A 57,671-nucleotide genomic window follows, 5' to 3' on the forward strand; every position below is an offset into this window, starting at 1 on the left:
AGGTTCTAACCCATGGCTTAGCACCATTTTTTTAGTTCAACTCCGAAAGACAGGTTTCATATGTCGTCAATATCGTTTCCCGCCAGTAATGTAAAGTCTATGTAAATTATGTGTAAAATTTCTCCCGGAGATACATATATTTACAATTAATCTCCGGGACGGAACCGCAGTATTATCCGATTATTGAGTATATTGTTTTTCCATTTTCATACTGATTTTCCAAAAGCGGGCAGGAACGCCTTAACGGGCGGCCTCATGTTCCCGGCCATAGACCTCAATCTGTGTCAGGGCAGGGAAGGGAGAGGGGTCGTCCGCCTTGATGAGCTGACCAAAGGTAAGCCATGTAATGCCTTTGCGCTCCAGACTGATGATGTGGGGTTCCACGCTCTTTTCAAGCTCCACTGTCTCAGAGGTTCCGTCTGAAAAGGTAAATGTCACCCTTTCCCACCAGTTGTCATGAGGGAAGTCCGCCCTGGTATAGAGGACAATCCGGTCAAAATCAACGGGACGGCCGAACTCCAGTGTCATTTGGGCATCATCCTGCATATTGATTCCCCATGACTCATAGGGCCATTTTCCGTGGGACAGGTTCGCCGTCACCCCGTCAATGGCGTTGCGGGCCGCAAACACAGCCTCTCCCCTTGTCTCAACATTGGCGTGGGCATGGGGATAAAAGCCCTGGCCCTTGTGCTGGTCCATGACGTTCTTTGCCAGGTTGCGGTAGGAGCTAATCTCATAGTCCAAGGCATAGCGCACTGTCAGATAGTGGCGCTCCCCTGTAAATGACTTAGGGTTATAGGATGTCTTGCCCTCTGCGAAGGGAACCTCATAGACCAGCTCATCTCCGGCCGCGTAAATGAATGACTCGTCCATGGTATCATCCACACGCATGATATAGAAACAGTTCTTTTCCGGCAGGGAGAATATAATCCTGTCTCCCTCCCCGTATTCGCCCTTCCACGCCAGGACAGCCTGTTCTTTTCCTGCGGCCTCTGCCTTCACCGCACCGTTTTTATCCTTTACTGTAATCTGCATTCCCATGTATATCGCACACTCCTTTTATATCAATTTTTCAGGTTCTTTCATTCTACCATGGAGCGCCGTGGAATACCATATACAAAAAAGTTTAAATGATATAAAATTTTAAGCTGAATTTTAAGCTTTGCCGAATATTCTATTATTTACAAAATTTTTACTTTTTATTCATCCGGGCAGCTGTTTCTGATGTTATAATAGAAAAAATAATGAATGAAGGGGATGATTGGATGAATTGGAATGAAACACTGAGAAACAACGTAACCCGCGCCGAGGAACTGAGAACGTATATGAGGCTTAGCAGCCAGGAGGAGGAACACATGACCCGAATCCTGGAACTCTTTCCCATGACAGTCCCAAGATACTATCTGTCCCTCATTGACTGGAACAATCCGGAACAGGACCCAGTGTTCAGGATGTCCATTCCCTCCATTCGTGAAACCGACCTGTCCGGGGACTTTGATACCAGCGGGGAAGCGGACAACACCGTGCTTCCCGGCCTGCAGCACAAATATATGCAGACAGCGCTTATCCTGTCCACCCACCGGTGCGCCATGTATTGCAGGCATTGTTTCCGCAAACGGCTGGTGGGAATATCCGATGGCGAGACAGCCGGAAACGTGGATGAGATGGGTGCCTACATCGGTTCCCACCCGGAAATCACCAATGTGCTCATTTCCGGCGGGGATTCCTTTCTGAACAGCAACCAAACCATACGCCGGTATCTGGAGGTGTTCAGCTCCATCAGCCATCTGGACTTAATCCGTTTCGGCACCCGCACTCCTGTGGTGCTTCCCATGCGGATTTACGATGACCCGGAACTTCTGGATATTCTGGCCTCCTATGCAAAAATCAAGCAAATCTATGTGGTGACCCAGTTTAACCATTCAAATGAGCTGACTCCCGAGGCAGTAAAAGCCGTCCGGTGCCTGAATGAGGCAGGCGTCATAGTAAAAAACCAGACCGTACTTTTAAAAGGAATCAATGACAACGTGCGGATACTTGGAAACCTTCTAAAGGACCTGACAAGATACGGCGTCATTCCCTATTACATTTTCCAGTGCCGTCCCGTATCCGGTGTAAAGGGCCAGTTCCAGGTTCCCCTGGCAGAAGGCTGCCGTATTGTGGAGGGGGCTAAGAACATGCAGAACGGACAGGGCAAATGCATCCGCTACGCCATGTCCCATGTCACCGGCAAAATCGAAATCCTGGGTCTTATGGAGGATGGAAAAATGCTTTTTAAATATCATCAGGCAAAATACGAAAAAGACCGGGGACGTATTTTCAGCAAGGAGCTGGCGCCGGGGCAGGCCTGGCTGTAAGGCAGAGCCGGGCCGCGGGGCGGTAGCTGAGCCGCGGGGCGGTAGCTGACCCGCGGGCCGGTAGCTGGGCCGCGGGCCGGTAGCTGGGCCGCGGGCGAAAGCTGGGCCGCGGGCGGTAGCTGGGCCGCGGGCGGTAGCTGGGCCGCGGGCGGTAGCTGAGCTATGGGCAGACAATATCGAAGCCGCAGGACATATCCCGATATGGGGATGTCCTGCGGCTTTTCTTGTGCCATGGTTTTTATGCCATAGGCTGCTTATGTATTTACATCAATGACAGATACAGGTTCTTGATATCTTCAAAGGACGGGTCCTTTGGATTGCCCGGACGGCAGGCGTCATCCATTGCGGACTGTGACAGGAAATCCACATCCTCAGGCTTTACGATTTCCTTTAAGTCAGCCGGGATACCTACATCAGAGGACAGCTTCTTCACTGCGTCCACTGCTGCCTTGCGGTATTCATCCTCAGTCATGTTCTCAACGCCTTCTACGCCCATGGCAATGGCAATGTCTTTAAACTTGGTGCCGGTGCAGGGTGCATTGTATTCCATAACCGTTGGCAGGATGATGGCATTGGCAACGCCGTGAGGGGTATCATATAAAGCGCCCAGTCCGTGAGCCATGGAGTGCACAATTCCCAGACCGCAGTTGGAGAATCCCATGCCGGTCAGATACTGGCCCAGAGCCATGCCTTCCCTGCCCTCAGGCTTGTTCTCCACCGCATCCCTCAGGCTGCGGGCAATGACTTCAATGGCTTTTAAGTTAAACATGTCAGTCATCTCCCAGGCCCCCTTCGTGGTATAGCCCTCAATTGCATGGGTAAGGGCATCCATACCGGTGGCGGCTGTCAGTCCCTTTGGCATGGAGGACATCATTTCCGGGTCAACCACTGCCACAACCGGGATGTCATGGGTATCCACACATACGAATTTACGCTTTTTCTCCACATCCGTGATTACGTAGTTAATAGTAACTTCCGCCGCGGTGCCTGCCGTAGTGGGAACTGCAATAATCGGCACGGATGGATTCTTGGTGGGAGCAACGCCTTCCAGGCTTCTTACATCCTCAAATTCAGGGTTGGTGATGATGACGCCGATTGCCTTGGATGTATCCATGGAGGAACCTCCGCCAATGGCGATAATATAGTCTGCGCCGGATGCTTTGAAAGCGGCAACGCCGGTCTGCACGTTCTCAATGGTTGGATTTGGTTTGATATTGGAATAAATCTCGTAGGCAAGTCCTGCATCCTCCAGCACCTTTGTCACCTTGCAGGTTACATTGAACTTAATCAGGTCAGGGTCGGAACATACAAATGCTTTCTTAAAACCTCTTGCCTTTGCCTCATTTGCAATCTCCTGGATTGCGCCTGCGCCATGATAGGATGTCTCGTTTAATACGATTCTGTTTGCCATGATTCTCTTCTCCTTTACTTTGACGGTACGCCGCCGGCCCCATATCATGTGTCAGCGGATTTGCTTGGTTGCTTTTGTTAATATTATAACAACACGGAATTTAAAATAAAAGTGACAAACATCCCTGTCTGTCACTTTCCTTAAAGGTTTGTGCAGTTTCACCATCTGGAATTATGCACAATTACTATTTTACGTCTCTGTTTCAACAGCAGATGTCCATGGATTAAAGAAGCTTTAGTTTCTCAAAAACCTCCGCCAGCTTTGGCGGCATGGCTTCCACCAGCTTATCGGACATTTCCACGGGCGAGTCTTTCATTCCTCCCAAAACCCACTTCACAGTCATGTATACGGAACCCTGGCAGTACATCTCCAGAAGGAACTGAAGCTCCTGGCCCAGGGGCTGGCTGGTCTTCCTGGCAATCAGGTCCGTATAGAACTGCAGAATCAGTTCAAAATCATGTTCCTTCAGCGAGTTCCTGTCATCGGAGCGGAAGGCCTCTGTAAAAAACACCTTTTCATTGAGAATGAACTCAAACTTCTGTGTCAGGCTCTCTCCCACCGTGTGCCCCATGCCAATCTGCTCAAAAGACTGGAGCACCAGCTTATCAAAATACCAGTTTATCAGGTCGTATTTGTCCAGAAAGTTCCGGTAAAAGGTCTGCCGGGTCACACCGCAGCCCTCCACAATGTTCTTGACCGTAATCTTATCCACGGGCGCTGTCTTCATGCACTCCTTGACGGATTCTGCCAGCTTGTATTTTGTTTTCTCCTGCTTTCCTGTTACGGCCATGATATTCCTCCTGAGGCAGGTACTGCATAGTGAGGCCCTGGTACCTGTGTCCTTTTGTAACTATCTCTTCACGCCAGCAGGCAGTGCAGCCATAGTCCTGCTGCACTGCCCGCTGCTTCTATGGACAGTATATCAAATTTTCAGTCCGTCTTCTACCTGTTTTTGAAAATGCTTACCATTGCCTTCCACATCTGTACCAACACGTTCCACATCCGCCTTAAGGGGCTTTCCTTGGTCTTGGCCACTTCCGCGTCCGCAGTCTTGGCCGTGTCATCATCCACACTGATTTCATCGGTGCGCATGACAATCTGAAGTGTCTTAGGCGGTTTATTCCGGTCCGAAGTAAAGGATACCTTGTCTGCAGACGGGTCCATGAACAGGAAACGGTTATCTGTATCAAACTTATCCAGCTCATTGTCAATAGTATCCTTCATGGTGCGTCCTGCCTGGCGCATCACTGTGGTGCTGTCCAGGATGTTCAGGCTCTTATCCAGAAGTTCCATGCTGCCGCGCAGACTGTCTCTGGCAGCCGCGTCAAAATCATCACTGCTTTCTTTTAGTGTGTTCTGGATGATGGTCATTGTGCTGATTCCGCTGTTCAGGGCGTCGGTGGTGCGGCGCACCAGTTCCTGGGAATCATCCAGGGCTGTCTGGAGGTCCGGATAATATACATCCAGAGAATCGTTGAGAGCCTTCAAATCCTCAATCAGATAATCCATGTTGTCAACTATCTCTGCACTGTATTTTGCTGAATCAGATGTATCGTCCATCAGATTTGACATCTTCACTGTCAATGATTTGCTCTGGGCTGATAAATCCTTGAGGACCTCTACCTTTTCATACAGGGACTGTTCAATGGTTGCCGCTGCATCCGCCGGATTGGGACTGCTTAACAGCGGGGCGCTCTTTTTCTCTATGGACGCGCCTGCCATCAAACCGGACAAGCCGGACTTTCCTGTATGCTTTGCGGAACCAATGACTGTACCTGCATCCGGGGTACTGCTGCCGGTATTTCCATCTGCAGATGAACCTCCGCTGGTGCTGCTGCCTTCGGCTGTGCCTCCGCCGGTACTTCCGCTTTCGGTGCTCCCGCTTCCGCCGGTACTTCCGCTTTCGGTGCTCCCGCTTCCTCCGGCACTTCCGCCTTTGGTGCTCCCGCTTCCGCCGGTACTCCCGCCTTCGGTGCTCCCGCTTCCGCTGGTATTTCCACTTTCGGCTGTGCCTCCGCCGGTACTCCCACCTTCGTTCCCGCTTCCGCCGGTATTTCCGCTTTCGGTGTTTCCGCTTCCTCCGGTACTTCCGCTTTCGGTGTTTCCGCCTCCGCCGGTATTTCCGTTTTCGGTATTTCCGCTTCCGCCGGTACTCCCGCTTTCGGTGCTCCCGCCTCCGCCAATACTTCCGCTTTCGGTGTTTCCGCCTCCGCCGGTACTTCCATTTTCGGTATTTCCGCTTCCGCCGGTACTCCCGCCTCCGCCGGTACTTCCGCTTTCGGTGTTTCCGCCTCCGCCGGTACTTCCGCTTTCGGTATTTCCGCTTCCGCCGGTACTCCCGCTTTCAGTCCCGTTTCCGCCGGCACCTCCATCTGGATTATCCTTCCCATCCTCACTGCTGCCGGAATTTCCGCTGCCCTGGTCATTCCCCTGACCATTGTCCTGGCTGCTATTCTGGTCACTTCCCTGGCTGCCGCCTCCGCCGGAGGATGAATGGCTTCCACCGCCGGAAGTTCCATAATCTGCATCATCCATGTCTTCCAGCTCTTCCGCATCCAGTTCCTCATCATAAAGTCTTCTGGCCTTGGCGCTGGAACTCTTATACAGGCTGAGATACGTAAGCAGCGTGTCCTGGGATGCCTGAAGCTGTGTGTCCAGTGCCATAATGGATTCCATGGTCTTCTGAAGCTCCGGCAGGTCGCTGCTGATACCCCCTGCGCTGTTTTCAATGTTCTTAAGTCTGGTCTGCAGCTTTCTCAAGGGGTCCTGCATGTCTCCCAATGTATTGACAATATCATTCATGCTGCTGTGAACCACTTCAGCACAGTCCTTGGCTGTCTGCAGGTGCGGAATCATGGTATCCATCTGCTGTGACACGGATGTAAGCGCTGCCAGTGTCTGGTCATTTCCGGCCAGTATGCTGTCCTTGGAATTGCTCCACTTCTGTCTGGCGTTATCCGCTGAATCCATGCCCTGGCGAACCTGGTTCACACCCTGCCGCATGTTCTCCACAGACTCAGCCATCTGCTCCAGGCTGTCGTAAAGCTCATCTCCCGCATCCTGCCAGGTATCCTTGGCTTCCTTCAGGTCCTTGATATGCTCCAAATCCTCAACCGTTCCCGGCACCATGGCCATAATGACACCTATGGTCTCAAAGCTGTCCGTACCGATGCGCACCGTATAATCCCCATCCTCGCCCGGAAGGGCTGTAAATACCACAGCCGTGGTATCCCCCAGGTTCTGGGTCTGGGAGCCTTCCGCCTCCACACTGTAGCATTTACTCATATCCACAGGCACAGCCACCATGAGCATCATATTGTTGCGGTAATACTCCCTGGCATTGTCACTGGGCTCTGCCTTCACATTGATTTCAATAAGCCCGGAAGCCCCTGCCAGCTTATCGCCGTCTGTGGGTACTCCGTTAAGCTTGTAGGATACGTCAAAATCCCAGGGCAGCACAATCCTGTCTTTATCCACAGCACATTTATAGTAAAATCTTCCTCTCTGGGCCTCCGGAAGCTTCCATGTGACGGTCCCGTTCCCCAGCACCGGTTCAATGCTGTTGGACATGTTAATCACAGCCCCATAGGTACCGTAATCCGTAAACTCGGTCTGTCCATTGAGGCCCACTCCCTTTACCACGTTAATCTTATCCACCCTGCCGTAATAATCCAGGTTCACATACATGGTTTCATCCACGTCAACGGTGGCTTCTGCTCCGTATGCTGGTACGCCGCCGGTGCCGGTGCAAAGCATGACAAAGACCATTCCCGCTGCCATGATTCTCTTATAATTCATTCTCATCGCTTTCCACCTCCGCTGGTTCAAAATCTGTCCGTCTCAACGCAGACGCCTTATTGACTACGGCGCCTAATCCCGCCTTTATCAGTGCCTTCCGCTTTTCATGGCGCCGTTTCAGATGTTTCTGCAGGCGGTCCCACTCATTGCTGGTAATGATACGGTCAAAGAGCACCAGGAGAGCCGGCAGCACGGTCAGCACCAGAATTACGCTGAACAGCGCTCCTCGTCCAATCAGGTGTCCCAGGTCCCCTATGGCCGCTGTGGTTGATATGAAATGTATAATATATCCCGCCAGTATGATGATGGTTCCCGAAGTAAAAATAGAGGGACAGGACAGCATCAGGGCCTGGATACACGCTTCCTTCTTCTCCATGGTTTTCCTGCAGGACACGTAGTTATTGGTCAGCAGTATGGAATAATCCACTGTGGCCCCCAGCTGGATGCTGCTCACTATGATATAACCCATGAACACCATGGTATCCCCTGCCAGATACGGCATGGCCATGTTAAGGAAGATTGCCGCCTCAATAGGCACCATGACAATCATTGGTATGGCAAAGGACCGGAAGCTGAACATGACAACCAGGAACACACCCAGCATGGATAACAAGTTCACCCTGGAGTTATCCGCTGTGATGGTGGTTTTAATATCCTGGGTGGAAGGCGTTTCCCCCACCAGATAGGAATTCTCCGGATAATACCGTTCCAGGATATCCCGGATTTCATCCGCTCCCTTAAATGCCTGTTCACTCTCTGTCTTTGTCCGTATGTAAATGAGCATCCTGCAGTAATCCTTTGTGTGAAGCTCACTGGTAATGGAATAGGGCAGGAAATCCTCCGGTATGCCCTCCGGCAGTGTATTGGACAGGGAGGTCACACTCTTTACATAGGGAAGGTCCTCTATCTCATCGGACATTTCCCGCTCTGTCACTGCCGAAGTATTGGGATACATGGCCAGCATCATGTTGCTTCGCCCAAATTCCCGGACAATTACCTGGTCGTCCGCATAGACCTGGGTTCCCTCGCTGGCCCCCACAGCACTGTTGCCGTACAGAAAATCATTCATTCCCTGGGCCACATAAGCAGGCGGCGCCAGAATCAGCATAATGATAAGGGATGCGTAGCGCACCCTGTAAACCCATTCGCTGAATTTCCGGAAGGGCGGAAGGAAGGGGCGGTGCCGTGTCTTATCATTCCACTTGGAAAACTTAAGAATCATGGCCGGCATAAAGAACAGCACGGTTATCAGGCTGAACACGATTCCCTTTGCCAGCACCAGACCCATATCGAACCCAATGGTAAACTTCATGGATACCAGTGCCAGGAACCCCACCACGGTGGTCAGGCTGCTGGCAAATATGGAGTTGATGGCAGCGTCAATGGCATTGACCATGGCCTGCTCTTCTGAACAGCCCTTCTGTTTTTCCCTTGAAAATGCATCCAGAAGGAAAATAGAGTAGTCCATGGAGGTTGCCAGCTGCAGCACCATAGCCACATTGTTGGTCAGGAACGAGACTGTCCCAATAAAAATATTCGTGCCCCGGTTTAACAGAATGGCCACTCCCATTACCAGCAGGAAAAGGAAGGGCTCAGACCATGCCGTGGTGCTGATGCACAGAACCACAAATATCATGATGACGGCAACGGTAAGAATGAGATTCATTTCGCTCTCCACATTTTCCGTCAGGGATTTATTCTGAACCGCCATTCCCACATAATATCCCTTATCTCCTGTGATGGCCTTCATCTCGTCAATGGCCTGGGATGTCTTCTTTGCCGTATCCCCCTCATCAAAGGTGATATCCATGACAGCGCAGCCGTCCTTGTAGTAGTCCTCAATGTCCTCCTGGCGTATAAAATCCTCGCCTGAATAGATATTCACCGTGCTGTCGCACCAGAGAATCTGGTCCACACCATCCACTGCTTCCAGCTTATCCTTATACTGCTTTGCCTCATACAGGCTCACATCCTTAATCATAAGCCTGGCAGTGCCCGGATAGCCGAATTCGTCCTCCATCAGGTCCAGCCCGATACAGGACCTGGCTGATGCTGGCAGGTACTCTGTCAGGTCATAATTCACATTTACAAAGAGCATCGCTATCAGTGAAAAGACACACCCTGCCACAAATACGCTCTCAATCCATCCTTTTTTATGTATGATAAATCTAGCCATGCGGAAGGAAAACTTATCCCCTGCCTGCATCTCCTGCCCTTTTACCCTGTGCATCCTGTCCTTTATCCTGCCAAACAGCTTCTGTCCCATATTCCATGCTCCTTATGCCGCCGCCTCATGGCGGCCATGCCCCGCGGCCTTATACTTCCCTCTGCATTCCCGCTGACCGCGTTCCTGCCCCATACGCCCGCCGCTCTGCGCATTCCCCCGCCTACCGCATCAGAATCACCATAAAATACTGTTTCCCGTCCTTCTCCCTGTGAGCCATGCCCAGACGGCGGTAATATTCCATGGAATACTTCCGGTCGTTCTTGGACTGGCGGCGCTTATCCAGCTTTTCTTTTATTTTGTCAAATGCCTCTGATGCATCCCCGCAGTCCCTTACATACAGCTCCAGGCAGGAGGCATTCCTTCTGTAATTAATAAGGGAAAGGTAATCGTTAATAGTCCCCTCTCCGGGAATCCTGTCATCTGCATATCCCCCTTCCATGGCTCCGTCCAGTCTGTGGTCCGCCGCCTTGTTGAGGGCCATATCCATCTGAAAGCCTGCATACCGGTCATAAACACGGTGCATGTCACCGTCATATTCATCTTCGCGGTCAGGGTATTCCTCAAAATATAAATCCTTCTTTTCCTCATTGAGCTGGTCAAATAAATCCTGGGCCATATGGCCGTAGCATCCTGCATCGTAGGCCCCTCCGCCTGTATTCTCCACCCAGCCGGCTGAAACCAGGGCTCCCTGTGCTGAAAACTCATATTTTCCATTATCCAGTATCAGCTCTCCCAGGTTCATGCCTCCGTCTTCATGGAAGTAATACCACTCTCCGTCCACCTCCCGCCAGCCGGCAGCCATGGCCCCGCTCTCGTCCATATAATAGGACCTTCCGTCCGCACTGAGCCACCCCTTATGTAAACTTCCGTCCTGGTCCAGCCAGTACCATTTTCCATCTGCCTGGTTCCAGCCCGGAACAAACGAAGCAGCCCTTGCCTGTGCCTGCTCCTGTGTCTGTTCCTCCGCCAGGGCCGTAACGGTCACGGACCCATCAAGGGCCCACAAAACTCCCGCCGTAGCCAGAATCACTGCATATGTTCTATATTTCATGCCCCCTGCCCCCGTTTCTTATATATATATCTATTATACATCTTTTATACCGTTAAACAACTTCTATTTTGTTAATTGACTTTTGTTTATTTATTGACTATAATGGATTATAATAAATTATGGCAAAAATACAATGATTAATTTCCATTATTTTGACGGTTAATCAACAAATTTACCATTTTTGTCTAGAATACAATTGTTAAATATTTGTAAATATGCGCAAACCTATATAAACAAAAGGAGGAACAGATAATGGGCATGGAACCTGTGGACCGCCGGGTACGCAAGACCCGCAGACAGCTTCGCGAATGTCTAATAACATTGCTCAAGGAGAAAAAGGTCCAGGATATCACGGTCCGGGAGCTGACTGACATGGCCGACTTAAACCGTGGGACCTTTTATCTCCATTATAAGGATGTGTTTGACCTTCTGGAAAAAACAGAAGCAGAACTCCAGGAAGATTTCAACCAATTGGTCTGTAAGCACGGAGCTGTGGATTTAAAACAGCGTCCATCCGTCATATTCAATGAAATATATTCCTTAGTATATGATAATGCGGACCTGATTGAGATTCTTCTGGGTGAGAACGGAGACTTGAATTTTCTAAACCGTCTGAAACAGCTTATACGTGAAAAATGCCTGAAGGACTGGATGGAAGTATTCCGCTCCGGCAATGCTGCTGCTTTTGACGCCTTCTTCTCCTTCATCGTATCAGGGTGCATCGGCCTGGTACAGTACTGGCTCCAGACCGGCCTCAAAGAAACGCCGGAACAGATGGCAAAGCTGACAGAACACATCATTACCAAGGGAATTGGTGTCCTGGAAATCGACCCCTACGTATAATGCCGTCTGAACAGTTACCATTTCCTATAGATAATTTCTTAATATATAGTGTCATGTATGGCCATAAACCGGATGAATTTTTCTCCATGTTATGATATGATGGGAAATACATCACAACAGAAAACAGGAGAATACAATGGAAGCACGAATTGAATACAGCCCAAAAGCAATTGTCCGTATCCGCAAAGGGCAGGGACGTTCCCTGAAGGCCGGAGGCGCATGGATTTACGACAATGAGATAGAGAGTATCAGTGGAGCATTTGAAAACGGCGACATGGTGACAGTGGAGGACTTTGACGGATATCCCCTTGGCACCGGCTTCATCAACACCCGGTCCAAGCTGACGGTCCGCATGATGTCCCGCAGGAAGGATACGGTCATTGACAGCGATTTTCTGGAAATGCGGGTACGCAATGCCTGGGATTACAGGAAGGCGGTGACCGACACCTCCAGCTGCCGCGTCATATTCGGAGAGGCCGATTTTTTGCCCGGTATTGTCATAGACAAATTTTCAGATGTGCTGGTGGTGGAATCCCTGGCCCTGGGAATCGACCGCTTGAAGCCGGTCATTGTGGACAAGCTCAGAAAGGTCATGGCAGAGGACGGAGTAAACATCCGGGGCGTATACGAGCGCAGCGACGCCAAGGTCCGGCTGCAGGAGGGAATGGAGCGCCATAAAGGATTCATCGGAGAAGCATTTGACACCAAAGTGGAAATCCAGGAAAATGGGGTCCGGTATATGGTGGATGTGGAGGATGGCCAGAAAACCGGCTTCTTCCTGGACCAGAAGTACAACAGGCTGGCAGTCCAGAATCTCTGCCGCCGCATCAAGCCGGAGCAGGTGCTGGACTGTTTCACCCACACCGGTTCCTTTGCCCTTAACGCCGGTCTGGCGGGGTCCGCTCATGTGCTGGGTGTAGACGCCTCGGAGCTGGCAGTAAACCAGGCCAGGGAAAATGCGGCCCTCAACGGTCTGACGAAGCAGGTTCAGTTTGAGTGTGCCGATGTCTTCGACCTTCTTCCCAGGCTGGAGCAGGAAGGCAATAAATACGACGTGGTTATCCTGGACCCGCCTGCATTTACGAAGTCCAGAAATTCCATTAAAAATGCAGTCAAGGGCTACCGCGAAATCAACCTGAGAGGCATGAAGCTGGTTAAGGACGGCGGCTATCTGGCCACCTGCTCCTGCTCCCACTTCATGGACCCGGAACTGTTTACCAAAACCATACGGGAGGCAGCCGGCAATGTACACAAGCGGCTCAGACAGGTGGAGTACAGGACCCAGGCAGCAGACCATCCCATTTTGTGGGCAGCGGATGAGTCCTATTATTTGAAATTTTATATTTTTCAGGTTTGCGATGAGAAGTAGGTTATAATATGAAAAATCCCTGAATACCGGTTTGATATGAAATATGAGTCATTTCCGGTGTTTCAGGGATTTTTCTTTTATTTTCCATGAACATAAGAACGAAAAAACGGATAAACTATAAGTGAGACAGTAAGATAAAAGACCCATTATTCCATGTTAACAGCTGTATCTTTATCAATGTACATTGATAGAAAGGACCTGACATGATTATACTTATCATATTCCTCATACTGACTGTTCTGTCCATACTGGTCTGCTGCTTTGTGGCAGGCTCAGCACCCTATGACAGGGAGGCTGACGATGAAGCACAGCTGGAATTTCTCCGCAAATACAGGGAGTCCAGAAAATAGGAAAAAAGAAAGCCGCAAATCCCCTGCTATGCACGGTATCTGCCATTCTTCCGCAAATGCCGCACATAGCACACGGTAAAGAATATGATTCCATAAACCGATGCCGCCGGCACAGCAAGACCAATATCAAAGAGACTGGCACCCTCTTTCAGACTGAACAGGTAGGACAGAGGAACCCTGATAAGGAAGGAAGCAGTGATGCCATGGAACATTATGGCCAGCGACATGCCATGGCCGTTAAAATAGCCGATGTAGCTGAATACCAGGCAGGTAAGGATGGCTTCAAAGCTGTAGCCCTTAGATATTCTACGAGAGTATGAAGAAAAGTCTGTAGATAAGATTCTTCTATGATAATAAAGGGTGAAAAGTCTCAAAATGGGCTTTTCGCCCTTGCTATATATATAACAGTTACAAAAAGGCATATCAACAGCAGGCGGTAAATCCGCCTGTTATTCGGTCATGTTCGATTACTCCGGAAGCCGTCCTTCGTACATGATACTTAATTCGCCATACACTTGAGCCCAGTGCCGGATGGCTGTGGTCTACTCACAACTTCCACATGAGACAAAAATACTAACAAAAATGCTACTGCTCTATATCCCTGAAGCGTAATAATTTTATTTTTTTGCAACTGTCATTAAACCAACTCTCCGTTGTTTATTAACTTAATCATGAATCTTATTTATCTTTCTATTTATTCAGTGAATAGAAATAATTCTGTCAACTATGTTAGTTGTAGATTTACCTTTGACAACTTTTATTAACTCTAATCTTCCACCCCTGGCTTCAACTATATCTCTTCCAACAACTTCATTTGGTTTATAATCATTTCCCTTTACCAAAACATCCGGTTGTATCACTTTAATCAATTCATATGGAGTATCTTCATCAAATAAAATAACATAATCTACATATTCTAATGCGCATAATATCTCCGCTCGCTCACGCTCAGTATTAATTGGACGATTATCACCTTTTAATCTTTTTACCGAACTATCACTATTTAATCCTACAATAAGCAAATCACCTAATTTAGATGCTTCCTGTAAATATCTAATGTGACCTACATGTAGAATATCGAAACATCCATTTGTAAAAACAATTTGCCTTTTTTCATGAATTTTTCTTATATCTTTTGCTTTTTTATAATCAACCAGCTTGTGAATCACCCCTTCTTTTTCATTCCTAACAACCTCGAGAACTTCATCCACATAAACGGCTGATGTACCTACTTTAGCCACCTGTAAACCAGCCGCATAATTAGCAATTTCAACGGCCCTTTTTAGGTCCATATTATTTGCAGCACATGCACATAAATAGGATATCGTTGTATCTCCCGCACCTGTCACATCAAATACTTCTTTGCCTACTGAATTTACTATAAAAACTTCTTTATCTCCCACCAATCTCATCCCCTTTGAGCCACAAGTTGCCAAGACAAATTGGCATGCTGAATTTCTCCTCAATTCCTGAGATGCAATAATTATTTCTTCTTCAGTTTCGACTGGAAGCCCAGTCAACACATGAAGTTCCTTTTGATTGGGTTTTAATAAATAGGCCCCTTTATATTTAGCAACATTAGAATCTTTTACATCTATAAAAACCTTAATTCCGACTTCTTTAGCAATCTTTATAACCCCCTGTGTAAAATCATATGTAAGTAATCCTTTCAAATAATCTGAAAAAACCACCAAATCGAACTGACCAATTTCATCTTTTAGCATAAGTAAAAATTTCTCACATTCCTCTGAGGTTATAGAAAAAGTATCCTCTTCATCCAGTCTCATTACTTGTTGATTATTACTGGCAATAAAACGAACTTTTGTAGTTGTATGGCGTTTTGTCCGAATAACAAATCGGGTATCTATAGATGCATCTTTTAGCTTTCGGATAATTTCTGCACCTACGCTGTCGTCACCAATTATTGTCATCATTGAAACTTGTTGATTGGCTGCAATTAAATTGGCTGCGACATTAGCAGCTCCCCCAAGTACATTTCTCTCAGATTTTTTCATGAAAATCGGCACTGGTGCCTCCGGTGATATTCTATTGACCTCGCCCTCATAGTAAACATCCATCATAACATCACCAATTACTAAAATACGCTTTGAATCAATCATTTTTTACCTCTTCTTCTAAAAAAACCTAACAAGATTTTTCTCAATTCATCTGACCCCAGTGTTATTGTATCCTGAAATGATAATTTCATCTCTTGGTGAGCCTTTCTTGTCCAAGACCAGGCATTATATACCCCCTGACTTATCAATTGAGACCCGATAAGTCCCCATACTCCCCAGTTAAAATAACCCATGCATATTATTGCTAACATAACACAGCCAATTGAAGACATCAGAAATGCTTTGACATATGGTATTCTGTTTGTACATGAAAAATATGATGTATAGCAATTTCTAAATTTTAAAATAAACTGGTATAACCCAATTCCTAACATTACGCTTATACTTACAACTGCTTCAGGGCGTATAAAACGAAGCAATGGTAAGCCAATCGTTACAGTAAAGAATAATCCTACTATGTTGAGAAATGTAAATGAAACAATTATCAAGGACATTGTTCTTTTTTCTTTCTCAGTATCATTGTTAATGCATACTGATTGCAGTACTGGCTGATTTGCAGTATACATAACAGCTGAAATTTGTGAAATGGCTGATGCGATTTGAACTGCTAATGAATATGCGCCGGTTTGAGTTAAAGGCATATATAATGAATTAATAATGGTACAAGATTGATTAGCTAAATAATTTGATAGAGAAACCAAACCTTCACGCCATGCATTGTGCCATACAACAAGAAAAATACTCTGTATCTCTTTTCTGGGTAAAAATACAGTTATTTTCTTCAGACCTTCTCCAATTCCTTTAAACCTGTAAAATCTAATTTTAGCCAATTGGCGAAATAATGTACCATAAACTAAATAGGCCACACTTATACCCACTAATCCATATCCCAGCCAAAGAAGAAAGATTGTCAATATTATTTGCGTAAGTCTTGATAAAACAGTAGCTTTATTAACGTCAGAGATAGCCCCAACTCCTCTTAAAAAGGAACCATAATAACCAAAGTACAGATTCAAAAAAATCGCAAGCGAATATATAAACCAAGAAATGACTGGTGTCTGTCCTTCTATAGAAAAAGATATATAGTCAATATATAGAGTTCCTATTGTTGATAACAGAATAAATGCAAGTGATGCAAGCATTAAAAATACAATTCTACATGCCTTCATCGTTTCTTTCATTAGGTAAAAATTTGGTTTTGAAGACTCGGAACAAATTATCCCATTTTTAATAAGCCTATCAGCCCCATTCCAACAATAATTTATATTTCGGGAAAATGTAGTTGAAAAGCCAAAATCAAATAATGTTGTGATTGCTGACAGACTTTGAAAAACTCCCCACAACCCAAAACTATTTCCATCTAAAAAATACATAACAAAAGGGGTCATAATTACATTTGCCAGCAAAGATAAAAAAACTCCTGCATAACTCCATAGATAATCTTTATTTGTAATATGTATATTCATAAATTATCTTTTAACCTTTTCTATATCTTCTTTTAAAAGCCATATCCACATATTTACAAAAATATGCGCAAAATAACATCGCCCATATAGAAGCTCCACTATGCCTAGTGAAAATTTCAACTACCACCATCAAATACACAACAAATATAGATAATGAAAGTATCCGGGATGATTCTAATTCTTTGTTTTCCATTAAACGTTTCGTAATCAGAAGGTTTATCAATACATATATAAATAACATTGTAATCCCACCAATAAAAGTTATCTCTAAAAGTTGATTGTGAGAATGAACAACTCCCCGCAGTCCATACATTATGGTTCTAGTACCATTATCTAATATCCCATTTCCATATATTATCTTTTCCTGAATATATTTTAAAGTCTTAGGCCAAATTATAACTCTATATGATAAGTTTCCGGACTTCCCTAACCACCCCAACACCGTCATCCCCAAGGTCGAATTAACCAACCATGCAGTCATAAATATAAACATTATATTTGCAAGCAAAACCACTAATAAATAATTTCTCATATTAAATACTTTTTCAAATTTAAACAAATTCAAAAGCAAAAAAAACAATAAAACAATTACGCCAACAAGAAGCATCATATTGTGGGATATTATCGTCTCGACACAACATGTTAAAACCAATAAAATCATTCTCACTTTCTGACTACGATATTTATAATTTATCCATTCGAAGCACATCACAGGTAAAATATAATACTGAAAGGAGCTTTTATATCCAAAAATCCAGGCTAAATATGAATTATTTGATTCTACATAGTACATACCTGTTGGGTAAAGAATCATACATATCAGATTAACATAAATCCAAAATTCCAAGATAAGTAAAAAGCTGTTAATGACTAAATCTATATCATTTTTAATAGAATCAATAATTAAACAAGTCATCACACATGGCATAAATGAAATATATGCCTGAACTAAATTTCCGTTATTAGCAATGGTTGTTACAAAAGCATCCATAACAAATAAGATAGTAACCAGAGCTAATTTTTCAATTTTCTTATGATTTGACTTAAGTAACCAAATCAAACCAATTATAATAAATACAACTGTTCGGAAATATAGATAAACCAAATTATAAAAAAAAGGGTGCAACGATAATAATCCTTCTGGTGATATTAAAGGAAAAATCAAAAACATCAAAATAATCTGTGTATATGTTATATTTATTTTAAATATTGCTTTAAATCTTTTAGTTTCCAGTTTCATTACATCAAATCCATCCTCCCTAATCATAATCGTGTTATGCTAATTATTTGGCATAGTGATTTCAGATAAAAAAACATCTATTTGTTCAATAATCTGTTCCACTCTGATTTCAGCTACACAGTCATAACTTTTATGATTTGTAAGGGTCATTTTGCAACTAGAATTTGGCATCAAATCAATAACTTTGCCACAATTCTCACATGGTAATTTAGTTTCACAAAATATTGGTACCGGGATATTTTTGTCGGCTATATCCAAAATATATGGATAAAATCTTTTATATTGCCATTTTCCAACTATACAAATCGCCTTTACACCTGTAGCCGCAGCTATATGAACCGAAGCGCTATCATTTCCTATGACAAATCTAGCTGAGGCAATAATATTCACCCATTCTTGATAGTTGGTTTTACCTGTCAAATTTATAGTTCTGCCTTCAGCATGAACTTTTCCGATTATATACTCTGTATCCTCTAAGTCAGATTTTGCTCCTACAAAAATGATGGTTAAATCAGTCATCTTTTCAATATAGTTAGCTAAAGCGACAAAACGGTCTTTGGCATATTTTTTGCCTGCTTCTGATGCGCCAACCGCAAAAACACAATAGAATTTTGCATATTTAAAGCAAGATTCTTTTTTTATAACAGGAATTCCAGTTTTATATTCACAATCTCCTAAAAATGACATTATTCTTTTGAATCTGCAAAATTCCATTTCCGTTTTATCTACAACTATAGTGTCGCTATATGCCAATCTTCTAAAAAGATTACTAATTCTTCTCCCTTTGATAATCATATCGTCTCTTACGGCCAGTTTATACTTACCATTAATACAGCCAACCAATTTATCACCTTTATGTTTTGGCAAAGGATTTAGAACATATTCATATTTTTTGTTCTTAAAATAATGCAGTACACGCATCATATCCAATAATTCTGTATTCTTTTTTTCGAAACATATATCCAGGACATTCAAATCATAAATTTCACAGCATTCCAAATAAAACTCTTTTACAAAAGACTTTGAAAAAAATAGGTCTACCGAGTACCCTTTCTCTTCATGCAAATATCTATTACATTCTTTTAAAAAATCCTGTACTAGAACTATGTCTCCAATAAGTCCATCAATAATAAGAAGAATACGTTTATTTTCTTCCTTTTTATGTAATAACATGCATAACATCTTTACATATACATATATGTTTGTTATAAATCTTCTAATAAAAATCATTCCTACCTACCCAGCAAATCTTTATGTCAACACATCAGACCATCAAAGATATATAAAACTCTTCCAACTTTTTTGCTTCAGTACAAATATCAAATCCAGCTTTTATTAATTGTTCTCCTGTGTTTCTTCTCTCTGGGATATTCTCAAGCTTAGAGAGTATTGTATCCGCCCACCCCTTTGCCCCAATACTTAATGGTATATATTCCAACAAATTCGTAACTTTAGCCTCTTTCGTCACACTGTCTGATACAAAAATTGGAAGTCCTGCTGCCTGAGCTTCTATTAAAACAAAGGCTAATCCCTCATATAGCGAAGGTAATAAAAAAATATCCATTGCCTGCATAAGGTCAGCAATATCATTTCTAACCCCCATAATCACAATATCGTTGTTCAATCCAAGATGTTTAACTTTCTCCTCTACTTCATGCCTCAGCTCACCATCTCCTACCAGCCACAGCATTGTATTTCCATTTTTTTTGTGGATTTCATTAAAAATATCAATCAAAAATAATGGATTTTTTTGATTAGTTAATCGCCCCACGGTACCAAAAATTATCTTATCATTGGTTCGTAATAATTTCCTCTTCATCGGATTATATATATATTTGTTAATGTCGATTGCATTATTAATAACCTTGAATTTAGGACCTTGAACTGCCTTTTCGCTGTATAGGTATTCTCCAGCTTGTGTCGAACAAGCTAATAACCAGTTATCTTTTTCCACTATATATTTTTGGCAAGGTATACGAACAGTTTTTTTTATTTGTTTTTTTATAAAAGAACTGTATTCTATTGGAGACTTAGTATTATGTGAATGACCTATACATATATTTTTTTTATGGCACATGCATGTAATACAAGTATTCACAAACAAATTACTTGAATTAATATGAATAATATGATATCTATTATCTTCAAAGTATCTGCGTAATTCTTTTATCAAACTGTAATACTCTTTAAAACCGTTATTATTTCGCTTCATCACATGTAACGTAGTAATCTTTGAATCCCTAAGCACTGAACTGCCCATTTTAGATGCCAGCGAATTTTCACCGCAATATAAAAAATCGAATCTCACCTTTTCATGATTCATATGTGAATAAAACGAATATAAAAAATTGGCAATTCCACTAAATGTTCCATCTCCTATTGTTATTTGAAGTACTCTAACTGGCCATTCCATAAATTATTTCTCACCTTTCATACGTTCCCATCACATCTATAACAGAATCATAAAGTGTATACCTGGGGTTCCACTTTGTATGATTCATGAACAGACTTGAATCCATTCCTGACCAAAGCTCAATATTTTGTTTTTCAAGTTTTATTTCTGGAACACCATAGCCTAACTGTATAGCGGCGCTTGCTATAATATTCGCAACCTCAATTAAATTATATGTTTTTCTATTCCACCCTAAATTATAAACTCTATCCCACCCCTCCTTACTAAATAGTAATGTAACGATTCCAGCAGCAGCATCTCTAGCGTCAATAAAAGAAAAAATTTGTTCTCCACCTCTTAAATAAATTGTTCCATTTAAAGCCTGATTACACAATGCTTTAATAAAACTGCTGCTTTGTGCTACTTTATCCAATCTAACATTAGTATAATCCTTTACTTTCGAATCAAAAAAACACTTATTAAAAATAATTTCTGTCGCATATTTGGCCATTGTATAATGGTTGTCTGGCGCTGGACCCATACCTTCATATCGTATTTCCTTAACTGAACCATATATTCCTTGAGTTGAAACGTTTATAACACGTTTTACATTCATGCATAACAATCGGTCAAATATCTTTAAGCTGTAGTCAATACTCGCTGCAATTTCTTTTTCAGGTCTCAGCCTCCGTGAAAATGCAAGATGTATACACCCATATATTTCAGAAACAATACTACTATTTGAAAGGAAATCCTCATTTGACAAAAAAGTAATCCTTTCCTTTCCAGCTATTTCTTCTTGTTCCAACACAGCCTTCAATCTATCCTCTGATGATGCAATAGCTAAAATATCATAGTCTGTTGTTTTTATTAATATTTTGATTATTTTCGCCCCCAACATTCCATTAGCGCCCGTCAATAATATCTTTTTCATTTAAAACATTACACTCCTCCATTTCTTAAAAATTTGAAATATTGTTATGTATCCGTATTCTGCATCTTTACAAACAATAGTCCAGTTTATGAAGAACTTCCTGTGTATCATGAGGTGTTAAAATTATGTTGTTCCCATCTAAATCATAAATTTTATATAATTCATTCACCTTATCAATTCTTTCAATCAATTCCTCTTTTGTATCAGCATATAAATGTATTCTGGTAGTATCTTGTACTAAAGTACCTGCCGAATCTTCTGGAATTGTATCGCCAACTCTATTTCGTCTCGCAATATGAATTAACCAAGGATAGCTCTCCAATGCTTCAATCCCCCCAAAGCCACCTATAGTAGCTCCCGGCTGTCCTAAAACATTAAGTGTCGCATACCATCGCTTAAATCTAGGGTTGAAGTGTGTTTTCTTTCCCATACTACCTGTTAAAGCAAATTCCATCAATCTTTCAAATGTATTGAAATCATTCTCATACTCAAGAATTTGATATGTCTTACATCCATTTAGTCTTATTCCCGCCTCATAGCAAAAAAGTTCATCTCCGTTTATAATCGCCTGTATAAACAAGGACCCATTTTTTATACCTATTTCTTTTAACATATTGAGAATTATATTGTTATATTTTTGCAAAAATAGTGGTGTATAGCGTGAAGGATAAATATATAAATCCGGTGCCTTAGTGGCACTTTTTTGTGTAGTGTTAAAATATCTATCATGAATAGCCGCTAATTGTATATCTCCATTCTGGGCTATATATGTCAAATTAATTTCATCATAAGGAAGGTACTGTTCAACAATAACATCCCCTGATTTTGACAATCTTTTTGCCTTTTGGAAACCCTTTTCTAATTCCACTGCAGAATAGCAAGGCGTAACGCCTACAGAACTTGAGCCGTCCACAGGCTTAATAATTACAGGATAGTCTATATCTGATTCTCGAATATCCTTTATACTAGTAATAAAATATTCCTTTGGAACAGGAACACCATATTTTATACACATTTGCTTAAAATATTTTTTATTTGTACTCATCCGAAGCTGATTAACTGTAAATGGTACTGGTTTCTGAAGTTTATCACCAATTCTGCTGACAACCGGTCCCAATCGCTCATTGAACGCAGATATAATTCCATCATATCCTTCATTTATAAAAAGCTTAACTATTGCGTCTTCATCGACTGCACTAACATCATGTACATAATCCGCCAGCCCTTTTACATACGTATTTTTATTATAATCTGCCACCCCTACCTTCACCCTATTACGATGCGCCAAATGAATCAAATCAGCTGTAGTATTTATACCACCTAATAATAATATTTTCTTATCGCATAAACTAACATCCAACATTGTTTTCGACCGCCCTTCCACGATTATCCTTGCCATTTTTTTGACAGCTTATCAATCTAACTGATATATCTCATACCGCTTTGCATAGTGCTTACCATAAGTAATCTTTCCAAAGTCACAAATCTTACTGTCCGCTATCATCAATGCATTTAATACAAGATTACAACCTGCCATACATGTAAACCCACAACCAGCAGAAAACCTTGGATTTATTTCAATAATTTTATAACCCATATTTGTCAAAAAAAATTCAGCATTAACAACGCCATGTAAATTTAGACTTAACATTAAATCGTTACATATAGATTTGAGTATTTCATCATTTACTATTTCCACCGCAATACCACATCCGTTACCATTTCGTAGAAGCTCCTTTCGCTGGACCTGCTCTTTTTGTCCTGTTGCTGAATTTCTGATGAGGTCTACTGTAAAAATAGTTCCTTCAGTATACTTCTGAATCACATAAGCGTTAGGCTTATATCCAGTACCTGTAATAAACTCTTCTGCCATCCTTTTTGAATCAAATCTTCTACAATCATTACTAGCTCTTCCTTCAACAGGCTTAATATAGATTGGAAACTCCTCTTCGGGAATATTTTCTAATCTATCAAATGTTTTAATATACAATTCCGGAAACTCTTTATGTATGTAAGATACAAATCTATCCTTATAATGACAGCATTCCACCAGGTCATAATTTGGAATGCACAAACGCACTCCTATCTCATAAAATAAATCTCTGTGATTTGATAGGTTAACAACCTCTTCATCTATTGTTGGGAAATAAAAATTCACCTTTTTCTTTTTACAGAAATCTAGAACAAAACATACAAAACCTTTAAAATTTTCTATCGCAGAAGGAAAACTATAAAATTCATTTACATCTTTTGCAGTTGCAACCTCATTTCGTGGAAAAATATCAGCTCCTATAATGTAGTATTCATTCGTCTCTTTCAACTTTGAAATAATTGTTGTTGATGCCATTGTCCCTATTGCCGTAACGAGAACAACTGATTTCATACAATGTCTCCATTCACTAAACTATTTTCAATGCTGCGGGCATAACGCTCTTTGTATTTATTCATACTAATGGCAAAACCATCTTTATCATAACCAATAAAATAACTCACACCTTGTCCTTTGGCTTGACCTTCTCGCTTCTTCAAATCGAAAACCATCTTTACCAGCAGACAACACATTTTAATATCTGTCATGAAGCTCACATTTTCGATATACCATATATCGTTTTCATAAGTGTGATGGTATTTACATAAATCATCGTCAGTAACCTTAATAACACGTGGACATTCCAAACCAGGCCTCAATGCTGTCCTTTGTTTGTGTCTATCCGTCATTCTTTCATATATAAAAACAGGTGATGGTCTTGGACCTATAATTGACATATCGCCTTTTAACACGCTCCAAAAGTTAAGAAGCTCATCCAAAGAATATTTTCTCATTATACGTCCAAACTTTGTCACCCGCTGAGATGGTGGAAGCAACCTTCCATTCTCATCTTTTTTTTCATTCATATTTCTAAACTTAACCATGATAAATTGTTTTCCATGTCTGCCAATGCGTGTCTGTTTATAAAAAATAGGATGTCCCACATCAAAAAATGTACAGAGAGCAAAGACAACATTAAGCGGCAACAAAATAATTACTAATGGCAAAGAAATCAAAATATCTAGAATTCTTTTAATATATCGAGTATACAAAGTATCTTTAGGACATACAGGTCGTGCTATCTCATTAGCATGAGAGAGATTCTCTTTACGAAGATGTTCCACAATACACTCTTCTTCAAATGAAAACAAATTTTTGTTTCCAACTATCGTTTCATCGGATATCATTTTACAACCCTTTCTTACCAGTCATTATTTCGATATACTGTTTGAAATCTCTAATATATTCAGTTTGGTCATAATGCTCACTACATAATACCAGTAAAACCGAATCTTCACTGAAATCATACATTTCCTTCCAAAGCATATTGGGAAGATATAAGCCTATATAGGGTCTGTTAAGATAATGGACTATTTCATTACCCTTACCATCCATAATCCTAACTTTACTGGTTCCTGCCACGTTTATTAGAACAAATTCTGTTTTTAGATTTGCATGCTGACCTCGTACAACATCGTCTGACGAACCATAGATAAAGAAGATTCTTTTGATATCGAAAGGAACATCATAATTTCCCTCAGCAATAACCATGTTCCCTCTAAGGTCACCTTTTTTCGTAAATTCAAGCATTTTCACCTGACTTAAGATTGTTTCTTTCTCCATTCTCAAAATGCCCCCTTAACCAATTTTTAACTATGAGAATCTATTTATCACCTCTATAACTGTCTGAATTTCATTATCAGTCATTCCATTATATAGAGGTAAACTTAAAACTTCCTTTGCATATCGTTCTGTTATCGGATAATCCCCCTCTTTAAACCCCAAGTATCTATAACATTCTTGCATATGCGGTGGTATTGGATAGTGAATGATTGCGCCTATTCCTTGTGACGCGAGTAAACATCTTAATTCGTCTCTTTTTTCACAATGAATTACATATTGATGATAAACATGTGTTGCACCAGTTCTTACTTCAGGTTTTTTAATCAATGCATTCGTTATTCCTTCATTGTACTTCTTAGCTATATTCTTACGTTCTGTAGTTAACTCTTCTAAGTGTGAGAGTTTTATGCGTAACAAACCAGCTTGTATCTCGTCTAGTCGAGAATTGTAACCTATGTATTTATTGTAATAGCGTTTCTCGCTTCCGTAATTCCGAAGAATTCTAACCTCATCAGCCAAATCAGCATCATTCGTAATTATCGCTCCTCCATCTCCAAACGCCCCCAAATTCTTTGATGGATAAAATGAAAAACATCCAAAATCGCCAAATGTACCTGTTTGTCTCTCTTCCCACATCGCACCATGTGACTGTGCACAATCTTCAACCACCCTCAAATTATATTTTTTAGCCACTTTCATTATAGAAGTCATATTGCTTGCCTGCCCATATAAATGCACTACAAGAATAGCTTTGGTTCTATCTGTAATTGCAGATTCCAGCCTTGAGGCATCAATTAAGTCGTATTCATCCGGTTCAATAAATACTGGTGTTGCACCGTTCATGGTAATTCCCATAATGCTTGCGATATATGTATTTCCCTGGACTAATACTTCATCTTCCGGACCAATCTTTAAAGCCCTAAAAGCAATCTGTAACGCATCAAGACCGCTCGCCAAACCTCTACAGTATCTAGCATTAGCATAAGCAGCAAATTCATTTTCGAATGCTTCTACCTGTTTTCCTAGTACATACCAGCCAGATTGAAGTACCTCAATTGCCTTCGCCTCATATTCTTCCCTATACTTTTCATACCCTCTATCAAGTCGTTGCTGTGGAATATTCATACTAATTCTCCCTTTTCTTTGGTCGTTTTAAAACACATGAAATAAGCATTCTATTTTGGGCTTAAAATATTTTTCTGCCATCTGTACAAAATTGAAGATTTGTTGGACTTCCTCCAATTCACTACGCACAGCAGAAACTTGTAAGTTATCTTTATTTATTATTTTTCTCCATGCATCTTTCTGTAAAGACCGGGGGCGCGGCCTTCGCCATCTATTACCCCCGGCCAGCATTTAGTTAATGCTGCTACTTATACACCACCGATAACGTCCCAGACCCCGGAACACTTACAGCCACCGTCTTAGTAACCGGGTCCACCTTGACAGCCGGAATCAACTGCCACTGCCCTGTCGCATTGTTATAGAACAATAACTGTACGTTACTGATATTTGCAACCAGATTTGGCACATACAGGGAAACCTCTACAGGACCTGTCTTAACAGCGCCTGTAGCAGCATCCTTTGTAATGATTGCGTGTGTTCCTGTCAAGGCATTAAAGCCCGTCAGGTCCACGCCCTGTACAACCTCATTTAACGGCTTTCCTGCATTGATATCATTAATAGCTGATACCACATCTGAAGGAAGACCTGCGGTTGCTGCCTCACTGTCTGCAAATGCAACAGCAGTATCGCCGATAACAGCCTCTCCCTTGGAATTGGTTGTTACCTGCTGTCCTGTGGTTGTTACTGTGTCTACTGCAACGCCAATTGTGCTGCCGGTTGGGCTTGCACTGGTTGTTGCACCTGTAGTCTTGACGCCAGTAGCTGACACAGTTACTGTGGTGTTGGACTTTGAGCTTGTAGTGCTCTTGTTGCTGCTGGACGAGCCGATGGAACCACTGCCATCGCTTCCGCTGGATGAACTTATGGAACCATTGCTGGACGCACTGCCTGCCGCGAACGCCCATACAGGCTGTGAAGCCAAAGCAACTGCCAGCACTAAAGCTGCTATGCATTTCTTTTTCATATCCTTCACCTCTCCTTTCTCTCCTAAGAGTAGTTATATTCAATAAACAGCATGGTTTCATGCTGGATATTGCATGTTTACACACACTGGCTGCCAGATGCCGCCCATTTTCCTTCCGAACACCGGATACTGCGGCGTTTCATCCCCGCTTACCCAATCTCCCGGTAAAATAATTCCAGCAGTATGGGTATCAGTGCTTCCCGGTCCGCATAAAATTCATCAAACCGAAGGGTTACCACACCTTCCCCGGGAACCGTGTAGAAATCCTCATCCCCCAGTTTTCCCCCCGCCACTGCGTCCATGGCAACTTTCAGATACTGGTCCTTAGTCATATTAGTGACCATGTATTCCTGAATCCTATCAAACAGCCTTACCACCAGGCCGCTGTCCTGAGCCGAATGCTTCTGGACAGCCTGGAAAAACCCTTTTATATACTGTTGCTGCTGGTCCATACGATACAATGCTGAGTGTTCCACATTCGTATCCCGGTAGCGGACAAACACTTCCGCCTGCTTCCCTTTCAGTGTTACAGTTTCCCCCTTTGCCAGAGCTGGGTCCCGTGTTTCCATTCCACCTGTCTCAATGGTTACGGTGACTCCCCCTATTTCATCATTCAGCACAGGGATGACACTGGTATCAGCTGCCATATACCATTCTATCTCTAATCCTCCCATTAATTCTGATACTGCGTCCACCATATATTGACAGCTTTTCTCTCTCCCATCACCATAAGCATAAGCCAGCGTCAGGTGCTGCACATCTTTCCCCAGCTCATTTCCCCTCAAATCAGTAAGCATAATATCAGTCATTGTATCCCGGGGTATCATCAATATCTTTATGGTATTCCTCGCCGTATCCTGGGCTATAAGAAATAACCCGTCCGCCTGTCCGCCAAATCCCGTGGTGGTCTTCTCGGTCATCTCTCCCGACCGGTCCACGCCAATACACAGGATGGCCTTCACATAGCTGTTGCGTCTGTACTGTTTTCCGTCATATTCAACCACGTCCCTGTCAAAGAGACATTCGTCCCATTGCCCGCTGACCTGCCTGTTGTCCTGACTGTTATCCTGACCATTTTCCTGACTGCTTCCCTGACCATTTCCCAGGTCTGCATAATTCCTGGCTGCAATCTCCGCTTCAAGGATTTTCCTGTTCCGGTACAGATTCATCCCCGTCCATATGAAACAAGTCAGTGAAATTGCTGCTGCCCCCACAGCAGCCCTGCACAGTGCCCGCTTATGGTTTCGAAACCAACTCATACCTCTGCCTTCTCGTACCTGTCATATTTACCGTAATGACCGTATTTGGAATATTTCCCGTATTTGCCATAGCGCCCATAGTATTTGCTGTAATATCCGTTGCGTTCCATGCTCACCTTGTTAAGCACAACCCCAAGAATTCGGCATCCGCTTTTTTCCAGCTGCCCCTTAACCCTCTGCTCCAGACGGTAGCTTATGGACCCGCTCTCAACTACCATCACCGCTCCGTCACATTGGCGGGCCACGATTGCCCCATCTATCAGGTTGGCCATAGGAGGCGTGTCAATGATGACATAGTCATACAGCTCCCGCAGCTTGCATATCATATCTCCAAATAAGCTTTCTTCCAAAAGTTCCGCCGGATTGGGCGAATAGGGTCCTGCAAATATAATGCTGAGATTTTCTATATTTGTATCATAAAGAACATGCTCCAGAGACCGCTGTCCGCTTAAGTACTGTGACAGACCGGCCACCTCCCGTTCCAGCTGATAACGGGAAACCAGAACGGATTTGCGGATGTCAGCATCTATCATCACTACTCTCTTTCCAATCTGGGACAGAGAGGATGCCAGGGCAAATGTGATATCACTTTTTCCTTCATCAGGAAGAGAGCTGGTCAGCATAATTGTCTTGATGCCGTTTCCGCAGAACTGTATATTGGTCCTCAATGTCTTGATGGCTTCATTATAGTGATAGTCATCCTTCATCTCCCTGTTTAATGCAACAAACTGTCTCATGACACATGGCCTCCCCTTTTCTTCTTTCTGGATTTCCCTACTGTCGGCTTATTCCTTGATTTAGAGGAAATCATGGCCTCCTTATCCTCAGGCTTTTCCCCCTCCCGTTCCGGTACAGATGCCAGGACAGATAACCCAAGGTACTTTGTAACATCTTCCTCAGTGCGGATTGTATCATTCATAACCACATTCACAGTGATAACGCCGCATACAAGTACGGCTCCCAGCAGACCGCCAATCAAAGCATTCTTTACGTTGCTGGGACTTGATTTGAGTATGGGAACCTCACCCTCTTCAATCAGTTTAGGAGGCACCATCTCCATAATATCCCCAATATAATCAGAGGATGTGGTTGCAATCTTGTCTGCGATTAGCTTTGCCATGGCTGGGTCCGGGTCCTCCACAGAGATGGAAAGGATTCGTGTGTCCTGAGGATTGTCAATGGTGACTTTTTCTACTAAATCTTTATATGTAAGGTCCAGTTCCATATCTTCAATGACCTGGCCCAGAACCCTTCTGCTTGTCACGATGATTTTATAATCCTTGGTCAGCTGGCTTCCTATCTGAAGGTCAGCCAGTGATGTCAGCGTGGTTTCTTTTGAGAGAATATAAACCATTGCAGTGGACTTATACTGCGGGGTAAGTACAAATGCGCTGAATGCGCCTGCCACTCCTCCAAACAATATAATGGTTCCCAATATAAACCATATCTTGCGCCGGAACTCCCCCAGCAATTCCAAGAGGTCTATCTCAATCTCGTTGTCATCATACGTCTTTTCCATGCGTCTTCCTGTTCTCCTGTTTTCTTAATCATGTTATCTTACCGTGCTATCTTTTCAGTATTCGTACTATCTTTTTAGTATTATTTTCTTCGCATTCCCCCGCAGCAGGCTGTGGAGCCTGCGCCCCTCCAGATGTCTGACCAACCAGCGAAAGCTCTCCTCAATATCCGGCTTTCTATAGTCCATACGGTGCATATCAGTTCCCAGGCAAAAAATTCTGCCCTCCATAACCTGTCTCCTGCACCAGCGGACCTCTTTATCCCATATACCCTTTCCATTCAGACTGCTAAAATTCATCTGCAGCCTGCAGTCGCATTGTGCCAATTCCGACAGGTTGGCCCCTTCTCTCAGACATTCATAACGTTCCACATGGGCTATAATTGGTATATATCTGGCCATGGTCAGTTTCCTTATTGCCTGGTACATCTTCTCATAGGGCACCTGGGGGTCAAATTCCACCAGCACATATTGGCTTTCCTCTAAAGTAAGGGCCTTCCCTGTCCTGAGATGGTCCACCAATCCTTCGTGATAATAGGTCTCCTGTCCCAGGCCCGTCATGAAATCCGGCGCGATTTTCTGTGCTTCCTCCTTCAGACGTTCCGACAGTTCATACAGATTGGAAGGTAAACCGCGCCTGGAGTAGTGAGGTGTGGCTAATATGTACCGGATTCCCTGCCTGTAGGATTCTTCCAGCATCCTCCTGCTCTCATCCCAATCCCTGGAACCGTCATCAATTCCCGGAAGGATATGTGCATGCATATCAATGATTCCCGTCATATCATCACCCCATTATATTTCCGGTACAGGTTTTTCAGATAGGGCATCATGTCCTCAGCCCATATATATTCAGGCATATAGCTTCCGGAAAACAGTGTGATATACTCCGGATTTCCCTTGATGAATTCATAAAAATCACAGGCAAACTGCTCTGTATCCACCGCATAGCTGCCTCGTTTTTTTATCAGTATTTTCTCAATTCCATATTCCATCAGACTCATTCGAAGACGATAATATACAACCCTTAAATTGTTTTTCGCCGTGCTCTCTTTAATGTTTTCATACAGCAGATACGTCATCTGGGATAAGGAAACACTGCTTCCACGTTTTTCGACCATGATTGCAAGCATCTCTTTTGCTTTGCTGCTGGGAAAATAAACCATTTTACCGTTTACATAAACATCAAATCCGTCAAAGGTCTTTATAAATATAGTTGCATTCTCCGTTTCTGCCATCAGCGTTATTTCTCCCGTTATTTCAAGCCGCATACCACTGTTCTTTGTAAGGATATACCACTCAATTGCTTTCAAATTCGTTACAAAACCGTTTCAATATGTAATAAAATGGGATTTTTGTCATTTTATGTATAATTTTCATATATTTTAGCAATCTATAAATTGCATAAAACTAACGCCAGTCTCATGACGTTACCAGACATGCAGGCAGAATTATATGAATCATTTAATAACAAAGGATATATAACATGAACAGGAAACCAGGAATAAAATTCAAAAAACCACATAATCCAAATTATGTGGTTTATCTTAGATGTGTTTAAACCTCAATATGCTTTTCCTTAATTTGTTCCATTCTTGACAGAATCAATCTCCATGCCATCTCCATACATCAGTCTCTCCCCATGTACACAGTCACCCCATACACTGAAATCTAAGTTTCATGTGTTGAATCATCATATCATTATTACCAATTCCTGCCAATCTGAGGGGGGACACAAACCCCGGAAGAATGCATTTATACCGTCATATCATGAAACTGGTCATATGATTTCATTTAATACAACAAAAAAGAGGCATCCATTACGGAACACCTCTTTCTGAATACTGGTCAACCACTCTTATTTAAATTTATCCCCCGATTCCCCTTCATCAAAATAATCCCTTATCAAATTCGACAGCGTAACCTCTGCCCAGCTATACTCCGGCATATACTCCCCAACAAAAAAGTTAGACGCCCCCTTGACCTGCCGGACCATATCGTAGCTGTCGCAGACCACTGCTTCCTTATTAACGGCATAGGTTCCCCTGCCCTTTACAACGATTTTCTCAATCCCATATTTCTTCAGGGTCTGCTTCAGTCTATGCCACGCTAAATGGACCGCCTGCTTGGCTGCAGTCTCATCCCGTTCTCCTTCATTTAAAATTTCAGCCAGGTGAGATAATGTTACTTCCTTACCGCTCCAGTCCACAAGTACTGCGAGAAGTTCTTTGGCTTTGCTGCTGGAAAAGTATATCAGCTCACCTTTATAATACAAATCAAACCCACCAAAGGTTTTTACATATACCTTATCCGACGTTATATCAAACATGACTCATGCTCACCTATCATCCCATATTCAAAGAGAATCACCTTCTCTTTGTCTCCTCCGCAACCATCAGGGCCTACCTATATGTTAACATAAATGTCATTGCAAGACCAGTTGTATACATACTAAAATGCAAATAATGCCCCTCCTATTTTACCTAAAATACGTAAATTTTCAACTGGTTTATTTTATTTACTTTTTTAATCCGTTCTTCCAAGGTTTGTAACCCGCCATAGTAAAAAGAAAGGCCCCGTTCAATCCCCGGAGCCTCTCTTTTCACTATGGTCTTTGGTATCTTATCCTAAAACCCTTATATATCCAGGTGCTGACCGCAGCTTCCTCAGGGCTGCCGCCTTCACCACACCTGCGTTTTAATGCCTTCTTTGCGTTCCGGATACATCCCCCCTTATTTCCCCACTACCTTATACGTCTCCTCCACAATCCGTTCCATGGCGTTAAGGATGTTTTCATATCCCGTGCACCTGCACAGATGTCCGGATATGAGCTTGCGCAGTTCATCGCGGTTATACCGCTTTCCGGTACCTACAATCTCCACCGCTGTCATGATTAATCCCGGCGTACAGAAGCCGCACTGTACGGCTGCTTCCTCGATAAATGCCTTCTGGATGGGACTCAGTTCGCCGTTTGGCCCCTTTAACCCTTCCACGGTCATGATACTGCGGCCTTCCGCCCACATGGTCAGGTAGATGCAGCTGTCTATGGCCTCTCCGTCCACCAGCACCGTGCAGGCGCCGCACTCTCCTACTTCACAGCCCTTTTTCACGCTGGTCAGCCCCAGACGGTTCCGCAGGGTTTCCAGTAGGGATTCTCTTGGGTCCACTGCCAACTCCACTTCTTTTCCATTAACAGTCATATGCACAATATTAAGCATCCCACTCACCTCCTGCATTGATTACGGCCTGCCTTACGGCACGTCTGCCCAGCTCTTCCACCAGCTGAAGCCGGAACTCCTTGGAAGCCCTCCAGCTGGAACGAGGATTTACTTCCTCCAGAGCACCCTTTCCCACAGCCTGGGCCAGGGCCTCCCCTGTCTCCATTCCCTTTACAGCCTCCTCTGTCTTATGACAGCGGATTGGGGTGGGCGCAGCCACGCCGTATCCCAGACGGATATCCTGGATGTGTTTCTTATCCTCTGACAGCTTCACGCTGACAGCGCATCCCAGGGTGGCAATCTCCATGGCGTTCCTCTTGCCATATTTAATGTAATGTCCGCCGTAGCCCTGGTAGTTCTCTTTCTTTATCCGGATGGCCGTCAGAACTTCGTCATGGTTCCTCACAGTCCTTCCCGGTCCTGTGTACCACTGGCTGATGGGCACCTCCCTGACGCCGTCCGGCCCCTTAAGGACCAAAACCGCGTCCAGACAGCACAGGCTGCTGGCACTGTCGGCGCTGGTCACGCCATTGCACACATTGCCGCCAATGGTCCCGATATTGCGCAGCTGGGGACCGCCTGCCATATCCACTGCATCTCCCAGCATGGGAATGTGCTTCTGTATGATGCTGTTATTGGTTATATGGGAAAATGTGGTGGCCGGGCCAATGACAATGGTTCCGTCCTCCTCCATTCTTATGCCTTCCAGTTCCTTAATTCCGTGAATGCTTACCAGGGAACAGCCTGCCAGCTTTCCTTCCCTGATTTTTATCAGCACATCGCTGCCTCCGGAGATGACCACTGCCTCAGGGTCTTCCACTAGGGCGCGCACCGCATCTTCCACATCTGCTGCCTGATAAAATTTTTCTATATCATACATGCTGTTTCACCGCCCTTTCTATATTAATCCTGCTTCTTTGAAATGCTTCACCATCTTCTGCGGGTCCATGGGCAGACTGTCCACTGCCACGCCTGTGGCGTTCAGCACAGCGTTGCGCACAGCCGGCGCAACTGGTATGGCCGGCGGCTCGCCAAGCGCCTTGTTTCCAAAGGGACCTGTGGGGTCGTCTAACTCTACAAAAAGCGCGTTTAAATCCGGCGTATCCATAGCTGTCGGAAGCTTATAGTCCAGCAGGTTATCGTTTAAGGGTCTTCCCTTTGCATCAAAGAGCAGTTCCTCGCTGAGGCCGTATCCCAGACCCATGCTCATGCCGCCGTGTACCTGGGCGGCTGCCAGCTTGGGGTTAATCAGTTTTCCGCTGTCGTGTACATTGACTATGTTGGTCACCTTCACCTTGCCCAAAGGCATATCCACTTCCACCTCCGCGAAGCAGACTCCGGTGGCAAATGTATTGATTTTGCAATGGCTGGTGGCCTCTGCCGTAATATGTACAGAGCGGTCCAGGCTGTAAAATGCCGTGGTGGCCAGCTCCTCCATGGGAAGCAGCTGCTTTCCGGTCTCCTTATCCACAATGTGGTTATCCTCCACATCCAGAGTATCCTGGGGCATCTTCAGCATATATGCAGCGTAATCCAGTATCTTTTCCTTAAATATAGCGCCTGTTTTTTTCACTGCCATGCCGCTGACATAGGTCTGTCTGGAAGCATAAGCGCCGGTGTCAAAGGGACTTACGTCCGTATCCTGGGTGGACAGAATATTTACCTTGTCCTCCGTAATGCCCGTTACCTCCGCTGCCATCTGGGTGAACACGGTATCAGCGCCCTGGCCGATTTCCGTTGCGCCCATCTGCAGCTGCATGGAGCCGTCCTGGTTCAATATCATGCGGCAGGCCGCTGTTTCCAGGGATATGGGATATACGCCTGTCTTATAACAAAAAATTGCCATTCCGATTCCCTTGCGCACAGTTCCTGTCTGGTTCTCATATTCCTTCCGTTTCTCATCCCAATGGATGAATTCCCGTCCCTTTTCCATGCATTCTGCCAGTCCGTATGTATTGCATTTCACATGGGTGTGAGGGTCTTCGTAACCCGGCCTCATACAGTTCTTCTTTCTGAATTCCAGAGGGTCCATGCCGAGGGCCAGAGCCAGGTCGTCTGCCATGCATTCTGCCGCGAACGCAGCCTGGGGGATTCCATATCCCCTCATGGCGCCTCCTGTGGCCAGGTTGGTGTACACGGTCCAGGCATCGGATTCCAGCACCTTTTCATCCTTGTAAATCTGCTTGAATTCATTGGATGAGTTGGCTACAATGGCATGGGCATGGGATGCATACCCGCCCTGGTTGGAATATGCCTCCAGTTTCCTGGCGACCAGGGTGCCGTCCTTCCTGGCAGCTGCCTTTACCTTGAATTCAATGGCGTGGCGCACTCTGGTGCAGCCCAGGGTTTCTTCCCTGGATATCTCCATCCTTACGCCCCGTCCTCCCACCTGGGTGGTAAGGAATGCATTTAAGGGCTCGTAGAGCACATCCTGCTTGTTGCCGAAGCCTCCGCCGATATAGGGCTTAATGACACGGATACGGCCCATGGGAAGTCCCAGCGCCTGGCTGATAACACGCCGCACAATATGGGGTATCTGGGTAGAGGTTGTGACAATAATTCTTCCCTTTTCCATATAGGCAAATGAAATGGGCGTCTCTATATGGCAGTGCTGTACGCTCTGGGTCCGGTAGTCCTTCTCTATCTCCACCAGCTCCTCCGCCTTCACTGCTTCCCCATAGGTCCCCTGGCCCACCACAAAGGAGGAATGGGCAATGACATTTCCCGGCTTTTCATCGTGAAGCTGTGCAGCCCCCTCTGCCATGGCATCCTCCACAGTCAGCAGGGGGGCGTATTCCTCATACTCCACCTTCACCAGCCTGGCTGCCCTGGCTGCCGCGATTTCATCCTCTGCTATGACAGCGGCAATATCATCGCCGTAAACCCGCACCCTTGTATTGAGCAGTTTCCTGTCCGCAATATCCTGATGGGCCGTTTCCACGGACCATGGATGGCCGGGGGTGGGGAACTGGATATCCGGTACATCGAAGCAGGTGACTATCTTCACTACCCCCGGCACCTTCTGTGCTTCTTCCAAATCAAAGCTTTTTACCACGCCGTTGGCGATGGTGCTGCGTATAACCTTTGCCACCAGAAGTCCCTGGGGCTCTAAATCGGCTGTATACCTGGCACTGCCTGTGACCTTATCAAATGCGTCAACGCGGGTCATGTTTTTACCAATTCCCATGGTGTGCTCTACCTCCTTATCTTGAATGCGCAAACGCCTGTATACCAGGCGTCTGCATTATATATGTGACACGTTTTAAATTAATACATATTTAAGAACAAACAGTACTGCCAGAATGTACATCAGAAGGCTGATTTTCTTCTCCTTTGCATGGCCTGTTGCCACATTGATAACCACGTAGGAGATAACGCCCATTGCGATACCTTCGGAAATGCTGTACATGAAAGGCATGGCGATGATAGCGATGTAGCTTGGGATTGCCTCTGTAAAGTCGTTGAAGTCAATCTTCAGGATGGAGCTAATCATCAGGAAACCTACGATAATCAGAGCCGGAGCCGTTGCAAAGGACGGAATGGCTAAGAAAATCGGTGACAGGAACAGGGACAGTCCGAAGAAAATAGCTGCCACTACGGCTGTAAGGCCTGTTCTTCCGCCTTCAGCAACGCCGGAAGCGCTCTCAACGAATGTGGTGGTGGTAGAGGTACCGAATACAGCGCCCAGGGAGGTACCGACGGCATCAGACAGAAGAGCGCCTCTGATATTAGGAAGCTTTCCGTCCTTATCCAGCATATTGGCCTTGGATGCAACGCCAATCAGTGTTCCCAGGGTATCGAACATATCCACAAACAGGAATGCAAACATGATGGTTACGAAGTTTAAGGACAGGATGCCGCTGAAATCCATCTTAAAGAAGGTGGGAGCCATGCTCTGGATACCGAAACCGCTGGAGAAATCAGGCAGTACGCTGAACATTCCCAGCTCTGCATTTGGCTGGTACAGCCCGGTCACTTCGCAGATAATACCCAAAATCCATGTGATGAGAATACCCCAGAGGATGTTTCCCTTTACGTTCTTAACAACCAGGATACCGGTGATAAGGACACCAACCAGGGCCAGCAATACAGTGATTCCAACCGAGTTAAATGTTCCTGCTTCCAGAGAGCCTTTGAATGAAAATACAGATACAAGAGTGGCGCTCTCCACCACGATTTTAGCGTTCTGCAAACCGATGAATGCAATGAAAAGTCCGATACCTGCGGATACTGCATGTTTCAGATTCATGGGAATGGCGTTGAAAATGGCTTCACGCACATTGGTAAGGGACAGTGCAATGAAGATAAGACCTTCCACGAATACGGCTGCCAGAGCCATCTGCCAGGTATAACCCATCTGGAGTACTACGGTGTAAGCAAAGTAAGCATTCAGTCCCATGCCGGGCGCCAGCACAAAGGGATAATTGGCAAATGCGGCCATCAGCAGGGTGGCAACCAGGGATGCAAGGGCGGTGGCTGTAAAGACAGCACCTCTGTCCATTCCCGTGGCGCTCAGGATGTTCGGGTTCACTGCAAGGATATAGGCCATTGTCATGAATGTAGTAATACCGGCAATGATTTCTGTCTTGACATCTGTGTGATTTTCCGATAGGTGAAATACTTTTTCCAGGAATCCCTGATTTGATTTGTTCTCCATACTTCATACCTCCTTGAATTCTTACCTATAGTTTTCCGCTGTTTCTATTTAAAAGAACGGTACCCCTTTCCGTTCCTTTTGTACTTATTCAGTTTTCATTTAAAACATGTACCGTTATATGTTCCATTAAAATATTTTGTTTCCGGCCACATACTTGGCGTCAATGTGGCGCTCATCCGACAGATAGATAAACCGCTCCAGCCGTTCCTTCAGGCTCAGAGGCTGAGGATGCTTAAGGCTTTCGTCGTTCAGCACCAGTACATCCATCTCATAGCCTTCCTCAAAACTTCCGGCCTTTCCGAAGAACCCGCCTCCGCCTTTTGTTCCCAGGTAAAATGCCTCCTCCGCCGTAAGGGGCTTCAGTGTTTCATCCACCAGCCTCCAGCGCAGCTTTGACACCTGGATGGCGTCGGCCATGGCCCTGAATACGGACTCTCCCGCACCTCCGGCCACATCGGTTCCCAGTCCTGTGGGGATTCCCTGCTCCAGATATGCCCTGACAGGCGCAATGCCCGAGGACAGGTTGGTGTTGGACTGCGGACAATGGGCCACGTATACGCCGTTGTCCCTCATCCTCCGGATTTCCTGTTCCGGCGGCCATACGCAGTGAGCCATAATGGTCTTCACGCCATTGCCGAACATGCCGAAATGGTCATATGCGTCGCCGTAAAACTCAGACCACGGGCACAGTTCCTTCACCCAGTCAATCTCTCCCTTGTTTTCCGACAGATGGGACTGGACCGGAAGTTCATACTCAATCTGAATCTTCCTGAGCTCTTCCATCAATGTGTCGGAGCAGGTGGGAATGAACCTTGGCGTAAGGATGGGAACCGTGTTCCTGTACCTTCCCTTTATGTCCTCCAGCCACTGCCTGGTTTCCCTCAGGGATTCCTCTGTCTCCTCCACCAGGATATCCGGGCTGTTCCGGTCCATGTTGACCTTGCCTACCATGGTCTTAAGTCCGGTGTCCTCCATCAAATCCATGAGAAGCTCCGTGGCCTCCCTGTGCATGGTTGCAAATATACAAGCCCTTGTGGTTGCACTGTGTTTCATGTTTTCCGCAAATATGGTATATGCCTTCCTGGCGTACTCCATATCGCTGTACTTGGCCTCTTCAGGAAATGTCCGCGTGTTCAGCCATTCCAACAGTTCAAGGTCCATACCTAGTCCCCTGAATGAATACTGCGGGGCATGGAGATGAAGGTCCGTAAGACCCGGCACAATCAGCCTGTCTCCATAATCCGTCAGAGGAAATCCTGCATACATCTGCGGAAGCTCTTTGTACACGCCGGCTGATTTGCCATCCGTACATACCAGATATCCCTGCTCCACACATATCAGTGTGCGGGAATCCTGGCTGTAGCAGATATTGCCTTTTAATACAAAATTCTCTGCCATATGCTCCTCCTTTTCCGTGATACGCCGGTAACCGGCGCATCCTTGTATTCACCCGTACAGCGGCGGGCCCGGGCTTTCATATGCATTTTTGCACACAAAAAAACCACCGCTGTTCCTAAGGCTCCACATCAGCCTGTCTCCGGCGCCCCGGGCAGTACCTGATGTGAAAACTTATAGTCAACTATTACGGTAGTTGGTAGAAACGCTCAACCTATCTTGAGCATATATAAGTTTTGAATACTTATACGTCTATTCAATTGTGTCATCTTCTGACATCTTGAGTCTATCACATTAGACAACTTAATGTCAATATATCTTGTGCTTTTTGTGCATTTTCTACATTTTGTCTAAATATTTTGGCAGATATATGAAATCCCTCCCTTTTCTTTGTGCGAAACCAATATTCTTTCAAAAATATAACGGTGCAGTCTGATGCAGGATTCTAATATAGGATATTCTGTTCCGGGAAATTCAGCCCCTGAGAAGCAGCGCTGAAAAAATGCCCTGGAAACCGCTGAAAGCCGCAGCTATTCCAAGGCATTTTTTCACGCAAACAATACCGCACCATTTCCCTCTACCGGACCAAATCATCTGCCAGACCCTTAATCTTCTCCCGTTCCCCAATCACAATCACGGTGTCATCATCCTGGAACACATAGTCCGGGCTGACATCGGTGGTCAGCCATCCGCCTCTGGTAATGGCGATGATGTTAATGCCATACCGGTTCCTCAGCTGGGCGTCCCGCACAGACTGGCCTGTGAGCTTTCTGGTGGTCTTTATTTCGGATATATCCACATTCTGGTCCAGCTCAAAGAGATTGAATATGCGCTTAGAGATAAGCCTCCTTGCCAGACGGACCGCCATATCCTTTTCCGGATATACCACCTGGGCTCCGATTTTCTCCAGAATTTCTCCCTGTTCCGGACTGTTGGCCTTGGCCACCACCTGAGGCACGCCCAGATTGATTACATTGAGAGTGGTGAGGATACTCACATCCACCTTATCGCCAATGCAGACCACCACCACATCGCAGTTTTGTATTCCTGTCTCCCGAAGCGTCTCCTTCTGCAAATCCTTTACCACATACGCGTGTTCCGTATAAGTCCTGGCCTGCCGTATCTTTTCCTCGCTGCGGTCCAGCACCATAAGCTCCTTATCCGCCTCTGCCAGGGTTGACGCCAGGGCGCTTCCAAACCGTCCCAGACCTATGATTCCATAGGACATTGCCTCTGTCTGTTTTCGTGCCATACTAAAACCTCCTCTATCCATTCAAAATGTGCTTATTATTTAATTTCATAAATGTTTAAAATGCTTTGTCAGGTATGCCATCCCATACCTGTCAAAGCTCCGCTTTTATCCGATGGAAATGCTTCCCTCTGCATAGGAAACTGATTTCGTGGGCTTGAATACCCAGATTGTTACGATGGTTAATGGTCCCAGTCTGCCGATATACATCACCAGTACCTCCAGAAGCTTGCTGAGGGAGCTGAGTCCCGGCGTTATGCCGGTGGACAGGCCCACGGTGCCGAAGGCGGACGTGATTTCAAACAGGATATCCTCAAAGGGAATGGCCGGTTCCAGGATACACATGAAAAAGGTTCCAAGACACACCACCAGGGCCGACAGGGCCGTCACAATGGCGGCCTTGTAAAATGCCTCCTGGGGAATCCGGTAATGGAAGGCATGCGGCTCCTCATTGCAGGCCGCGCCTTTTATAGTGTGAAACAGGGTAAACAGTGTGCTGGTCTTGATACCGCCGCCCGTGGAACCCGGCGAAGCTCCGATGAACATGAGCAGGGCCACGGTCAGCAGACCGGCTGAGGTAAATTCTCCCAGGGGAAAGGTGGAAAAGCCGGCTGTCCTGGCAGATACACTGGTAAAGAATGCGCCCAGCCATGTGATGTCCTCTGTCAGCCAAATCAGGATTGTCCCGGATACCAGAAGAATCAGGGTGGTCACAATCACTGCCTTGGAGTGGAGACACAGCTTCTTAAAGGACCGGTTCTTCACCAGGTCCATGATTACCAGAAATCCCAGGCCTCCGAATATAATCAGTCCGGCTGTGGTCAGATTCAGCAGCACATTGTCCTGATATCCCGTCAGATTCTTCAGCCCTCCCAGGATGTCAAAGCCTGAATTGTTAAATGCAGCCACAGAGTGGAACAGACTGATTCCCAGGGCCTTAAAAGGCGGATAATCCCTGGAAAATACCAGGAAGCTGAGGACTGCCCCCACCCCCTCAAAACAAAGAGTGGTCATCAGTACGTTTCTCACCAGGCAGACGATTCCCCTGCCCGAATCCAGGTTAAGTGCTTCCTTTACCAGAAGCCGTTCCTTTAAATTCACCCTCCTGCCAAGGGCCAGAATCACACCCACGCCCACAGAGGTCACCCCCAGCCCGCCAATCTGAATCAGCAGGGCTACCACGGTCTGGCCCAGAGCCGTGTAGGTATCGGCTGTATCCACGGCAATCAGGCCAGTGACGCACACAGCGCTGGTGGATGTAAACAGGGCATCCACATAATGAAGCTTTACTCCCGGCTTTACGCACACCGGCAGCATCAGTAAAAAAGAACCTGTAAGGATAACAGCCAGGAAACCAATGGCAATGATTCTGGCCGGAGACTGCCTTTCCAGATACTTCATGTAATCACCTCCTAGTGCCTTCAGCTTACCACTAAGGGCATAAAGCAGGTATAACGGAACCAGCTCCGGTATAAAGATTATGTAAAGATTCTATAAAGATACAGTCATTTATTTCAAAGATATGGTATACTGTCCAGGTAGACAATGAAGGAGGTTTTTCAATCCATGACCCGTTCCCGCATTCTTGACATCCTAAAGACCGCAGCAGTTCTGGCCGCAGCCACTGCCATCGGATTCCTGCTGGAATCCCTGGGCCTGTCCCAGGCCAATATCATTACCGTATATATTCTGGGAGTCCTGGTGGTGGCGGCAGTCACAGCCAGCCGCTGGTACAGCATCAGCGCATCCCTGGCCAGCGTACTGCTGTTCAATTACATATTTACAGAGCCCATGTTCGTCCTGAAGGCAGAGGACGCCGGCACCCAGCTGACCCTGCTGATTACGTTCCTGGCAGCCGTATTCACCAGCTCCTACACGGTGCAGATTAAGGAAAAGGCCAGGCTTTCCCAACAGGATGCCTACCGCTCCAGTGTAATTCTGGACACCAGCCAGCTGCTCCAGAAAGCAGCCACCCCGGCAGATATCCTGTCCTGCACCGCCCGGCAGCTGAACAAGCTGCTTAAGAGGGATATCACCTGCTTTGAACAGGATGGCGCCGGACTTAAGTCCCCTCTGTGTTTCCGTGAGTACTCATCCCCGGTAACAGGGCGCGGTCCGTCCCCGGACACCTTAGAGGAACTGACCGCTGCCCGGAGATGCTTTCAGGAAGGGAAGGAAACAGGGGCTTCCACCGGTCTGTTCCCCTCTGCAGCCTACCATTTTCTGCCTCTCCAAAGCTCCGGTGCTGTTTACGGCGTCATAGGCATCCTGGCGGGTGATACGCCTCCCGGCGACTTTGAAAACAGCATGGCCGTGGCCATCACAGGCCAGTGCTCCATGGCGCTGGAAAAAGAATATATTTCCAGGAAGCGGGAGGAGGAGGCAGCCATGGCCCGGGCTGAACAGCTCAGAAGCAATCTGCTGCGCTCCATTTCCCACGACCTGCGCACCCCTCTCACCAGCATTTCCGGCAATGCCGGGGTCCTGATGAGCGACGGCGAAAGCCTTGCAGCCGAACACCGGAACCGGATATACAGGGACATATACGATGATTCCATGTGGCTTATCAATCTGGTGGAAAACCTTTTGTCCATCACCCGCATGGAGGGGCAGGGCGTCCACCTGCACATGGAAACCGAGTTGCTGGAGGAAGTCATAGACGAAGCAATGCGCCATATCAACCGGCGCCACGAACACCACACCATCAAGGTAAAGCAGGAAGGGGACTATATTCTGGCCGACATGGACGCCAGGCTAATCATACAGGTCATAACCAACCTGGTGGACAATGCCGTCAAGTACACGCCGGAGGGTTCCGTCATCACGGTGAACAGCCGCCAGGAGGGCGGCTCTGCTGTCATTGATGTCAGTGACAACGGGCCCGGAATCCCCGATGAGTCAAAGGAAAAGATTTTTGAGATGTTCTACACCACCGGCCACAAATCCGCGGACGGAAAGCGCGGCATGGGGCTGGGACTGCCCCTTTGCAGGGCTATACTGAGCGCCCACAAGGGCACCATAGAAGTATTGGACAACAAACCCGCCGGAAGCATTTTCCGGCTTATCTTACCAGCCAAGGAGGTATCCTTACATGAATAAGCCATCCATCCTGATTATAGAGGATGACAAAGCAGTGAAAAACCTCATCGCCACTACCCTGGAGGTGCACGATTACCATTATACATGGGCGGATAAGGGGGAACAGGGCATACTGACCGCTGCCTCCCAGAGACCGGACATCATTCTGCTGGATTTGGGGCTTCCGGATATGGACGGAGTGGATGTGATTCTCAAAATCCGTTCCTGGACCAATACCCCCATCATTGTCATCAGCGCCAGAAGCGAGGACAGCGACAAGATAGCTGCCCTGGATGCCGGAGCCGACGACTATCTGACCAAGCCGTTTTCCGTGGATGAACTTCTGGCCAGACTCCGTTCCACCCAGAGACGGTTAAGCTACATGCAGTCCCTGGAGGAGGTGCAGACATCCCTGTTTACCAACGGCGGGCTGACCATTGACTATGCGGCCGGATGCGCCTGCCTGGACGGGGAGGAGCTGCACCTGACCCCCTATGAGTACAAGCTCCTCTGCCTCCTTGCCCACAATGCGGGAAAGGTCCTGACCCATTCCTACATAACCAGGGAAATATGGGGCGCTGCCTGGGAAGGGGACGTTGCCTCCCTCCGCGTCTTTATGGCCTCCCTGCGCAAGAAGATAGAAAAAAATCCCTCACAGCCCCAGTACATCCAGACCCACGTGGGAGTGGGGTACCGGATGCTGAAGCAGTAAGGGATTCTTAGAACCGCAATATCATTTATGTCATAAAGCCTTTTAAAGCCCAGTCATATGTGTCCATGGCCTGCTGGAAGCCCACGTCTGCCCGTTCCCTGGCAGCCGCGGCATCCATGTAGGCCGCTTTTGCCTCCAGATATTCCTGGCGTGACAGCATTCCCAGGGCCAGCTTGTTGGATGCCGCCTGAAATGCGGCTTCCTGGGACGCCATAGATGTAGAAGCGCTGGTCCAGAGTGTCTGGCTGGCCAGGACTTCCTGGTACAGGGTATCCATCTGGCCGTACATTGCCTCCTCACTCTGATGGATATCCCTCTGACGGGCGTGGAGTTCCTTGTTGGAGCTGGCTCCCCCGCTCCTCTGTTCCCTCAGGGAATAATTGTTTCCCAGTGCGCGCCATTTGTCGGTGCTGCCGCCCATTTCCAGGACCCGGTCCGGCTGCGGCGCGGGCATGGGGCCAATTTCTGCCTGGGAGCCTTCCGGATACCCGGTCAGGATAAACAATTCCTTCTTCACCCGTTCCATCTCATCCCGTACAGCCTTTGCCTTGGCAGCCGCTGCATCAGCCTCCTTACCCGCCTGGTCCGCCTGGGCCCCAGAAGCGCTTCCTGCCTGTACCTGGCGCTGCAGCTTCTCATACTGGCTCTGTTTCCACTCAGCCTGCGCCAAGGCAGCCTCCTGGTCCGCCTTAAGGGTATTGTAGGTGCCCATCAGGTTCTGGGCCGTCCAGAGCACGGTGTCCTCCATCCTGCGCAGGGACATGGATGCCGAACTGCCCTGGGCCGAACGAATCTGCTTATCCATATCCTTGGCAGCATCCTCCAGTGTCTTGGCCTGGGCCCGGTACTGGCTGGCGCCGTCCATGTCCCCCTCCTTCTCCAAATCCTCAGCTTCTTCTCTCAGAAGCCGTCTGGTTTCCATGATATCCTGCCTGGCGTTCTCATACCGCGCCAGCCGGCTGTCATACCGGGCCTGTTCCATCTGTATCTGGGGACTGTAGGCTTTTACCAGTGTCTCCAGTTCCTCATAGCGGATGACGTCCGGCATTTCCTCTGCACGAACCTCAAGGGGATACATGCCTGCAAGGAGAATGCAGATGCAGAGCAGAACACATTTTTTCATCATACCCTATGCCCCCTCTGTCTGTGCAAGGCCGTTGACCGCCCACCTGTAATCCTCCAGGGCCTGCCTGTACTTAAGCCCTGCTGTGTCGCATGCGGACTGGCTGGCGGCCATGGTTCCCTGCTGCTGTGTGTATTCATTTTTGGAAATCATACCCAGACTGTATTTGCGCTCCGCTGTAAGAGCGCCGGTGCGGGCCAGCTCCAGCTCGCCTGCAGCCTGTTCATAGTCAGCCCTGGCCTGCTCCAACAGCTTATACCTGGCCTCCACATCCGCCTCAATCTGCCTGCGTCCTGTCTCCACCTTCTGATTCATCACATCCCACTGGGTTCCGTTCCCTGTAAACGTAAGACGGCGCTCATTGGCAGTCTGGGTGTAGTTCTGTTCCAGGGCCCTTTCCTTATCCAGCTCCAGGTCTATCCGGTCCATTTCATCTGCATCCGGCACAGGCACTTCCCTGATATCCGGCTGGGCGTCGTGGTCCCATCCGGTCATGACGCACAGCTCCCTGCGCAGTCCGTCCCGTTCCCTGTCATTGGTCTTAAGGGCTGCCTGGGCCGCCTCCATCTTTTCCCGGGCCGCCAGCAGCTCAGCCTCTGTGGCCATGCCCTGTCCTGCCTTCACTGCCATGGCTTCATACTTTGACCTGGTCTGGTTCACATCCTCCTCCAGGGCAGGGCGCGCCTTGGCCTTCTGCCAGTAGGATATCATCTTTGTCTGGGCATCTTTTACAAGGACGGCCTCCTGCCTGTCATATTCCAGCTTTTTCACCCGTCCGTCCTCGTTCTGGGAGTCTGCCAGCTCCTGGTTCTGTTCCGCCTGAAGGCGGGCATTTATGGCTCCCACCGCTGTTCCCGCATATGCCGGCTGGTCTTCATTGACACTATCCATCATCTTGTCGCTGGAATCATAAAGCCTGTCGGCAATGTCCTGATAGGCATTCTTCATTTCATCATGGTCCTTACCCCTGTATTCATCGTATTCCAGGCGGTTATTAATGACCGTGGCATTGTACTCATGTATCAGGTCAGCCAGTTCCCCGTATTCCAGCACATCGTCCCTCAGCGCAGCCCATTTTTCCGCAGAATAGGCAAACTCCGGGCTGGCCCATGCCGTTGCCGGCCCAAGTATGCCCGGAACCGGGGCCAGCATCAGGGCCAGGCCCACGGCTCCTGCCTTTTTCCATGTACCGTTTATCCGTCTCACTTGCTTTCCTCCTGTCTGATTCTTGGTTTCCCTGGCGGGATTTGGATTTCCCCTGCTTCGGCTCCAGGTTTCCGCTGATGAAATTCCCGCCTATTCATAGCGCAGCGCATCTATAGGGTCTGCCTTTGCCGCCTTGGAGGCAGGGTACAGCCCAAAGAAAATGCCGACCACGGCTGAGAATGACACCGCGACCACAATAACCCCTGGTTTTATGACAACTGCAAATCCCAGCAGCAGACCGCCCAGGGATACGGTTCCCACTCCCAGTATGACTCCGATGATGCCGCCGCAGGCTGACAGGATGGCCGATTCCGTCAAAAACTGGACCAGCACATCCCCGGTCCTTGCGCCCAGGGCTTTCCGGATACCGATTTCCCTGGTGCGCTCCGTCACGGACACCAGCATGATGTTCATGATGCCGATGCCGCCTACCAGCAGTGAGATGGCTGCAATGCCGCCCACTGCCATGGACAGGTTGCCCATCATGCTGTCCACCGAGGTCATTTCCTGCATGGCCGTGTACATGTACATATCCTCCGGCTCCCTGCCGTGCATCTTGGCCGCATACGCCTTAAACTGGCTGAAGAACTGGTCCAGGTTCACATCGTCCTTTGCATACACATGGAGCTGGTAAAAATAGTCATTGGGCCAGGTCAGAAGGGTATAGGGTATGAAGGCCGACCCCTTGTCACTGCTGCCGCCCATCATCAGGGCCTGAAGGGCGTTTTGTTCCTTGCGGTACACGCCCACCACCGTAAAGTCATCGGTGGAGCCATATAAAGTGGTGCGGAAGGACCGTCCCACTGCATTCTCAGTGCCGAACAGCATCTGGGCGCTCTTGGTGTCCATGACCACATTCTTTCTTCTGCCCAGGATATCCCCCTGGTTGAGGTAACGGCCGTACACCACGTTCACCGGCTGGACGTCCTGGTAATTGTAGTCAATTCCCTGATAATCAAATTTAATCTTTGTCCGCTTGTACTCCGCATCGCTGCTGGTATAGGCGTTGCTGTCTATATAGGCAATCTGGTCCTTAAAGGCCTCCCTGGCCCGTTCCATCTCATCCAGGGTAAAATAATCGCTCTGCCGCGTATCATCCAGCCAGTAACCAACGGAAACATAGGCCTGGGTAATACCCACGTCCTTATACAAATCCGAGAAAAGCCCCCGCATGGTATCTCCAATGGATACAATGGCTATGACGGAACCAATGCCGATAATGATTCCCAGCATGGTCAGGGCGGAACGCATCTTATTGGAACGGATGGCTGAAAATGCCATTTTCATATTTTCAATCAGCATCCTGCTCCCCTCCCTTCCCCTTCTCTGAGGCGCCGCGGGCTGCATTCAGCCTGTCGCTCTGTATCTGTCCGTCGCTGAACCGTATGATACGGTGGGCAAAGGCAGCTATATCCTCCTCATGGGTGACCAGCACCACGGTGGCCCCTTCCTGGTGAAGCCTGGAAAACAGCTCCATGATTTCCACCGAGGATGCGGTGTCCAGGTTTCCTGTGGGCTCGTCTGCCAGAATCAGAGGCGGTTCATTGGCCAGGGCCCTGGCTATGGCGACCCTCTGCCTCTGGCCTCCGGACAGCTCGTTGGGCATGTGTTCCTTCCTTGCCCCCAGTCCCACCCGTTCCAAAAGCATCTGGGCCCTGGCCGCCCGTTTGGCTTTGGGCACCCTGGCATAGGTCATGGGAAGCTCCACATTCTTTAGGGCCGATGTCCTGGATATCAGATTAAAGGACTGGAATACAAACCCTATTTTCCGGTTCCTGATATCGGAGAGCTGATCCGGCGTCATGTCCGCCACATCAATGCCGTCCAGGTAATAGTGTCCCAGGGTAGGACGGTCCAGACACCCAAGTATATTCATCAGGGTGGACTTTCCGGACCCGGAGTGTCCCATAATGGCCACAAACTCCCCCCGCTCAATGGTAAGGTTTATCTTTTTAAGTCCCAGTACCTTGATGGCGCCGGTATCATATATCTTCACCAGGTTCTCCAGCTTAATCAGAGGTCCGTCACAGACCATTTCCTGCGTCTGCCTGTCCCTGTGCAAAAACTTTATCCACTTATTCATACAGCGCCTCCTGCTACTGGGTAATCAGCACGGCTGCGCCGTCCACCAGATGCGGGCCCGGATTGGTGATAACCTGCATCCCTTCTTCCAGCACCGTATCGTCCGTGGGGATAACCTCCACCACCACGTCGCCGTCCACGCCCGTGGTCACAGGTATACGTCTGACCTTCATATCCTGCACAATGGCTATGTATGTCACTTCCCCGTCGTCAAAAAGTGCCGATGAAGGAACCGTGAACACATCCTTTGCCTCCCTGATTAAAAGTTCCGCCTTTGCCGTGATTCCTGCGATGAGCTTCGAGCTTCCGCCGTCCACCCGTATGGTGGTGGGGATAACCCGCTCCGTGGAGCCGCCGCCCTTTTCCTCGCCTGTGGGCGATATCTTTATAACCTGGCCTTCCGCTGTCTCTCCGTCCAGGATATCTGCTGTGATGGTCGCCATCTGACCTACCTTTACCTTGCCGATGGAAAACTCGCTTACCTTGATTTCCAGTTCCAGCTGCTCCAGGTTCTCGATGCTGAGAATGGGCTTATCATCCTCCACCTTATCCGCAAACTGACCCACCTTGGAATTGACACGGACCACGGTGCCGTCAATGGTGCTCTTTATCTGGGTATTATCCAGTTCTTCTTTTTTCTTCTCCAGGTCAAAGGCTGCGTTCTGTATCTGGATACCGTAGGACGCGTCAGCAACACCACGCCCGTTTTCCACCGTGTAGCCCTCCATCTGCCTTCTGGCGTCATTCAGTGCATTGGCGCTGGCTTCCAGCTCCATCTGGGAGATGTCTCCTGTGGCAAAAAGCTGGCTGTTCCTGCTGTGGTCCAGGCTGGCCTTCTGGAAATCCTGGACTGCCTTTTCGTATCCCAGGGCTGCCTCTTTATCCTTTTCCTGCTTATTAGCCACCGCAAGGTCGTAGGCGTTCTGGGCAATCTGCACCTCCCGTTCCAGGTCCGTGCTGTCCACAACAGCCAGTACCTGTCCCTTTGTAACGGTATCCCCTTCCTTTACATTCATGGCCGTGATTTCCGCATGGATATTGGACACCACGTCCACGCTGTCTGTGCCTGATACAGGACCGCTGACCGTAAGCTTTTCCTGAATATCCTGCTTTGAAAGGGACATTACGGCAACCGGAATTCCCATCTCCTTCTTTCCCCCGGACATACGGGAGAAACCGAATAAAACCACTGCCGCCAGTATCAGGACCGTGATTATCTTCCGCTTCCGGCTGAACCCCTTAAAGCGCCGGACAGGATGAAAGCCTCCCTCCGATGCCCCGTTTCCGGCCTTATGCTTTTTCTTCTTTTTCTTACCGTTTCCTTCCGGCTCCGGAGCCATCAGCTCCTCCACACGGCGGTCAATCTCCTCTGCCTCCGGCACGCCCTCCAAAACCTGGACTTCCTCAGAATCACCAGCTTTTTTCTCTGTTCCCATGACTCCCTCCTTAATGCCTGCTCAAACTGTATTATTTATATTAATACAGTTATATCACACATGGCATACTTATACAACAAAAATAAACACCAATACCACTGTTGTTCATTTAATAAGGCTATTATAGAGGTTTCCCATAAATATTTCATCCAGTATTTTCATAACATTTCATAAATGAAAACGAAAGATTTACTTAAGGATGGAATCCGGCCATGGAAAAAAGGCGGCCGGACCCTGTATCCCAGGTATTTCCTGCCGCCTTTGACGGGTGGGACGTATTCCTCCGCCCCAGTCTATTCCTCACAATGCAATCTGTTTCCTGCCATGCAATCTATTCTTCCCCTGCAATCTCATTCTTACCCTGCAATTGCTGCCCTGAGGCGTTTCATCATCTCGTCCACATCCGCCCTTTCAATCACCAGGGGCGGAACAAAACGGATGATGTTGGCCCCGGCGCTGATTAATACCAGCTTCTGCTCCAACAATGCTTTGGACACAATGGGGCCTGCCGGTACCGAGAACTCCAGTCCCTGAATCAATCCCCTTCCCCGGTGTCCCCTGATGCAATCCAGCTCCTCTGCCAGCTCCTCCAGCTTCTCGTAGAGATAGGCGCCAATCTCCTTTACATGGTCCGTGATACGGCGCTTCTCAAAAATATCCAGAACCGCGCTGGCTCCCGCTGTCACCAGTGGATTGCCGCCATAGGTGGTGCCGTGGTCCCCCGGCACCATGGCCCCGGCTGCCCGGCCCCATGCCAGGAAGGCGCCTATGGGCAGGCCGTTTCCCAGGGCCTTGGCCACTGTCATCACATCCGGTTTCACACCGTAATGCTGCCAGGCAAACATTTCTCCGGAACGGCCCATGCCGCACTGGATTTCATCCAGTATCAGCAGCAGGTCGTGTTCATCGCACAGGGCCCTGACGCCTTTTATGAATTCCTCCGTAGCCGGATAGATGCCTCCCTCTCCCTGGATGGTTTCCATAATTACCGCACAGGTCTTGCTGTTAATCAGCTTTTTTACGCTGTCCAAATCATTGAAATCAGCAAAGCGGATTCCCGGAACAAGGGGCTTAAAAGGCTCCTGGTAATGGGCATTGCCTGTAACGGACAGGGCTCCCAGGCTTCTTCCGTGGAAGGAATGATTCATGGCAATGATTTCCCCTGTCATGTCCGGCTCTGCATCCCCGCACCCGTCGCAGCCGTCTCCCATGGTTTCATGGAGTTTGTTGTAATGATAGCGCTTTGCAATCTTAAGAGCCCCCTCAATGGCCTCGGTGCCGCTGTTGGTAAAGAACACCTTATCCATCTGGGATGCCTGAAGCAGCTTTTCACCTGCATCAATAGAGGGCTGGTTGTAGAACAGGTTGGAGATATGGGTCAGCCTGTGCAGCTGGTCCTCCACTGCCTTTGTATACTCCTCATCCCCATATCCCAGCGCCATGACCGCAATGCCCGCGCCAAAATCCAGGTACTCCCTGCCCTCTGTATCGTAGAGCTTCACTCCCTCCCCGTGGTCAAACACCACAGGGAACCGGTTATATACCTTATAAAGGGCCTGTTCCGCCCGTTCAATCAACTGTTTCTCAGCCATGATAATACCTCTCGTCTTCTTGGGAATTATAGATAGCGGTTCCAATACCCTTGTCGGTAAAGATTTCCAGCAGCAGACAGTGTGGGATACGGCCGTCCAGGATATGCACCCTGGATACGCCGTTCTTTATGGCATTGATGCAGTTTTGAAGTTTGGGAAGCATTCCGCCGCCCAGCATTCCGCTGTCCACAAAGCTCTGGGCCTCCTCCACCGTCATCTCGGATATAAGGGAGGACTTATCCTCGTAGTCCTTATATACGCCCTCCACATCCGTGAGGAAGGCCAGCTTTTCCGCCTCCACGGCCGTGGCAATGGCGCAGGCCGCGTCGTCCGCATTGATGTTGTAGCTGAGGAAATCCTCATCAAAGCCAATGGGGCAGATAATGGGCAGGAAATCCTTTTCCAGCAAATCATAAATGATTTTGGGATTCACTTCCTCCACGTCGCCCACAAACCCGATGTCCTCGCCGCCGGCATATTTCTTATGGCATTTAAGCATCATTCCGTCCTTGCCGCTGATTCCCACCGCCTTGATGCCCAGCTCATTGACCAGCTGCACCAGGCTCTTATTCACCTTATTGAGAACCATCTCGGCAATCTCCATGGTAGGTTCATCCGTGACCCTGAGACCGTTTTTAAACTGGGCCTCCATCCCCACCTTGCCCACCCAGCGGCTGATTTCCTTCCCGCCTCCGTGTACAATAATGGGCTTAAAGCCAACCAGCTTAAGCAGTACCACATCCTGAATCACCTTTTTCTTAAGTTCCTCATCCACCATGGCGCTTCCGCCGTATTTCACCACCACGATTTTCCTGTTAAAACGCTGGATATAGGGCAGTGCCTCAATGAGCACCGCCGCCTTCTGCATAGGTTCCAAATTCATTCACATACTCCTCTCGTTATGAGCACTTAGCGCCTGTCCTTTAGGCGCTTACGTGCGATACATGACGCTGGCACTTAGCGAGGTCTTCCACGAGCTTAGTGCAGCGGCCCGTTATGAGCACTTAGCGCCTGTCTTTTAGGCGCTTACGTGCGATACATGACGCTGGCACTCAGCGCCCATATTATGAACGGTAATCCGCATTAATCCTGACATAATCAAAGGTCAGGTCGCAGCCCCATGCAGTGGCATGGGCGTCCCCCATCCCGATATCGGCCACAGCGGTCACCTCCGGCTCTGACAGAATCCGGGTGGCCTGTTCCTCGCTGTAGTCCACGGCCACGCCGTCCTTTATAATCTGCATCTTCCCTGCCGCGCTCTCAAAATACAGGTCCACTTTTTCCGGGTCAAACTGTGCCCCTGAGTAGCCCATGGCGCAGAGTATCCTGCCCCAGTTGGCGTCATGGCCAAAGATAGCTGCCTTGGTAAGGCTGGAACAGATTACAGACTTAGCCAGGACCTTAGCCTGTTCCTTTGTCTCAGCTCCCACCACCTTTACCTCAAACAGCGCGGTGCAGCCCTCGCCGTCGCCCGCCATTTTTTTGGCCAATGTCTCGTTCACAATCCTTAATGCCCGGCAGAAAGTCTGGTAATCCTCATCCTTTGTTGTGATTTCCCTGTTGCCTGCCAGCCCGTTTGCCAGAAGAAGGACCGTGTCATTGGTGGAGGTATCCCCGTCCACGGAAATCATGTTGTATGTATCCTGGATGTCCTGGCTCAGGGCCTCCTGGAGCAATTCCTTGCTGATGGCCGCATCCGTTGTCACAAAGCTTAACATGGTGCACATGTTGGGGTGAATCATGCCGGAGCCCTTGCACATGCCGCCCATGGTCACGGTGGCTCCCCCCAGTTCAAACCGGACAGCCACCTCCTTGTTCTTTGTATCCGTTGTCATGATGGCCCTGGATGCCTTGGTTCCGCTCTCCAGGCTCTTGTCCAGCAGCGGAGCCATGGCCATGACTCCCGCCGTAATCCTGTCCATGGGCAGCTGCATGCCAATGACTCCCGTGGATGCCACCAGGACGCTTTCAGCGGGAATTCCCAGGGCAAGGGCCGCCGCATCGGCTGTCTGCCCGCAGTATCCCATGCCCTCCTCTCCGGTGCAGGCATTGGCAATTCCCGCGTTAATGACCACCGCCTGGGCAGGAGCCCCGCTTGTAACCTGGTTTTTATCCCATTTAACAGGAGCTGCCTTCACAATATTGGTGGTGAAGGTGCCTGCCGACTTACAGGGCTCCTGGCTGTAAATCATTGCCATGTCCTGACGGTCCCTGTATTTGATTCCGGCTGCCGCAGAAGCAGCCTGGAAGCCCTTGGCAGCCGTGACGCCGCCGGTTATAATTTTGATTCCCATACTTGACTCATCCATCTCTCTGGTTCCTCCATTTATCTCCATACCTTTATGTCATATGGCGGTGCGCCGGCCTATGTACCGGTGCGCCGCCGTGTTATCTTACCGCACAAAACGGGTGATGTTTTCCTCATTCAGTATGAATTCGTATGTATTCACATCCTCCCGTTCCCGCCACCCGATTCCCTGCCAGAAGGCGTTTCCCACCTCGTTATCCTTAAATGCAATCAGGCTGATTTTGCTGACTCCTTCCTTCTGCAGGGCCTCCATGGCAGTGCGCACCATACGGTATCCAACGCCGTGCTTCCTGTATCCCGGCGCCACGCACACGTGATAAAAACAGCCGGTCCTGCCGTCATGGCCGCAGAGGATGTTTCCTATGATATGTCCGTTCTGGACAGCCACCACGCTGGTAGTGGGATTCCTTCTGAGGAAGCGCTCCACCCCCTCCCGGGAATCGTCAATGCTTCTGATTCCAAAGCCCTTGATTTCTGTCCACAGGTCGTAAACCTGGTCATAATCCGCTATGGTCATTTCGCGGATAAGGATATCCATCGTACCTGCCATGTTTTCATGTTTCCTTTCTTTTTCCCTCTGTTATTCTCTCAGGGGTGTCCTTAAACCAGCCTCCCGGACCATCAGGGGAACATGGGAATCTGCTTCAGTCCCGTATTCTCCGGCAGGCCGAACATCAGGTTCATGTTCTGGATGGCCTGGCCCGCTGCTCCCTTAACCATGTTGTCAATGGCTCCCATCATCACCACCCGGCTGGTCCTGGGGTCTATCTTAAAATTCACGTCCGCAAAATTACTTCCCTCCACCCAGCGGGTCTGGGGAACCACATCCTTATCCAGGACACGGACAAAATATTCATCTGCATAATATTTGTCGTACACAGCCTTTACCTCCTCGTAGGACACTTCCCTTGTAAGGGAGGCGTAGGCTGTCACCAGGATGCCGCGGTTCATGGGCACCAGGTGAGGGGTAAAGCTGATGGTTACCGGCTTTCCCGCCGCATAGGACAGCTGTTCCTCAATCTCCGGCGTATGTCTGTGGGAGGCCACGCCGTAAGCCTTAATGTTTTCATTGACCTCACAGTACAGGCTGTCCACCTTGCTGCCCCTGCCCGCGCCGGATGTACCGGACTTGGCGTCGATGATGATGGTATCAGGGTCAATGAGCCCTTCCTTTACCAATGGATATACTGACAGGAAGGAACAGGTGGGGAAACATCCCGGATTGGCAATGAGCCTGGCCTTCTTCACCTTTTCCCGGTTGATTTCAGGCAGTCCGTAAACGGCTTCACCGATGAACCCGGGGGATGCATGGGTCAGCTTATACCATTTTTCGTAAACCGACACATCCTTAATACGGAAATCAGCACTTAAATCAATGACCTTTACCTTAGATAATATGTCTTCGTCCACCAGGGATGCGCACAGGCCCTGGGGCGTTGCGGTAAACACCACGTCCACCTGGTCTGCCAGCGCCTTCATATTATCATCCATACAAGCATTGTCCACGATTTGGAACATGTTCTGGTAAATGGATGCATATTTCTGGTCTATGTAGCTTCTGGAACCATACCATTTAATCTCTATGTCATCCCTCTGGAGCAGGAGCCTTGCCAGCTCTCCTCCCGCATATCCTGTGGAACCAATGATACCTGCCTTAATCATATCCATATCTCCTTATATTTATAAATATTGGCTGCTGCCTTCATTATAGTCAGTTTTTCTTTAAATGAAAAGAAGCATTTCCATGAACCTTATTTTCCGGTCCCCTTATGGATTTCATAATTATACATTATAAATGCATAATATGCAACATCTTTTAAATATTTTTATTTAGTGCTTGCATTTTATCACATAATGTTGTATATTTATGAAAGTTCAATCAGTACAGCAATCTCAGGAGGATATTAATATGAAAGAAAAAGTAGTTTTAGCTTATTCCGGCGGACTGGATACCACCGCAATCATTCCGTGGTTAAAGGAGCATTTTGGTTATGAAGTCATCTGCTGCTGCATTGACTGCGGCCAGGGCAGTGAATTGGACGGCCTGGATGAGAGAGCCAAATTATCCGGGGCTTCCAAATTATATATTGAAGATTTAGTGGATGATTTCTGTGACAACTACATCATGCCCTGTGTAAAGGCAAATGCAGTATATGAAAACAAATACCTCTTAGGCACCTCCATGGCCCGTCCTGCCATTGCCAAGAGACTGGTTGAGATTGCACGCAAGGAAGGCGCCTCAGCCATCTGCCACGGCGCCACCGGCAAGGGCAATGACCAAATCCGCTTTGAGCTGGGCATCAAGGCCCTGGCTCCGGACATCAAAATCATTGCTCCATGGCGTATGACCGATGTATGGACCATGCAGTCCAGGGAGGATGAGATTGAATACTGCAAGCAGCACGGCATTGACCTGCCCTTCTCAGCAGACAGCAGCTACAGCCGCGACAGGAACTTATGGCATATCAGCCATGAAGGCCTGGAGCTGGAGGACCCGTCACAGGAGCCCAATTACGAGCACCTGCTTGTGCTTGGCGTAACGCCTGAAAAGGCGCCGGACCAAGGCGAGTACGTGACCATGACCTTTGAGAAAGGCGTTCCCACCAGCGTGAACGGACAGAAAATGAAGGTTTCCGATATCATCCGCAAGCTAAATGAGCTGGGCGGAAAACACGGCATCGGCATTGTGGATATCGTGGAAAACCGCGTGGTGGGCATGAAGTCCCGCGGCGTGTATGAGACGCCAGGCGGAACCATTCTTATGGAAGCCCACCAGCAGCTGGAAGAACTTGTATTAGACCGCGCCACCATGGAGACTAAGAAAACCATGGCCGACAAGATGGCGCAGATTGTTTACGAGGGCAAGTGGTTCACGCCTCTGCGCGAGGCTGTTCAGGCATTTGTGGAGTCCACCCAGGAATATGTGACAGGCGAAGTGAAATTCAAACTGTATAAGGGCAACATCATCAAGGCCGGAACCACATCCCCATACTCCTTATACAGCGAATCCCTGGCTTCCTTCACCACAGGCGACCTGTATGACCATCATGACGCAGACGGCTTCATCACCCTGTTCGGACTGCCCCTTAAGGTCAGGGCCATGAAAATGGCTGAGGTGGAATCCGCCAAAAAGGGCCAGTAAATACGGCGTAAACAGAAAAGAAATGCCCCGGAGAGGTTGGATATTTCCAGCTCCGGGGCATTTTTCTTTCCTGCTTCTATAAGGTATTTAACCGCATTAATCCAGATGTATCCTGTTTTTCTCCACATCCAGCCCTTCCGGCATATTGATAATCCGAATCCTTCCGTCGGTGGTAACCGGCTCAAGCACCCCGTTTACACTGTGGCTTTCTATATAGGCAATCACAGCATCAATAATATTGGGCTGGTTCCTGGCCCAGTCCGTTATCTGCTGGTACTGCTGGTCATAGGCGTCCGTGTTCAGGTCAAAAAGCCGGCAGGCCGCCTCATTCTCCGGGTCAAATGTCTGGTAGACGGCAATGCCCTGGGGAAGCGCGGCAGGTTTATCCGGCGGAAGTATGGTGAATGCATCCCAGCTGTCGCTGCCCCCCAGCTCATAATCAGT

Annotated in this window: 50 protein-coding genes and 1 riboswitch (1 of these 51 running past the window's edge); of the genes, 7 read left to right on the top strand and 43 right to left on the bottom strand. The window is 47.3% G+C overall.

The window, feature by feature from the left end:
* Positions 1-240 precede the first annotated feature (240 nt).
* On the bottom strand, positions 241-1,041 hold the full coding sequence (locus tag FGS84_RS21925) for a carbohydrate-binding protein (RefSeq protein WP_138310447.1): 801 nt from the start codon (positions 1,039-1,041) through the stop codon (positions 241-243).
* A 224-nt stretch (positions 1,042-1,265) separates the two neighbouring features.
* Between FGS84_RS21925 and FGS84_RS21930 the strand changes: the two genes are divergently transcribed.
* Entirely contained in the window at positions 1,266-2,357 is a 1,092-nt protein-coding gene (locus FGS84_RS21930) for a KamA family radical SAM protein (protein ID WP_138310448.1), read from the top strand.
* A 262-nt stretch (positions 2,358-2,619) separates the two neighbouring features.
* On the opposite strand, the gene fucO is transcribed toward FGS84_RS21930, so the two are convergent.
* The 5 genes from fucO to FGS84_RS21960 all read right to left on the bottom strand — a co-directional run bounded on the left by fucO (position 2,620) and on the right by FGS84_RS21960 (position 10,844).
* Positions 2,620-3,768, bottom strand: a complete 1,149-nt coding sequence (fucO, locus tag FGS84_RS21940; protein WP_138310450.1) for a lactaldehyde reductase — start codon at positions 3,766-3,768, stop codon at positions 2,620-2,622.
* Positions 3,769-3,991: 223 nt separating this feature from the next.
* Positions 3,992-4,558 carry a TetR/AcrR family transcriptional regulator C-terminal domain-containing protein gene (locus FGS84_RS21945; RefSeq protein ID WP_138310451.1) on the bottom strand — a complete coding sequence of 189 codons (567 nt, stop codon included), beginning with the start codon at positions 4,556-4,558 and terminating at the stop codon, positions 3,992-3,994.
* 152 nt (positions 4,559-4,710) lie between these two features.
* The gene (locus FGS84_RS21950; RefSeq protein ID WP_138310452.1) at positions 4,711-7,572 is read right to left on the bottom strand and encodes a methyl-accepting chemotaxis protein; all 2,862 of its coding nucleotides are present in this window, start codon (positions 7,570-7,572) and stop codon (positions 4,711-4,713) included.
* A complete protein-coding gene (locus FGS84_RS21955) occupies positions 7,556-9,832 on the bottom strand; it encodes an efflux RND transporter permease subunit (protein WP_243130037.1) in 2,277 nt (758 codons plus the stop codon). The genes FGS84_RS21950 and FGS84_RS21955 overlap by 17 nt, the downstream gene beginning before the upstream one ends.
* A 121-nt stretch (positions 9,833-9,953) precedes the next feature.
* Entirely contained in the window at positions 9,954-10,844 is an 891-nt protein-coding gene (locus FGS84_RS21960) for a hypothetical protein (RefSeq protein WP_138310453.1), read from the bottom strand.
* A gap of 252 nt (positions 10,845-11,096) precedes the next feature.
* On the opposite strand from FGS84_RS21960, the gene FGS84_RS21965 reads away from it, so the two are divergent.
* The 3 genes from FGS84_RS21965 (at position 11,097) to FGS84_RS31015 (ending at position 13,406) form a co-directional block, all read left to right on the top strand.
* Positions 11,097-11,687: a TetR/AcrR family transcriptional regulator gene (locus FGS84_RS21965; RefSeq protein ID WP_138310454.1), complete on the top strand. Its 591-nt coding sequence runs from the start codon at positions 11,097-11,099 to the stop codon at positions 11,685-11,687.
* 136 nt (positions 11,688-11,823) lie between these two features.
* Positions 11,824-13,056, top strand: coding sequence for a class I SAM-dependent rRNA methyltransferase (locus FGS84_RS21970; RefSeq protein WP_138310455.1), 1,233 nt, complete (start codon positions 11,824-11,826; stop codon positions 13,054-13,056).
* A gap of 203 nt (positions 13,057-13,259) precedes the next feature.
* Positions 13,260-13,406, top strand: a complete 147-nt coding sequence (locus FGS84_RS31015; RefSeq protein WP_171042694.1) for a hypothetical protein — start codon at positions 13,260-13,262, stop codon at positions 13,404-13,406.
* Between the two features lie 26 nt (positions 13,407-13,432).
* Here FGS84_RS31015 and FGS84_RS21975 read toward each other — a convergent pair whose 3' ends face one another.
* The 26 genes from FGS84_RS21975 to FGS84_RS22100 form a co-directional block, all read right to left on the bottom strand.
* Positions 13,433-13,780, bottom strand: coding sequence for a hypothetical protein (locus FGS84_RS21975; protein WP_243130039.1), 348 nt, complete (start codon positions 13,778-13,780; stop codon positions 13,433-13,435).
* Positions 13,781-14,104: 324 nt separating this feature from the next.
* Positions 14,105-15,526 carry a D-glycero-beta-D-manno-heptose 1-phosphate adenylyltransferase gene (gene rfaE2, locus FGS84_RS21980; RefSeq protein WP_138310456.1) on the bottom strand — a complete coding sequence of 474 codons (1,422 nt, stop codon included), beginning with the start codon at positions 15,524-15,526 and terminating at the stop codon, positions 14,105-14,107.
* Complete coding sequence (gene wzx / locus FGS84_RS21985; protein WP_138310457.1) at positions 15,523-16,950, bottom strand: O-unit flippase-like protein; 1,428 nt, start codon at positions 16,948-16,950, stop codon at positions 15,523-15,525. The genes rfaE2 and wzx overlap by 4 nt, the downstream gene beginning before the upstream one ends.
* Before the next feature lie 10 nt (positions 16,951-16,960).
* The gene (locus FGS84_RS21990; protein ID WP_138310458.1) at positions 16,961-18,190 is read right to left on the bottom strand and encodes an O-antigen ligase family protein; all 1,230 of its coding nucleotides are present in this window, start codon (positions 18,188-18,190) and stop codon (positions 16,961-16,963) included.
* A 39-nt stretch (positions 18,191-18,229) separates the two neighbouring features.
* On the bottom strand, positions 18,230-19,363 hold the full coding sequence (locus tag FGS84_RS21995; protein ID WP_171042695.1) for a glycosyltransferase family 9 protein: 1,134 nt from the start codon (positions 19,361-19,363) through the stop codon (positions 18,230-18,232).
* A gap of 91 nt (positions 19,364-19,454) precedes the next feature.
* Positions 19,455-20,603, bottom strand: coding sequence for a glycosyltransferase (locus tag FGS84_RS22000; RefSeq protein WP_138310460.1), 1,149 nt, complete (start codon positions 20,601-20,603; stop codon positions 19,455-19,457).
* Positions 20,604-20,613: 10 nt separating this feature from the next.
* The gene (locus FGS84_RS22005; protein WP_138310461.1) at positions 20,614-21,516 is read right to left on the bottom strand and encodes an NAD(P)-dependent oxidoreductase; all 903 of its coding nucleotides are present in this window, start codon (positions 21,514-21,516) and stop codon (positions 20,614-20,616) included.
* Positions 21,517-21,583: 67 nt separating this feature from the next.
* The gene (locus FGS84_RS22010) at positions 21,584-22,879 is read right to left on the bottom strand and encodes an ATP-grasp domain-containing protein (protein WP_171042696.1); all 1,296 of its coding nucleotides are present in this window, start codon (positions 22,877-22,879) and stop codon (positions 21,584-21,586) included.
* A gap of 51 nt (positions 22,880-22,930) precedes the next feature.
* Positions 22,931-23,899: an ATP-grasp domain-containing protein gene (locus FGS84_RS22015; RefSeq protein ID WP_138310463.1), complete on the bottom strand. Its 969-nt coding sequence runs from the start codon at positions 23,897-23,899 to the stop codon at positions 22,931-22,933.
* Entirely contained in the window at positions 23,896-24,732 is an 837-nt protein-coding gene (locus FGS84_RS22020; protein WP_138310464.1) for a sugar transferase, read from the bottom strand. The genes FGS84_RS22015 and FGS84_RS22020 overlap by 4 nt, the downstream gene beginning before the upstream one ends.
* A 1-nt stretch (position 24,733) precedes the next feature.
* Positions 24,734-25,168: an FdtA/QdtA family cupin domain-containing protein gene (locus FGS84_RS22025; RefSeq protein ID WP_138310465.1), complete on the bottom strand. Its 435-nt coding sequence runs from the start codon at positions 25,166-25,168 to the stop codon at positions 24,734-24,736.
* A 30-nt stretch (positions 25,169-25,198) separates the two neighbouring features.
* Positions 25,199-26,293, bottom strand: a complete 1,095-nt coding sequence (locus FGS84_RS22030; protein WP_138310466.1) for a DegT/DnrJ/EryC1/StrS family aminotransferase — start codon at positions 26,291-26,293, stop codon at positions 25,199-25,201.
* 244 nt (positions 26,294-26,537) lie between these two features.
* A complete protein-coding gene (locus tag FGS84_RS22035; protein WP_138310467.1) occupies positions 26,538-27,257 on the bottom strand; it encodes a hypothetical protein in 720 nt (239 codons plus the stop codon).
* Positions 27,258-27,406: 149 nt separating this feature from the next.
* Positions 27,407-28,516, bottom strand: coding sequence for an LCP family protein (locus tag FGS84_RS22040; protein WP_138310468.1), 1,110 nt, complete (start codon positions 28,514-28,516; stop codon positions 27,407-27,409).
* On the bottom strand, positions 28,513-29,253 hold the full coding sequence (locus tag FGS84_RS22045) for a CpsD/CapB family tyrosine-protein kinase (RefSeq protein ID WP_138310469.1): 741 nt from the start codon (positions 29,251-29,253) through the stop codon (positions 28,513-28,515). The genes FGS84_RS22040 and FGS84_RS22045 overlap by 4 nt, the downstream gene beginning before the upstream one ends.
* Positions 29,250-30,035, bottom strand: coding sequence for a Wzz/FepE/Etk N-terminal domain-containing protein (locus tag FGS84_RS22050; protein ID WP_138310470.1), 786 nt, complete (start codon positions 30,033-30,035; stop codon positions 29,250-29,252). The genes FGS84_RS22045 and FGS84_RS22050 overlap by 4 nt, the downstream gene beginning before the upstream one ends.
* A 66-nt stretch (positions 30,036-30,101) precedes the next feature.
* Positions 30,102-30,812, bottom strand: coding sequence for a CpsB/CapC family capsule biosynthesis tyrosine phosphatase (locus FGS84_RS22055; RefSeq protein WP_138310471.1), 711 nt, complete (start codon positions 30,810-30,812; stop codon positions 30,102-30,104).
* Complete coding sequence (locus FGS84_RS22060) at positions 30,809-31,267, bottom strand: hypothetical protein (RefSeq protein ID WP_138310472.1); 459 nt, start codon at positions 31,265-31,267, stop codon at positions 30,809-30,811. Before FGS84_RS22060 ends, FGS84_RS22055 begins: the two co-directional genes overlap by 4 nt.
* Positions 31,268-31,887: 620 nt before the next feature.
* Entirely contained in the window at positions 31,888-32,358 is a 471-nt protein-coding gene (locus tag FGS84_RS22065; protein ID WP_138310473.1) for a hypothetical protein, read from the bottom strand.
* A 403-nt stretch (positions 32,359-32,761) separates the two neighbouring features.
* Complete coding sequence (xdhC, locus tag FGS84_RS22070; RefSeq protein ID WP_022203183.1) at positions 32,762-33,247, bottom strand: xanthine dehydrogenase subunit XdhC; 486 nt, start codon at positions 33,245-33,247, stop codon at positions 32,762-32,764.
* On the bottom strand, positions 33,240-34,127 hold the full coding sequence (xdhB, locus tag FGS84_RS22075) for a xanthine dehydrogenase subunit XdhB (protein ID WP_138310474.1): 888 nt from the start codon (positions 34,125-34,127) through the stop codon (positions 33,240-33,242). Before xdhB ends, xdhC begins: the two co-directional genes overlap by 8 nt.
* Positions 34,128-34,145: 18 nt before the next feature.
* The gene (gene xdhA / locus FGS84_RS22080) at positions 34,146-36,434 is read right to left on the bottom strand and encodes a xanthine dehydrogenase subunit XdhA (protein WP_138310475.1); all 2,289 of its coding nucleotides are present in this window, start codon (positions 36,432-36,434) and stop codon (positions 34,146-34,148) included.
* A 75-nt stretch (positions 36,435-36,509) separates the two neighbouring features.
* The gene (locus FGS84_RS22085) at positions 36,510-37,904 is read right to left on the bottom strand and encodes an NCS2 family permease (protein WP_138310476.1); all 1,395 of its coding nucleotides are present in this window, start codon (positions 37,902-37,904) and stop codon (positions 36,510-36,512) included.
* Between the two features lie 126 nt (positions 37,905-38,030).
* Positions 38,031-39,302, bottom strand: coding sequence for an amidohydrolase family protein (locus tag FGS84_RS22090; RefSeq protein WP_138310477.1), 1,272 nt, complete (start codon positions 39,300-39,302; stop codon positions 38,031-38,033).
* Between the two features lie 154 nt (positions 39,303-39,456).
* A riboswitch (purine riboswitch) is annotated at positions 39,457-39,552 on the bottom strand.
* Positions 39,553-39,876: 324 nt separating this feature from the next.
* Entirely contained in the window at positions 39,877-40,551 is a 675-nt protein-coding gene (locus FGS84_RS22095) for a TrkA family potassium uptake protein (protein WP_138310478.1), read from the bottom strand.
* Positions 40,552-40,656: 105 nt separating this feature from the next.
* On the bottom strand, positions 40,657-41,949 hold the full coding sequence (locus FGS84_RS22100; RefSeq protein ID WP_138310479.1) for a potassium transporter TrkG: 1,293 nt from the start codon (positions 41,947-41,949) through the stop codon (positions 40,657-40,659).
* Positions 41,950-42,114: 165 nt separating this feature from the next.
* Between FGS84_RS22100 and FGS84_RS22105 the strand changes: the two genes are divergently transcribed.
* Positions 42,115-43,647: an ATP-binding protein gene (locus FGS84_RS22105; protein WP_138310480.1), complete on the top strand. Its 1,533-nt coding sequence runs from the start codon at positions 42,115-42,117 to the stop codon at positions 43,645-43,647.
* Positions 43,640-44,338, top strand: coding sequence for a response regulator transcription factor (locus FGS84_RS22110; RefSeq protein ID WP_138310481.1), 699 nt, complete (start codon positions 43,640-43,642; stop codon positions 44,336-44,338). Before FGS84_RS22105 ends, FGS84_RS22110 begins: the two co-directional genes overlap by 8 nt.
* Positions 44,339-44,363: 25 nt before the next feature.
* Here the strand turns inward: FGS84_RS22110 and FGS84_RS22115 are convergent, their stop codons facing one another.
* The 10 genes from FGS84_RS22115 to argC all read right to left on the bottom strand — a co-directional run bounded on the left by FGS84_RS22115 (position 44,364) and on the right by argC (position 55,747).
* Entirely contained in the window at positions 44,364-45,464 is a 1,101-nt protein-coding gene (locus FGS84_RS22115) for a hypothetical protein (RefSeq protein WP_138310482.1), read from the bottom strand.
* Positions 45,465-45,467: 3 nt separating this feature from the next.
* Positions 45,468-46,667, bottom strand: a complete 1,200-nt coding sequence (locus tag FGS84_RS22120; RefSeq protein WP_138310483.1) for a TolC family protein — start codon at positions 46,665-46,667, stop codon at positions 45,468-45,470.
* Between the two features lie 90 nt (positions 46,668-46,757).
* On the bottom strand, positions 46,758-47,969 hold the full coding sequence (locus tag FGS84_RS22125; RefSeq protein WP_138310484.1) for an ABC transporter permease: 1,212 nt from the start codon (positions 47,967-47,969) through the stop codon (positions 46,758-46,760).
* Positions 47,959-48,702 (bottom strand): ABC transporter ATP-binding protein, encoded by a 744-nt coding sequence (locus tag FGS84_RS22130; RefSeq protein WP_347563871.1) that lies wholly within the window; start codon positions 48,700-48,702, stop codon positions 47,959-47,961. Before FGS84_RS22130 ends, FGS84_RS22125 begins: the two co-directional genes overlap by 11 nt.
* Positions 48,703-48,763: 61 nt before the next feature.
* A complete protein-coding gene (locus FGS84_RS22135; RefSeq protein WP_138310486.1) occupies positions 48,764-50,185 on the bottom strand; it encodes an efflux RND transporter periplasmic adaptor subunit in 1,422 nt (473 codons plus the stop codon).
* 356 nt (positions 50,186-50,541) lie between these two features.
* Positions 50,542-51,777: an aspartate aminotransferase family protein gene (locus tag FGS84_RS22140; RefSeq protein ID WP_138310487.1), complete on the bottom strand. Its 1,236-nt coding sequence runs from the start codon at positions 51,775-51,777 to the stop codon at positions 50,542-50,544.
* A complete protein-coding gene (gene argB / locus FGS84_RS22145; RefSeq protein ID WP_138310488.1) occupies positions 51,770-52,660 on the bottom strand; it encodes an acetylglutamate kinase in 891 nt (296 codons plus the stop codon). Before argB ends, FGS84_RS22140 begins: the two co-directional genes overlap by 8 nt.
* A gap of 181 nt (positions 52,661-52,841) precedes the next feature.
* The gene (gene argJ / locus FGS84_RS22150; RefSeq protein WP_347563872.1) at positions 52,842-54,065 is read right to left on the bottom strand and encodes a bifunctional glutamate N-acetyltransferase/amino-acid acetyltransferase ArgJ; all 1,224 of its coding nucleotides are present in this window, start codon (positions 54,063-54,065) and stop codon (positions 52,842-52,844) included.
* Between the two features lie 105 nt (positions 54,066-54,170).
* On the bottom strand, positions 54,171-54,635 hold the full coding sequence (locus tag FGS84_RS22155; RefSeq protein ID WP_138310490.1) for a GNAT family N-acetyltransferase: 465 nt from the start codon (positions 54,633-54,635) through the stop codon (positions 54,171-54,173).
* A gap of 71 nt (positions 54,636-54,706) precedes the next feature.
* Positions 54,707-55,747: an N-acetyl-gamma-glutamyl-phosphate reductase gene (gene argC / locus FGS84_RS22160; protein ID WP_138310491.1), complete on the bottom strand. Its 1,041-nt coding sequence runs from the start codon at positions 55,745-55,747 to the stop codon at positions 54,707-54,709.
* 247 nt (positions 55,748-55,994) lie between these two features.
* On the opposite strand from argC, the gene FGS84_RS22165 reads away from it, so the two are divergent.
* Positions 55,995-57,227: an argininosuccinate synthase gene (locus FGS84_RS22165; protein ID WP_138310492.1), complete on the top strand. Its 1,233-nt coding sequence runs from the start codon at positions 55,995-55,997 to the stop codon at positions 57,225-57,227.
* Between the two features lie 96 nt (positions 57,228-57,323).
* On the opposite strand, the gene FGS84_RS22170 is transcribed toward FGS84_RS22165, so the two are convergent.
* A protein-coding gene (locus tag FGS84_RS22170; RefSeq protein ID WP_138310493.1) for an extracellular solute-binding protein crosses the window boundary here: on the bottom strand, positions 57,324-57,671 show its 3' portion. Its footprint extends 1,914 nt past the window's final position; 348 of the gene's 2,262 nt are visible here — the last part of the coding sequence; its start codon lies beyond the right edge, outside the window; it ends in the stop codon at positions 57,324-57,326.

The sequence above is a fragment of the Clostridium sp. 1001271st1 H5 genome, assembly GCF_005845215.1.
Lineage (GTDB): Bacteria > Bacillota > Clostridia > Lachnospirales > Lachnospiraceae > Enterocloster.

What these genes read in the sequence shown, in the direction of transcription:
- FGS84_RS21925 (WP_138310447.1), bottom strand. Translation starts at nt 1,041, where the DNA reads ATGGGAATGCAGATTACAGTAAAGGATAAAAACGGTGCGGTGAAGGCA.
- FGS84_RS21930 (WP_138310448.1), top strand. Translation starts at nt 1,266, where the DNA reads ATGAATTGGAATGAAACACTGAGAAACAACGTAACCCGCGCCGAGGAA.
- fucO (WP_138310450.1), bottom strand. Translation starts at nt 3,768, where the DNA reads ATGGCAAACAGAATCGTATTAAACGAGACATCCTATCATGGCGCAGGC.
- FGS84_RS21945 (WP_138310451.1), bottom strand. Translation starts at nt 4,558, where the DNA reads ATGGCCGTAACAGGAAAGCAGGAGAAAACAAAATACAAGCTGGCAGAA.
- FGS84_RS21950 (WP_138310452.1), bottom strand. Translation starts at nt 7,572, where the DNA reads ATGAGAATGAATTATAAGAGAATCATGGCAGCGGGAATGGTCTTTGTC.
- FGS84_RS21955 (WP_243130037.1), bottom strand. Translation starts at nt 9,832, where the DNA reads ATGGGACAGAAGCTGTTTGGCAGGATAAAGGACAGGATGCACAGGGTA.
- FGS84_RS21960 (WP_138310453.1), bottom strand. Translation starts at nt 10,844, where the DNA reads ATGAAATATAGAACATATGCAGTGATTCTGGCTACGGCGGGAGTTTTG.
- FGS84_RS21965 (WP_138310454.1), top strand. Translation starts at nt 11,097, where the DNA reads ATGGGCATGGAACCTGTGGACCGCCGGGTACGCAAGACCCGCAGACAG.
- FGS84_RS21970 (WP_138310455.1), top strand. Translation starts at nt 11,824, where the DNA reads ATGGAAGCACGAATTGAATACAGCCCAAAAGCAATTGTCCGTATCCGC.
- FGS84_RS31015 (WP_171042694.1), top strand. Translation starts at nt 13,260, where the DNA reads ATGATTATACTTATCATATTCCTCATACTGACTGTTCTGTCCATACTG.
- rfaE2 (WP_138310456.1), bottom strand. Translation starts at nt 15,526, where the DNA reads ATGATTGATTCAAAGCGTATTTTAGTAATTGGTGATGTTATGATGGAT.
- wzx (WP_138310457.1), bottom strand. Translation starts at nt 16,950, where the DNA reads ATGAATATACATATTACAAATAAAGATTATCTATGGAGTTATGCAGGA.
- FGS84_RS21990 (WP_138310458.1), bottom strand. Translation starts at nt 18,190, where the DNA reads ATGAAACTGGAAACTAAAAGATTTAAAGCAATATTTAAAATAAATATA.
- FGS84_RS21995 (WP_171042695.1), bottom strand. Translation starts at nt 19,363, where the DNA reads ATGTTATTACATAAAAAGGAAGAAAATAAACGTATTCTTCTTATTATT.
- FGS84_RS22000 (WP_138310460.1), bottom strand. Translation starts at nt 20,603, where the DNA reads ATGGAATGGCCAGTTAGAGTACTTCAAATAACAATAGGAGATGGAACA.
- FGS84_RS22005 (WP_138310461.1), bottom strand. Translation starts at nt 21,516, where the DNA reads ATGAAAAAGATATTATTGACGGGCGCTAATGGAATGTTGGGGGCGAAA.
- FGS84_RS22010 (WP_171042696.1), bottom strand. Translation starts at nt 22,879, where the DNA reads ATGTTGGATGTTAGTTTATGCGATAAGAAAATATTATTATTAGGTGGT.
- FGS84_RS22015 (WP_138310463.1), bottom strand. Translation starts at nt 23,899, where the DNA reads ATGAAATCAGTTGTTCTCGTTACGGCAATAGGGACAATGGCATCAACA.
- FGS84_RS22020 (WP_138310464.1), bottom strand. Translation starts at nt 24,732, where the DNA reads ATGATATCCGATGAAACGATAGTTGGAAACAAAAATTTGTTTTCATTT.
- FGS84_RS22025 (WP_138310465.1), bottom strand. Translation starts at nt 25,168, where the DNA reads ATGGAGAAAGAAACAATCTTAAGTCAGGTGAAAATGCTTGAATTTACG.
- FGS84_RS22030 (WP_138310466.1), bottom strand. Translation starts at nt 26,293, where the DNA reads ATGAATATTCCACAGCAACGACTTGATAGAGGGTATGAAAAGTATAGG.
- FGS84_RS22035 (WP_138310467.1), bottom strand. Translation starts at nt 27,257, where the DNA reads ATGAAAAAGAAATGCATAGCAGCTTTAGTGCTGGCAGTTGCTTTGGCT.
- FGS84_RS22040 (WP_138310468.1), bottom strand. Translation starts at nt 28,516, where the DNA reads ATGAGTTGGTTTCGAAACCATAAGCGGGCACTGTGCAGGGCTGCTGTG.
- FGS84_RS22045 (WP_138310469.1), bottom strand. Translation starts at nt 29,253, where the DNA reads ATGAGACAGTTTGTTGCATTAAACAGGGAGATGAAGGATGACTATCAC.
- FGS84_RS22050 (WP_138310470.1), bottom strand. Translation starts at nt 30,035, where the DNA reads ATGGAAAAGACGTATGATGACAACGAGATTGAGATAGACCTCTTGGAA.
- FGS84_RS22055 (WP_138310471.1), bottom strand. Translation starts at nt 30,812, where the DNA reads ATGACGGGAATCATTGATATGCATGCACATATCCTTCCGGGAATTGAT.
- FGS84_RS22060 (WP_138310472.1), bottom strand. Translation starts at nt 31,267, where the DNA reads ATGGCAGAAACGGAGAATGCAACTATATTTATAAAGACCTTTGACGGA.
- FGS84_RS22065 (WP_138310473.1), bottom strand. Translation starts at nt 32,358, where the DNA reads ATGTTTGATATAACGTCGGATAAGGTATATGTAAAAACCTTTGGTGGG.
- xdhC (WP_022203183.1), bottom strand. Translation starts at nt 33,247, where the DNA reads ATGCTTAATATTGTGCATATGACTGTTAATGGAAAAGAAGTGGAGTTG.
- xdhB (WP_138310474.1), bottom strand. Translation starts at nt 34,127, where the DNA reads ATGTATGATATAGAAAAATTTTATCAGGCAGCAGATGTGGAAGATGCG.
- xdhA (WP_138310475.1), bottom strand. Translation starts at nt 36,434, where the DNA reads ATGGGAATTGGTAAAAACATGACCCGCGTTGACGCATTTGATAAGGTC.
- FGS84_RS22085 (WP_138310476.1), bottom strand. Translation starts at nt 37,904, where the DNA reads ATGGAGAACAAATCAAATCAGGGATTCCTGGAAAAAGTATTTCACCTA.
- FGS84_RS22090 (WP_138310477.1), bottom strand. Translation starts at nt 39,302, where the DNA reads ATGGCAGAGAATTTTGTATTAAAAGGCAATATCTGCTACAGCCAGGAT.
- FGS84_RS22095 (WP_138310478.1), bottom strand. Translation starts at nt 40,551, where the DNA reads ATGGCACGAAAACAGACAGAGGCAATGTCCTATGGAATCATAGGTCTG.
- FGS84_RS22100 (WP_138310479.1), bottom strand. Translation starts at nt 41,949, where the DNA reads ATGAAGTATCTGGAAAGGCAGTCTCCGGCCAGAATCATTGCCATTGGT.
- FGS84_RS22105 (WP_138310480.1), top strand. Translation starts at nt 42,115, where the DNA reads ATGACCCGTTCCCGCATTCTTGACATCCTAAAGACCGCAGCAGTTCTG.
- FGS84_RS22110 (WP_138310481.1), top strand. Translation starts at nt 43,640, where the DNA reads ATGAATAAGCCATCCATCCTGATTATAGAGGATGACAAAGCAGTGAAA.
- FGS84_RS22115 (WP_138310482.1), bottom strand. Translation starts at nt 45,464, where the DNA reads ATGATGAAAAAATGTGTTCTGCTCTGCATCTGCATTCTCCTTGCAGGC.
- FGS84_RS22125 (WP_138310484.1), bottom strand. Translation starts at nt 47,969, where the DNA reads ATGCTGATTGAAAATATGAAAATGGCATTTTCAGCCATCCGTTCCAAT.
- FGS84_RS22130 (WP_347563871.1), bottom strand. Translation starts at nt 48,702, where the DNA reads ATGGTCTGTGACGGACCTCTGATTAAGCTGGAGAACCTGGTGAAGATA.
- FGS84_RS22135 (WP_138310486.1), bottom strand. Translation starts at nt 50,185, where the DNA reads ATGGGAACAGAGAAAAAAGCTGGTGATTCTGAGGAAGTCCAGGTTTTG.
- FGS84_RS22140 (WP_138310487.1), bottom strand. Translation starts at nt 51,777, where the DNA reads ATGGCTGAGAAACAGTTGATTGAACGGGCGGAACAGGCCCTTTATAAG.
- argB (WP_138310488.1), bottom strand. Translation starts at nt 52,660, where the DNA reads ATGAATTTGGAACCTATGCAGAAGGCGGCGGTGCTCATTGAGGCACTG.
- FGS84_RS22155 (WP_138310490.1), bottom strand. Translation starts at nt 54,635, where the DNA reads ATGGCAGGTACGATGGATATCCTTATCCGCGAAATGACCATAGCGGAT.
- argC (WP_138310491.1), bottom strand. Translation starts at nt 55,747, where the DNA reads ATGATTAAGGCAGGTATCATTGGTTCCACAGGATATGCGGGAGGAGAG.
- FGS84_RS22165 (WP_138310492.1), top strand. Translation starts at nt 55,995, where the DNA reads ATGAAAGAAAAAGTAGTTTTAGCTTATTCCGGCGGACTGGATACCACC.